This is a genomic window from uncultured Pseudomonas sp., assembly GCF_913777995.1.
GTDB lineage: Bacteria > Pseudomonadota > Gammaproteobacteria > Pseudomonadales > Pseudomonadaceae > Aquipseudomonas.
Genome location: NZ_CAJYVE010000030.1, coordinates 1 through 57671, shown reverse-complemented (window position 1 = coordinate 57671; position 57671 = coordinate 1). Strand labels below are relative to the sequence as shown.

The 57671-nt window shown below is 64.6% G+C and carries 34 protein-coding genes and 2 pseudogenes (1 of these 36 running past the window's edge); 18 read left to right on the top strand and 18 right to left on the bottom strand.

Features of this window, described 5'->3' with window-relative positions; all coding sequences use genetic code 11:
• From QZ497_RS13150 to QZ497_RS13140, 3 genes are all read right to left on the bottom strand, one after another.
• Window positions 1-505 carry the 5' portion of a D-isomer specific 2-hydroxyacid dehydrogenase family protein gene (locus QZ497_RS13150; protein WP_295475497.1) on the bottom strand. Its footprint begins 440 nt before the window's first position, so only the first 505 of its 945 coding nucleotides appear in the window; it begins with the start codon at window positions 503-505; the stop codon falls past the left edge of the window.
• Window positions 502-1635 carry an acyl-CoA dehydrogenase family protein gene (locus QZ497_RS13145; RefSeq protein WP_295475495.1) on the bottom strand — a complete coding sequence of 378 codons (1134 nt, stop codon included), beginning with the start codon at window positions 1633-1635 and terminating at the stop codon, window positions 502-504. The genes QZ497_RS13150 and QZ497_RS13145 overlap by 4 nt, the downstream gene beginning before the upstream one ends.
• Window positions 1636-1812: 177 nt before the next feature.
• Window positions 1813-2703 (bottom strand): LysR family transcriptional regulator, encoded by an 891-nt coding sequence (locus tag QZ497_RS13140; protein WP_295475493.1) that lies wholly within the window; start codon window positions 2701-2703, stop codon window positions 1813-1815.
• Window positions 2704-2950: 247 nt separating this feature from the next.
• Between QZ497_RS13140 and QZ497_RS13135 the strand changes: the two are divergent.
• The 4 genes and pseudogenes from QZ497_RS13135 to QZ497_RS13120 all read left to right on the top strand — a co-directional run bounded on the left by QZ497_RS13135 (window position 2951) and on the right by QZ497_RS13120 (window position 5654).
• Window positions 2951-3928 (top strand): annotated as a pseudogene (locus QZ497_RS13135) (ABC transporter substrate-binding protein).
• 15 nt (window positions 3929-3943) lie between these two features.
• A complete protein-coding gene (locus QZ497_RS13130) occupies window positions 3944-4900 on the top strand; it encodes an aliphatic sulfonate ABC transporter substrate-binding protein (protein WP_295475490.1) in 957 nt (318 codons plus the stop codon).
• A gap of 103 nt (window positions 4901-5003) precedes the next feature.
• Window positions 5004-5378, top strand: coding sequence for a cytochrome c (locus QZ497_RS13125; RefSeq protein WP_295475487.1), 375 nt, complete (start codon window positions 5004-5006; stop codon window positions 5376-5378).
• Window positions 5379-5447: 69 nt separating this feature from the next.
• Window positions 5448-5654: a hypothetical protein gene (locus QZ497_RS13120; protein ID WP_295475484.1), complete on the top strand. Its 207-nt coding sequence runs from the start codon at window positions 5448-5450 to the stop codon at window positions 5652-5654.
• 34 nt (window positions 5655-5688) lie between these two features.
• Here QZ497_RS13120 and QZ497_RS13115 read toward each other — a convergent pair whose 3' ends face one another.
• Both QZ497_RS13115 and QZ497_RS13110 read right to left on the bottom strand, forming a co-directional pair.
• Window positions 5689-7365 (bottom strand): DnaJ domain-containing protein, encoded by a 1677-nt coding sequence (locus QZ497_RS13115; protein ID WP_295475481.1) that lies wholly within the window; start codon window positions 7363-7365, stop codon window positions 5689-5691.
• An 8-nt stretch (window positions 7366-7373) separates the two neighbouring features.
• Window positions 7374-9065, bottom strand: coding sequence for a molecular chaperone HscC (locus tag QZ497_RS13110; protein ID WP_295475479.1), 1692 nt, complete (start codon window positions 9063-9065; stop codon window positions 7374-7376).
• A 547-nt stretch (window positions 9066-9612) separates the two neighbouring features.
• Between QZ497_RS13110 and QZ497_RS13105 the strand changes: the two genes are divergently transcribed.
• The 4 genes from QZ497_RS13105 to QZ497_RS13090 are packed head-to-tail and all read left to right on the top strand — an operon-like array spanning window position 9613 to window position 15634.
• On the top strand, window positions 9613-11577 hold the full coding sequence (locus tag QZ497_RS13105; protein WP_295475477.1) for a protease modulator HflK: 1965 nt from the start codon (window positions 9613-9615) through the stop codon (window positions 11575-11577).
• Window positions 11578-11624: 47 nt separating this feature from the next.
• Complete coding sequence (locus QZ497_RS13100; RefSeq protein WP_295475584.1) at window positions 11625-12623, top strand: protease modulator HflC; 999 nt, start codon at window positions 11625-11627, stop codon at window positions 12621-12623.
• Window positions 12616-13641, top strand: a complete 1026-nt coding sequence (locus tag QZ497_RS13095; RefSeq protein WP_295475474.1) for a protease modulator HflK — start codon at window positions 12616-12618, stop codon at window positions 13639-13641. The genes QZ497_RS13100 and QZ497_RS13095 overlap by 8 nt, the downstream gene beginning before the upstream one ends.
• Before the next feature lie 37 nt (window positions 13642-13678).
• Window positions 13679-15634 carry a cation-translocating P-type ATPase gene (locus tag QZ497_RS13090; RefSeq protein ID WP_295475471.1) on the top strand — a complete coding sequence of 652 codons (1956 nt, stop codon included), beginning with the start codon at window positions 13679-13681 and terminating at the stop codon, window positions 15632-15634.
• A gap of 145 nt (window positions 15635-15779) precedes the next feature.
• Here the strand turns inward: QZ497_RS13090 and QZ497_RS13085 are convergent, their stop codons facing one another.
• Window positions 15780-16694 (bottom strand): LysR family transcriptional regulator, encoded by a 915-nt coding sequence (locus tag QZ497_RS13085; RefSeq protein WP_295475468.1) that lies wholly within the window; start codon window positions 16692-16694, stop codon window positions 15780-15782.
• Between the two features lie 309 nt (window positions 16695-17003).
• On the opposite strand from QZ497_RS13085, the gene QZ497_RS13080 reads away from it, so the two are divergent.
• The 4 genes from QZ497_RS13080 (at window position 17004) to QZ497_RS13065 (ending at window position 22236) form a co-directional block, all read left to right on the top strand.
• Window positions 17004-18026 carry a zinc-dependent alcohol dehydrogenase family protein gene (locus tag QZ497_RS13080; protein WP_295475465.1) on the top strand — a complete coding sequence of 341 codons (1023 nt, stop codon included), beginning with the start codon at window positions 17004-17006 and terminating at the stop codon, window positions 18024-18026.
• A gap of 499 nt (window positions 18027-18525) precedes the next feature.
• Window positions 18526-19980 (top strand): hypothetical protein, encoded by a 1455-nt coding sequence (locus QZ497_RS13075; RefSeq protein ID WP_295475462.1) that lies wholly within the window; start codon window positions 18526-18528, stop codon window positions 19978-19980.
• Between the two features lie 71 nt (window positions 19981-20051).
• Entirely contained in the window at window positions 20052-21446 is a 1395-nt protein-coding gene (locus QZ497_RS13070; protein WP_295475459.1) for a PLP-dependent aminotransferase family protein, read from the top strand.
• Window positions 21447-21600: 154 nt separating this feature from the next.
• The gene (locus QZ497_RS13065) at window positions 21601-22236 is read left to right on the top strand and encodes a trypsin-like peptidase domain-containing protein (RefSeq protein WP_295475456.1); all 636 of its coding nucleotides are present in this window, start codon (window positions 21601-21603) and stop codon (window positions 22234-22236) included.
• A 3-nt stretch (window positions 22237-22239) separates the two neighbouring features.
• Here QZ497_RS13065 and QZ497_RS13060 read toward each other — a convergent pair whose 3' ends face one another.
• From QZ497_RS13060 to tauA, 8 genes are all read right to left on the bottom strand, one after another.
• The gene (locus QZ497_RS13060) at window positions 22240-23430 is read right to left on the bottom strand and encodes an HlyD family type I secretion periplasmic adaptor subunit (RefSeq protein ID WP_295475454.1); all 1191 of its coding nucleotides are present in this window, start codon (window positions 23428-23430) and stop codon (window positions 22240-22242) included.
• Window positions 23427-25586 (bottom strand): type I secretion system permease/ATPase, encoded by a 2160-nt coding sequence (locus QZ497_RS13055; protein ID WP_295475451.1) that lies wholly within the window; start codon window positions 25584-25586, stop codon window positions 23427-23429. Before QZ497_RS13055 ends, QZ497_RS13060 begins: the two co-directional genes overlap by 4 nt.
• Window positions 25583-27022, bottom strand: coding sequence for a TolC family outer membrane protein (locus QZ497_RS13050; RefSeq protein WP_295475448.1), 1440 nt, complete (start codon window positions 27020-27022; stop codon window positions 25583-25585). The genes QZ497_RS13055 and QZ497_RS13050 overlap by 4 nt, the downstream gene beginning before the upstream one ends.
• 204 nt (window positions 27023-27226) lie before the next feature.
• The gene (locus tag QZ497_RS13045; protein WP_295475445.1) at window positions 27227-40732 is read right to left on the bottom strand and encodes a BapA/Bap/LapF family large adhesin; all 13506 of its coding nucleotides are present in this window, start codon (window positions 40730-40732) and stop codon (window positions 27227-27229) included.
• A gap of 683 nt (window positions 40733-41415) precedes the next feature.
• Entirely contained in the window at window positions 41416-42249 is an 834-nt protein-coding gene (gene tauD, locus QZ497_RS13040; protein ID WP_295475442.1) for a taurine dioxygenase, read from the bottom strand.
• 31 nt (window positions 42250-42280) lie between these two features.
• Window positions 42281-43090 carry a taurine ABC transporter permease TauC gene (gene tauC, locus QZ497_RS13035; RefSeq protein WP_365356031.1) on the bottom strand — a complete coding sequence of 270 codons (810 nt, stop codon included), beginning with the start codon at window positions 43088-43090 and terminating at the stop codon, window positions 42281-42283.
• A gap of 32 nt (window positions 43091-43122) precedes the next feature.
• Window positions 43123-43917, bottom strand: a complete 795-nt coding sequence (gene tauB, locus QZ497_RS13030) for a taurine ABC transporter ATP-binding subunit (protein WP_295475436.1) — start codon at window positions 43915-43917, stop codon at window positions 43123-43125.
• A 28-nt stretch (window positions 43918-43945) separates the two neighbouring features.
• Window positions 43946-44929, bottom strand: a complete 984-nt coding sequence (gene tauA, locus QZ497_RS13025) for a taurine ABC transporter substrate-binding protein (RefSeq protein ID WP_295475433.1) — start codon at window positions 44927-44929, stop codon at window positions 43946-43948.
• A gap of 294 nt (window positions 44930-45223) precedes the next feature.
• On the opposite strand from tauA, the gene QZ497_RS13020 reads away from it, so the two are divergent.
• Entirely contained in the window at window positions 45224-45628 is a 405-nt protein-coding gene (locus QZ497_RS13020) for a hypothetical protein (RefSeq protein ID WP_295475430.1), read from the top strand.
• On the top strand, window positions 45622-46314 hold the full coding sequence (locus QZ497_RS13015; protein WP_295475427.1) for an RES family NAD+ phosphorylase: 693 nt from the start codon (window positions 45622-45624) through the stop codon (window positions 46312-46314). The genes QZ497_RS13020 and QZ497_RS13015 overlap by 7 nt, the downstream gene beginning before the upstream one ends.
• Before the next feature lie 182 nt (window positions 46315-46496).
• Here the strand turns inward: QZ497_RS13015 and betA are convergent.
• Both betA and betB read right to left on the bottom strand, forming a co-directional pair.
• Window positions 46497-48176, bottom strand: a pseudogene (betA, locus tag QZ497_RS13010) (choline dehydrogenase); the annotation flags it as partial.
• Window positions 48177-48297: 121 nt separating this feature from the next.
• Window positions 48298-49770 (bottom strand): betaine-aldehyde dehydrogenase, encoded by a 1473-nt coding sequence (gene betB / locus QZ497_RS13005; protein ID WP_295475424.1) that lies wholly within the window; start codon window positions 49768-49770, stop codon window positions 48298-48300.
• A gap of 796 nt (window positions 49771-50566) precedes the next feature.
• Here betB and QZ497_RS13000 point away from each other — a divergent pair.
• Window positions 50567-50986, top strand: a complete 420-nt coding sequence (locus QZ497_RS13000) for a hypothetical protein (protein ID WP_295475421.1) — start codon at window positions 50567-50569, stop codon at window positions 50984-50986.
• Between the two features lie 351 nt (window positions 50987-51337).
• Here the strand turns inward: QZ497_RS13000 and QZ497_RS12995 are convergent, their stop codons facing one another.
• Window positions 51338-52042 carry a DUF3841 domain-containing protein gene (locus QZ497_RS12995; protein WP_295475419.1) on the bottom strand — a complete coding sequence of 235 codons (705 nt, stop codon included), beginning with the start codon at window positions 52040-52042 and terminating at the stop codon, window positions 51338-51340.
• A 160-nt stretch (window positions 52043-52202) separates the two neighbouring features.
• Entirely contained in the window at window positions 52203-53375 is a 1173-nt protein-coding gene (locus tag QZ497_RS12990) for an efflux RND transporter periplasmic adaptor subunit (RefSeq protein ID WP_295475416.1), read from the bottom strand.
• Between the two features lie 393 nt (window positions 53376-53768).
• Between QZ497_RS12990 and QZ497_RS12985 the strand changes: the two genes are divergently transcribed.
• The 3 genes from QZ497_RS12985 to QZ497_RS12975 all read left to right on the top strand — a co-directional run bounded on the left by QZ497_RS12985 (window position 53769) and on the right by QZ497_RS12975 (window position 57609).
• The gene (locus QZ497_RS12985) at window positions 53769-54560 is read left to right on the top strand and encodes a helix-turn-helix transcriptional regulator (protein ID WP_295475415.1); all 792 of its coding nucleotides are present in this window, start codon (window positions 53769-53771) and stop codon (window positions 54558-54560) included.
• 63 nt (window positions 54561-54623) lie between these two features.
• Window positions 54624-56030: an efflux transporter outer membrane subunit gene (locus QZ497_RS12980; protein ID WP_295475412.1), complete on the top strand. Its 1407-nt coding sequence runs from the start codon at window positions 54624-54626 to the stop codon at window positions 56028-56030.
• Window positions 56031-56769: 739 nt separating this feature from the next.
• Window positions 56770-57609 (top strand): helix-turn-helix transcriptional regulator, encoded by an 840-nt coding sequence (locus tag QZ497_RS12975; RefSeq protein WP_295475409.1) that lies wholly within the window; start codon window positions 56770-56772, stop codon window positions 57607-57609.
• Window positions 57610-57671 lie beyond the last annotated feature (62 nt).

Here is a 57671-nt window from a genome sequence, read left to right as displayed (position 1 = left end):
CGGGACGGCTCAGGGCCAGAACCTGCATGCCCAAGGCCACGGCCTTGTGCGCCAGGCTCTGGCCGATGCTGCCGAAACCGAGGATGCCCAGGGTGCGGCCGCGCACGGGTGCCAGCGCGCTGAGCTGCCAGGCGGCGTCCTTGACCCAGAGACCAGGCAGTTGCTTGGCCGCGGCGAAGATCAGGGCCAGAGCGAATTCGGCGACCTGTTCGGCGTTGGCCCCACGGCCGCTGGTCACCGGCGGGCCGTGGAATACCCAGTCCGGGTAGAAATCGATGCCCGACGAGACCAACTGCACCCAGCGCAGGCCCCATGGCCAACCGACGGGCACCTCGTCGACCCGCTGACCGCGCACATTCAGCGGGCGCAGGATCAACACGTCGGCGGGCACATCGAGGTTCGGCTGCCCCAGGGGCAGGTCGATGACCCGGTGGTCGACCAGGCGCTCGCGCAACCATTGGTTGGCGGCAGCATCCAGCTGGCTGGCGATCAGCGAGGCACTCATGCCGACACCTCTGCGAACGCGACGCGGCCTGCCTGGCCGAACACCACGTCGTCCTGCGGGGTGTGGATGCGGCTGCACAGCACGTCGCGGTAATGGCGCTCCAGCGGATTACGACGCGACAGGCCAGGGTTGCCGGCTGCTTCGATGGCCAGTTCCACGGCCTGGATGGCGTTGTTGCACACCAGGTGCTTGATCTGCCCGGCGTGCCGCGCCTCGATCTGCCCTGCGGCGGCGGAGTCGAGCAGACTGCGATTGGCGAACAGCAGGGTGTCGATGCGCCCCAGCACTTCCTGGAAGCGTGGCAGGCTGGCCAGTGGCGCCCCGAGGTTGGACGGTGCCCGCTGTTGCAGGAACGTTGCCAGCCAGTCTCGCGCCGCCTGGGCCACGCCGTCGTACACCGAGGGCAGCAGCACGGACATCCACAGCAGCCCTTCGGGGTCGAGTTCGGCGCGTGGTGCGCTGGCCGGGCTGACGCTCACCGCATGGTCGAGGGGAATCAGCACGTCGTCGAAGCGCACTTCGTGGCTGCAGGTGGCACGCATGCCCAGATGGTCCCAGTCCTCGACGATCTGAATGCCTGGGGTGTCGCGGTGGACCAGGAAGCCGCCGACCAGCGGATCGTGGTCGTCGCTGCGTCCCCACACCAGATACCAGGTCAGGCCATGGCTGCCGGTGGAGTAGATCTTGCGCCCCGACAGCCGCCAGCCTTCCGGGGTGCGCCGCGCCACGCTGGCGGGCAGGCCACCACGGGCCGGCGTGCCGAGATCGGGCTCGACACGCAGCGCGTTGATCAGTGCGCCGTGTGCCACGGCCTCCTGGGCTACGCGACGGCGCAGGTGCTCGGGCCAGCGCGGATCATCGTGCAGGCGGGCATGTTGCAGGTACTGCATGACCAGAATCAGCGCGCTGGCCGGGTCGCCTTTGCCGACGGCTTCGACCACCCGGCGTGCTGCAGGCAGGTCGGCGCCACCACCGCCAAGCGCACGTGGCACGCTGAAGGCCAGCAGCCCGTGGCGGCGCAACAGGTCGAAGTTGTCATGGGGAAACTGCGCGCTGCGGTCATAGCGCTCGGCGTTGGCGGCCAAGGCTTGGGTCAGCTCGGCCAGGGCGCGCGGGGAAGGGTGACTCATGGGGCTTTCATCCCTGAAGTACGGTGGTTTTTAAGACCGTATTCGCATGGATCAAAGCTGTAAAAGTCTTTTTGGTTCTATGCTAATTATTTGTTTTAAGAATCTTTAATATTTTTATATATGCAAAATTCGCATTAAAGGGTGCGTGTGCCGCGTTCCCGCGCGGCACATAGGGGGTCAGCCCTGCAGGCGCTGCGCGGTCACCCGGCCGAACAGCTCCACCGGCTCCTGCAGATTGCCCAGGTAGCGCGGATGGAACAGCCACAGGTCGACCTGCGGTTTGAAGTCGCTGATGTTCAGCACCTCCAGCGCATCGCGATGGCGGCTGGTGTGCAGCAGCGGCTCGGGCACCAGCCCCAGGCCCTGGCCGCTGGCCACCAGGCCCAGTTGCAGTTCGGTGCCGAAGGTTTCCAGGTTGATCCCCAGGCTCAGGCCCTGTTCGCTCAAGGCGCGTTGCAGGCCGGCACGGAAGCCGCAGCCGTCGGGGTTGAGCACCCAACCGCGGGTGTAGCAGTCCTTGAGCTTGCAGTTGCGCTTGCCGACGCTGCCCTTGGCTGCCACCACCCTCAGCGCCATGCGCCCGATCGACTGGCTGGCGATGCCCTCGGGGAAGATCTTGCCCGGTGGGAACAGGGCGGCAGCGGCATCCAACTCGCCATTCTCCATGCGCGTGATCAGGCTGCTGCCCCAGCCACTGCTGACCTGGGTACGCAGGGGCGGGTAGGCTTCGCGGATCTGTGCCAGGGCGTCGAGCAGCACCACGTCGCCGAGCGTCTGCGGCATGCCCAGGCGCAAGGTGCCGGAAGGCGCACCGTCGTTGGCCACCAGCTCGCGCAGTGAGTCGATCTCGCGCAGGATGGCCTTGCATTGCTCGTAGACACGCAGGCCCATGGGAGTGGGTTTTAGCGGTTTGGTATTGCGGTCGAGCAGCGTGGCCCCGAGGGCTTCCTCGAAGTTCTGTACGCGCCGGGTGATGGCCGGTTGCGTCAGTTGCAGGGCTTCGGCGGCCAGGTTGGTCGACTGGCAACGAATGACCGCCACGAAGGCGTCCATATCATCGATTTTCATGTTCGGCGCTCGGCAAAAGGAACGGAAAAATAACGCATGCACATAATCTGCCTGAAGAATAATGCTGCCTGTGTCAATTACCAAGCCGCCCTGATAATCGTGACTGGAGCCCTGATCTTGCGATGCATGTGATTAAATGCATATTAGGTTATTCCTAAAATCAATTTAATTTATTAATTGGTCCTCGTTTAGAGTCGCTGCCATCCGGGGCGCAAGAAGCGCCTCGCCATAGACTTCGAGGAGCGCCATGTCCATCCGTTCAAGATTGCTGAACCGCTTGTTGCCCTTTGCCGCGGCCATGCTGCTGGTCACTTAGGCGAGTGCTGCCGAGCGCCTGACCCTGCGCATCGGCGACCAGAAGGGCAACATGCGCGCCCAGCTGGAAGCTGCCGATGCCCTGCGCGACCTGCCTTATGACATTCGCTGGGCGGAGTTTCCCGCCGCCGCGCCGCTGGCCGAGGCGTTGAACGCCGGGGCCATCGATGCGGGCATCATCGGCGATGCGCCGTTGTTGTTCGTGCTGGCGTCCGGTGCGCCGGTCAAGGCCATCGCCGTCGACAAGTCCGACCCTTATGGCACCGCACTGCTGGTGCGCCCGGATGCACCGCTGCAAACCGCTGCCGACCTCAAGGGCAAGCGTATTGCGACCGGGCGTGGCTCGATCGGCCACCACCTGGCCCTCAAGGCCCTGGACCAGGCCGGGCTGAGTGAAACGGACGTGGAGTTTCGTTTCCTGGGGCCGGTCGACGCCAAGATCGCCCTGGCCAATGGGGCAGTGGATGCCTGGTCGACCTGGGAGCCTTATACCGCGCTGGCCGAGTTGAGCGGGCAGGGGCGAGTACTGGTCAATGGTCGTGGCCTGTCGAGTGGCAACAGCTTCCTGGCCGCCACCGACCAGGCGCTGGAAGACCCTGCACGCCGCGCCGCCTTGCAGGACTACCTCAATCGCCTGGCGGGTGCACAGGTCTGGGCCTACCAGCATCTGGACAGCTATTCCAAGACCCTGGCGACCATCATCGGCTTTCCGCAAGACGCTGCCCGGCTGCAGTTCGAGCGCCGCCAACTGCATTGGCAGGCCATCGATGCCAAGACGGTTGCCGAGCAACAGGACACCGCCGATTTCTACCAGGCCCATGGCCTGATGAACGAACGCCTCGACGTGGCACCGACCTTCGCCCAGGGCTTCAGCGTACCGGGCACCGGCAAAGTCGCCGCCAATCCTTGATCAGGAGGTTCCGTCATGACCTTTCCATCCTGGCGCCGTCTGGCGCTGACGCTGGTGCTCGGCACGCTGCTGCCGGGCCTGGTCCAGGCCGAGCAGACGCTGCGCATCGGCTACCAGAAATCCTCGACCCTGCTGACCCTGCTCAAGACCCGCGGCACCCTGGAGCAACGCCTGCAGGCGCAAGGCATACGCATCAGCTGGCACGAGTTTTCCAGCGGCCTGCCGCTACTGGAAGCGCTCAATCTGGGCAACGTCGACTTGTCGGCAGACGTCGCCGATACCGTACCGGTGTTCGCCCAGGCCGCCGGCGCCAAGCTGACCTATTTCGCCCGGGAGACCGCCTCGCCCAGGGCCCAGGCAATTCTGCTGCCTGCCGACTCGTCGGTCCGCAGCCTGGCCGACCTCAAGGGCAAGCGCGTGGCAGTGACCAAGGCCGCCGGCAGCCATTACCTGTTGATCGAAGCACTGGCCAAGGCCGGCTTGAGCTTCAAGGACATCAGCCCGGCCTACCTGATCCCCGCCGATGGGCGGGCGGCGTTCGAGAACGGCAAGGTCGATGCCTGGGTGACCTGGGATCCTTACGTCGCCAGCGCGCAGCGCCAGCAGCAGGCGCGCATTCTTGTCGATGGCAGCGGCCTGGCCAGTTACCAGCGCTACTACCTGGCGGGCAGTGACTACGCCAAGGCGCACCCCGATGTGCTGCGGCAGGTCTACACCGCCCTGCGCGAAACCGGCCGCTGGGCCAAAGCCGAACCGGCCGCCGCTGCCGCGATTCTCGGCCCGCTGTGGGGCAATCTGGACAGCGAGACGGTGCAACAGGCCAACGCACGACGCAGTTACGACGTGCAGCCGGTGCGGCTCGATGAATTGGCTGAGCAGCAACGCATTGCCGATGCGTTCTACCGCGAAGGGCTGTTGCCCAAGGCGGTGGACGCCCAGGCGGTGAGTGTGTTCGAAGTGCGGGCGGAGTAAGCGCAGCAGGCTGCATTCATAACGGCCACTGGATGGGGGCCATTGGCCAGGATACACTCGCTCCCCTCATCATGCCGGGCATCAAATGGGTGCTAAGTCTGCTATGAAACGGATCTTCACGGTTTGCCTGGCGGTCTCTCTGATCGCCCAGGCCTCGGCCGGGCTGGCCGACTCGGCCAATGGGAAAAAGCTGTTCACCGAGCGCTGCGCCTTGTGTCACGGCGCAGACCTCAAAGGCTCCGGGCCGCTGGCCAACAAGAGCGATCCCCCTACACCGGACCTCACCACGGCGGCCTTCAACAAGCGTCTGCACGATTATCCTGGCGTGATTGTCGCGTCGGTCATTCTGCGCCCCAATGGCGACCTGATCCCCAGGACGCTGCGGGAAAACGGGGTCAAGGTTCCGCCACACGCCTGGACGGTGAACGATTTTCGCGACCTGAACAGCTACATGACCGGCACCATCTCAGGCCGATGAAGCTGCTTGGATCGAGGCCAATCGGCTCTCGACGGTTCAGAGCCCGCTGACATCAAGAAGGAGCTCTACATGATCGAACTTCTGGCCGAAGTACTGCTTCGCGCGGTCTGCTTTCCTGTCGGTTGGTTGACGCTCAGGCTGGTGACCTTTGGGAAATACCCCCCAGAAGGGACTTGGCATTCCGAGTCGCCGACATCCGAGTGGGTGACGGCAATCGGGTTGGCGGTGCTGGTCGTCGCTATGATGGCTAGCTTGCGTCAGTTCGTCTTTTCGTAGCCTGCGTCTTTTCCGTTTGAGCGTGGCAGCTCCGTCATGGGAGCAGCCAGCGGATCGCCACCAACAGCGCAAAGCCGGCCGCGAAGAGCAGCGGTCGCTTGGCCTTGCCGGCATGGCGTAACACCCACGCCCAGCCATGCTGAATCCAGGCTGCCGGGGAGTCGCCACGGGTCACCACGTCGACGAAGCGGATGCCGCCAGCCAGAGTGAGCAGCCCCATCACCACACCGAGCGGCGCATGGGTCTGGCCCCAGGCGAACACCAGTGCCGCCGGTGCCAGGCAGGGCAGCAGATGGCGCAGCAGAAGTACGCCGTTGCCGTCGCGTACCAGCCTCCTTGGCAGCAGGCGCATGCTCAATATCACGTCGGTCTGTACCAGCCCCTCGGCGACCTTCGACCAGAAGATACCCACCCAGGTCATGATCCAGACCAGCACGTAAGCCATTACGGCCGTCGCGGGCAAGATGATCCAGAAACGCTCGTCGTTCCCGTGCGCATCCAGCTTCAAGACCAGGTACAGACACAGCCAGAGCATGCCCCACAGGTAGATGCGCGCCCAGCCCCAGTGACCCTTGGGTCGCCAGGCCTGCCAGTCGGCAAAATAGCGGCGTTGCAGGCGCTCAGGCAGTGATGGGTCGTCGTGGATATGGTGCGCGAGTTCTGCGCACGCCTCCCAGTCTTCCGAGATGAAGCGATCCGCCCACTGGCGGCGCTGGCCGGGCGTCAGGTCGGCCAGCAGGAACCACGCCGCGTTGTGTCGGGCGTCCTCGGGCGGGCGAGCCAGCAGTTGGCGCAACTCGGCCTCCAGGCGAGCGCTTTCATAGCGGCGCTGGACATCGGCCCACCGCTCTGCACTGCAAGGCAGGTAGCCCTGGATTTCGTCCCAGCCGGCCAGCGTGCAGAGCTGTTCGAAGAATGTCGGCGTCCAGTGCACGTGGTTTTCCAGCAGCTCCAGCATCTGCGCCTTGAATCGATCACGGCGGTCCAGTGGTTGCAACCATTCACTGCTCAGTGCGCGGTGCAGGCTATACAGGGCCTGTTCTTCCTGCTGAGCATGCAGCGCCTGGTGAGCGTGGCGCAGGGCGCGGCTGGCCAGCCGCTGCGCGAGGATCTCCATCTCGGCATACGGCAGGTATTCGGGCTGTCTTGCCGTCAGCCAGCCCAGGTAGCGATGCGCCCAGTCCAGCGCTTCGTCGTCTGCCTGGTGCAGCAGACGCTGCAGCAGGTGTTTCTGGAACGACGCTTCGAGCCCGGCAGCCTGCGCTTGTGCCAGTCCTTCGTCGAGGCCGCCGCTGAACAGGCTCTCGATGCGCAGTGGCGGGCGCGAGTCGAGTTCCTCCAGCCTCGGCGGCACGCTCTGGGTGAGCGGCAGTCCGGCAGCAGGGTGCGCTTCGGAGTCGCCGCCTTGTGCCTCGTATAGCCAGGCCGGGTCCGTCTCGCCATCCATGCCGCCAAGTGCGGTTTCTGCGGCTGGGGGCACGAAGGACTGCTCGTACCCGGCATCCTTGTCGAAGAACGTCTCGGACTCCTCTAAGTCGCCGTGCTCGGCACGCCACCGTGCCTGGTCCAGGGCGCGCTCGTAGGCTTCGCGCAGGCGCTGGAAGGCCTGGGGGTCTTCGTCAGGGCGGTGGGTTTTCAGCAGGCGGGCATAGGCGCGCTTGATCTGGCGTTCATCGGCGTCTGCGGCAACGCCCAGTATTTCCCAATCCATGGCCGGCCTCAGAGTCGCTGCTCAAGACGGTCGAGGCGCTCGGTCAGCAGCACACGGGCCTCGCGGATCGCTCGTTCATCCTGGCGCTCCAGCTCATGCTGGAACTGTCGGGCCAGGTCGGCAACGTACTGGCGCGTGTCACCCAGGCTTTCCTGATACAAGCGCTCCATGCGTGCCATCAGCACCGTGTTGACCTGCTGGTCGCGTGGGTGCACCTTCAGCGCGGCGAGGCTTTCCAGGCGCTGGGCGATTTCCTCGGCGCTCAGCACACCGGGATTGTTCTCGATCACCAGCGTGCGGCGCTCGTCGGTCAGCGGGATGTGCACCTGGGCTTCGAGCAGGCCGTTGATGTCGTAGGTGAAGCGCACTTCGAGGCTGACTTCACCGGCAGGGCGGGGCGGCACAGGTACTTCAAGTTCGCCCAGGAAAATATTGTTTTTCACCAGTCGGCTCTCGCCCTGGAAGATGCGCACCTTCACCTTCGTCTGCCCGTCGTCGACGGTGTATACGGTCTGCACCCGGCTGACCGGCACCACGCTGTTGCGTTCGATGATCGGCAGGTACAGCCCGTAGTCGCGGCGCAGGTCATCACCGGAAGTGGTTTCGATGCCCAGGGTGTAGGGGCAGACATCGGTGAGCACCACCTCTTCGAGCGAGGCATGGCGGGCCTTGAGGGCCGCCTGGATGGCCGCCCCCTGAGCCACCACCTCGTCAGGGTTGAGCTGCATGGCCGGAATGCGCCCGAACAGGCTGGCGACCAGCCGGCGCACCAGTGGCATACGCGTGGTGCCACCCACGAGCAGTACTTCGTCGAGGTCGGCGGCCTTGATGCGCGCATCGCGCAAGGCACGTTCGATCGGCGCACGCAGGCGCTCCAGCAGGGGTTGCGCGAGGCGGGCCAGATCGTTCTGCGTGATGGTCAGCGCCCATTCGCGCTCGTCTTCGCGCACCGTGAAGGTGGCCTGCAGTTGCTGGCCCAAGGCATGGCGTACGCGCTGCGCTTCACGACGCAGGCGCTGCGCCATGCTGCCGTCGCTGGCGTTCGGCAGGCCCTGGGCCTGCGGCGAAGCGCGGAAATGCTCGGCGAGCAGGTCATCGAAGTCTTCGCCACCCAGGAAGTTGTCGCCAGCACTGGCGCGCACTTCCATGACGCCTTCGAACAGCTCCAGCACCGACACGTCGAAGGTCCCGCCGCCCAGGTCGAAGACCAGGAAGGTGGCTTCTTCCTTATGGTGCAGGCCATAGGCAAGGGCGGCGGCGGTCGGTTCGTTGATCAGTTTCTCGACCTTCAGCCCGGCCAGCTCGCCTGCCACCCGCGTGGCCTTGCGCTGCGCATCGCTGAAATAGGCCGGCACGCTGATCACCGTTTCGGTGACCGGCTCGCCTAGGTAGCGTTCGGCGTCTTCCTTGAGGCTGCGCAACAACAGGGCAGACAGCTCTTCGGCCCGATAGGGGCGGTGACCCAGTAGGGTTTCATGGGCACTGCCCATGTGCCGCTTGAACAGCGAGGCAGTGACCTGCGGGTGGGTCTGCAGGCGCTCGCGGGCGACGTCGCCGACGATCAGATGCCCGTTGTCGTCGAGCCCGACCACGCTGGGGGTGAGCACCTTGCCCAGCGCATTGGGAATCAGCTTGGCGGTTTCGCCGCTCCATACCGCCACCAGGCTGTTGGTGGTGCCCAGGTCGATGCCGATGATCATGGTCGTTCCTTGTGTGTATCGAATGCCAGGCGTATATGACCGCGAAGATTCAGAGAGTATCCAGAACGGAGAAAACATTTCGGCTCGCCCCCGAACCAGTCCTTGCAAGGTCGAAATGCCGCTCGAACGTGCCCAACGGGGTAAGGGCATGGAACCAGCGTGCCGGGAGTGGGTGGGCTAGGTGACTGCTAAACCAGTTGCCTTGGACGGGCTATGGATGTTTGAGCAGGTGGGCATTTGTGGTGTTGCCGGAGACTCACTGAACAGATCCTTGGTTTCGAAGTGACATCATTTGATGGTCGTTCATGAAATCGTCAGCTAAGGCCGTCTGAGCTGTGCTGAAATAGCCTCCCGCTCAACCAATCTCACAAGCCTTGCCCATGAGTCAGATTGAGGGGTGGAAACCGCTCTGCCGGCGTCGAAACGCTGCTCACTGCGCGTTCAAGGCAACTTCTTCGGAGTTTTCCCAGATAAACCAGTCTTGACGGGTCGGCGCACCGCCGCCCGGCAACAATACGTCTTCGCATTCCGAGTACCTGGAGTCATGGTGAGTACAGTCCTGGATACCCCGGATCTACACAGCAAACCTCGCTTTCTGCAAGCGCCCGAGCAGGCAAGGCACTTGGTCCGTCTGTGTCGATTGGCACTGGCTGGTGCTGGCGGGTTATGGCTGCTGGCGCTGCTGGTTGAGCTCTTTTCACCCGATGCCCACTGGGTCCCCCTGTTACGAGTGAATGCCGCTGCACTGTTGTTGCTGGCGGCCGCGGGGCATTCAGCCTGGTTCATTGTCAAGTGGCGGGTCGAGGCACAGGGGCAGCAGCCCCTGCGTCTGGCCTTCTGGCGAAACACCGGCCAGGTGCAGGACGAAGACCAGCCTCTCAGTGCCTTCGACCGTTGGTTGGCGCGCACCGGTGATGCACTGGCCAGGTGCGCGCGGTCGCTCGGCCATGACGTGTTGTGGCTGTCGGGCTGGTCGGTGTTGGCGCTGGCACTGGTCATGGGCAGTTGGCGTTTCGACCTGCCGGCACCGGCCGCCGCCACTCAGGCAAGCTGGGTGGCAGTGGGCGTCTTGCTGGCGCTGGCACTTGCGCTGCTGATCGTCGAAAGGCACCTGGCCTCGGCCAGCGAGGCGGACTGGCCGGAGGCGGTTGCCTTGGCGACAGTGGTCCGCGTGGTGATTCTGGTCCAGGTGCTGTCGATTCCCTGCCTGTTTTTTGCCGATGGCGCGCGGTTGTGGCCGGCCCGTCTGGCCGTGCTGATCGGCATACTGCCTGGCCTGTTGGCGGTGGAGTTCCTGGTGCGTGCGCTGGTCGCGGCATTCCGGCCGCAACGGGCGGAGCAGGAGCCCGCCCTGGTGGCGCGTAGCCTGATGGGGGGCATGTTGCAGTGGCCGCCGAGGCCGTTGGCCGCGCTGCAGGGCGAGTTACAGCAGCGCTTCGGGATCGACCTGCAGCAGGTCTGGGCTTTCGGTTTCATGCGCCGGGCGCTGCTGCCCGTGGCCGCGCTGGTGGCGTTGGTCGGCTGGCTGCTCAGCGGGGTGGTGCAGGTGCCGCTGGAGGGGCGCGGTATCTATGAGCGATTCGGCAAGCCGGTGCAGGTTTATCCGCCGGGGTTGCATGTCGGCTTGCCCTGGCCGTTCGGACGGGTGCTGGCGGTGGAGAATGGTGTCATCCACGAGCTGGCGACCTCTGGTCGCGAGATGCTGGCCGACCCGATGGCCGGTGCTGAAGGGGAGGCGCCGATGTCGGCCAACCGCTTGTGGGACGCAACCCATGCCAGCGACAACGCCCAGGTGATCGCCGGCAGCGATGACGTCCGGCAGAGCTTCCAGATCGTTAACATGGATGTGCGCTTCATTTACCGCATTGGCCTGGACGATGCCTCCGCCCTGGCGGCGACCTACCACAGCGCTGAAGTCGCGCAGTTGGTGCGCAGCCTGGCCAACCGCGTACTGCTTCATGATTTCGCCAACCGGACATTGGACGGCGTGCTCGGCTCAGAGCGCGAGGCCCTCAGCCGTGACATCGGCAAGGCTGTGCAGGCTGACCTCGACCGGCTGCAGAGCGGCGTGCAGATCCTGGCCACTTCCGTGGAGGCCATTCACCCACCCGCTGGCGCGGCGAATGCCTACCATGGCGTGCAGGCGGCGCAGATCACCGCGCAGGCACTGATCGCCCGTGATCGCGGTCAGGCCGCCGAGCAGACCGGCCAGGCCCGCCAGAATGCCGCGCTGCTGGTCGACCAGGCCGCTGGCAGCGCCCACGAAGCCCTCGCCAAGGCCCAGGCCGCAGAACTTGGCTTCAACGCCGAGCGGTCTGCCTGGCGACAGGCCGGGGCGGCGTTCGTGCTGGAACAGTACCTTGCGCGGTTGCGCGAAGGCCTGAGCAACAGCAAGGCTTTGATCATCGACCACCGCATCAGTGCCGGACAGGCCTCGACCCTTGACCTGCGCACCTTCGCCGCGCCAGTCGATCCGGCTACCTCGAAACACAACCAGGAGCGCACCCCTTGAGCCCCCACGCCTCTCACGCTCACGATGACCCCGCGGCCCATGACTGCGTGCATGACCATGATCACGACCATGACCATGACCATGACAGCGATCACGACGGGCCAGCGCGACCGGCCTGGCCGCGGATCCTCGGGGCCGTGCTGCTGGTGCTGTTGTTGGCGGCAGTGGCCTGTTTCGTCCAAGTGCGTATGGGCGAGGCCATGGTCATCACCCGCTTCGGCAACCCGTCACGGGTGTTGCTAGAACCAGGCCTGGCCTGGCGCTGGCCGCAGCCGTTCGAGGTGGCGGTGCCGGTCGACCTGCGCCTGCGCACCACCTCCAGTGGATTGCACGATGTCGGCACCCGCGACGGCCTGCGCATCATCGTGCAGGCCTACATCGCCTGGCAGGTGTCGCCGGACCCGCAAGATATCCAGCGCTTCATGCGCGCAGTGCAGAACCAGCCGGACGAGGCGGCGCGGCAGATCCGCACGCTGGTGGGCTCGGCGCTGGAAACCACCACCAGCGGCTTCGAACTGGCGGACCTGGTCAATGTCGACCCCGGACGCGTGCGCATCGAGGCCTTCGAGCAGCGGTTGCAGGCGCAAATTGCCGATCAGCTGGCCCAGACCTATGGCATCAAGGTGGTTCAGGTAGGGATCGAACGCCTCACCCTGCCCAAGGTGACCTTGGAAGCCACCGTCGACCGCATGCGCGCCGAGCGCGAGACGATCGCCACCGAGCGCACCGCCGAAGGCAAGCGCAAGGCGGCCGAGATCCGTTCGGCGGCCGAACGGGATGCGCGAATTCTCGAAGCCGACGCCACCGTGAAGGCGGCGCAGATCCAGGCACAGTCCCAGGTGGAGGCGGCGCAGATCTACGGCAAGGCCTACGCCAGCGCGCCTGAGCTTTACAAGCTGCTGCGCTCGCTGGACACCCTGGGCACCATCGTGACGCCCGACACTCGCCTGGTGCTGCGCACCGATGCGGCACCGTTCCGGGCGCTGGTCGACGGACCCAACCCGCCGGCGTCGCTGAGCCGCGAAGCAGGTCAAGGCCATGACTAGCCCGCGCCAGCCTGCCGGCCCCTGGCTGCAGTCGGCGCGGATCGGTTTCATCGCCCTGTACGCGGTGACCGTGCTCGCCGCGCTGGGCTGGTTGTTCGGCAATGTCCGTTCGGTAGGGCCGGAAAGCCGGGCCGTGGTGCTCAGGCTGGGGGCCGAGCAGCGTATCCAGAATGCTGGCCTGCTACTGGCTTGGCCACGTCCGTTCGAACAGGTAGTGATGTTGCCTTCGGATGGTCGGGTGACCGAGCGCAAGGTGGAGCTGTTGTTGCGCTCGGACTTCGCACATAAGGCGGACTTGGGGCTTGTGCCGGCCAGCGACGCGACGGCCGGGTCCGGTTACCTGCTCACGGCCGAAGCAGGCATCGTGCAGCTTGAGGTGCGGGTGTTCTATCAGGTCGTCGAGCCGTTTGCCTTTGCCCGTCAGGGCGTCCATGTGGATCCGGCGCTGGATCGCCTGGTCGAGCGCAATGCCGTTCAGGTCTGCGCATCCCGAGACATGGATGCGATTCTGGTCGCGCGGCCTGAACTGGTAGGCGCCGATGCGCAGATTGCCGAGCGCCGTGAGCGTCTGCGTGGCGACTTGCAACAGGGCATCAACCGCAGCCTGGCGGCGCTCAAGGCGGCAGGCGCCGACCTGGGCATCACGGTGGTACGGGTCGATGTGCAATCTTCGCTGCCGCCCTCGGCGGTCAGCGCCTTCAATGCCGTGCTGACCGCCAGCCAGCGCGCCGAGCAAGCGGTTGCGAGCGCCCGCAACGAGGCCGCGCAACGACTGCAGCAGGCCACCCAGAATGCCGAGCGCACCGTCCAGGTCGCGCAGGCCCAGGCGCGTGAACGGCTGGCGCAAGCCAGTGCCGCCACCAGCACCATCGTCGGCCTGGCACAGCAGCAGGACCCTGGCCTGATGCTGCGGCTGTATCGCGAACGGGTGCCCGCCATCCTGTCCCGTGCGGGCTCTGTCACCACGGTCAATCCCGAGGACAGCGGGCATTTGATCCTGCAAGGCCCCAAACCATGAACGCCTATTCTGGCCCCTGCATCTGGAACCCCGGACGATGAGCGCCCACCATCAGCACGGCCATCACCACCACGGTCATCACCATCATGGCCATGTCCATCTCACCTCGGGTCTGCTGTCTCGGGACGAGCGCCGGCAGGCCGCACGCCAGTTGACCTTGGCTATGGTCGCCCTCGGGCTGCTGGCGCTGGGCTTGGCCTGGCAAAGCCTGGCCCCAGACCAGGAAGGCGTGGCGCAGTTGCTGTTGGGCGCTGCGTCGTTGCTGGTGGCCGTACCGGTGCTGGGCTCGGCGTGGCACAGCCTCAAGCAACCGAGCCTGCATGGCGTCACCGACCAGTTGATTGCGCTGGCCATGCTCGGCGCCTGGGCCATTGGCGACCTGACCACCGCCGCCTTGTTGCCGATCATCATGATCTTCGGGCACGTGCTCGAAGAGCGCAGCATGCTGGGCTCGCAGGAAGCCATCGACGCCCTGGGCCGCCTCACACGCAGCCAGGCGCGGCTGATCGGTGCCAACGGCGAGGTGAGCGAGGTCGACAACGCCAGCCTCAAGGCGGGGGACCGGGTAGAGGTAAGAGCCGGTGACCGGGTGCCGGCCGATGGTCGTGTCCTCGAAGGCCAGGCCAGCCTCGATACCGCGCCCATCACCGGGGAGTCCTTGCCGCAGGAGGTTGCGCCGGGTGCGCCTGTGCATGCAGGCGCGATCAACCTCGATGGCTTGCTGCGCATCGAGGTGACCGCCACTGGCGAGGATTCCGCGCTGGGCAAGGTGATTGCCCTGATGCGCCGTGCAGAGCAGGCCAAGCCCCCCATCACCCGGCTGCTCGAACGCTACGCCGGGCGTTACCTGCTGCTGGTGCTGATGATCGCGGCGGCCACCTGGTTCATCACCGGCGATGCCCAGGCCATGCTGGCCGTGCTGGTGGCGGCTTGTCCGTGCGCACTGGTGCTGTCGGCCCCGGCCACAGCCATTGCCGGGGTCGCCGTTGCGGCGCGGCATGGCATTCTGATTCGTGGCTCTGCGTTTCTCGAAGAGCTGGCCGACCTGTCGTCGCTGGTGATCGACAAAACCGGCACCCTGACCCAAGGGGCACTGCACCTGCAGCAGGTCGTGAGCAGCCAGACCGAGGTGGCGGAGCATCAGGTGCTGCGCCTGGCTGCCAGCCTGGGCACGGCGAGCAGCCACCCGGTCAGCCGCGCCTTGGCCAAGTCCGTTCCCCGCGACCAGCACCTTGCGCTTGCCGAATTGCACGAGATGCAAGGTTTCGGGGTGGTTGCTTCGACCGAACAAGGCCAGGCCGCGCTGGGGCGTGCGGAGCTATTTGAGAAGCTGGATATCGCCTTGCCGGCGGTGCCGGAGCACGATGGCCCGATCGTTGGCCTGGCACTGCACGGACGTTTTCTCGCCTGGCTGCTGCTGGCCGACAATGTACGCCGGGAAGCGCCTGAAGCGTTGGCGCAACTGCGCGAGCTGGGGCTGCGCCGGCAGTTGCTGCTGACCGGCGACCGACGCAGCGTGGCGCAGTGGGTGGCGAGCCAGGTGGGCATCACCCATGTCGTCGCCCAGGCTTTGCCGGAAGACAAGCTCAAGCAGGTCAATCAGGAAATCCAGGCCGGTTTCAGGCCGATGGTGGTGGGCGACGGCATCAACGACTCGCTGGCGCTCAAGGCGGGCGTCGTGGGTGTCGCCATCGGTGCGGGCGGAACCGACATCGCCATGGCTGCGGCGGACATCGTACTGATCAATGGTGACCTGCGCCGCCTGGCCACCGGTGTGCGTCTCAGCCGCCTGTGTCGGCGGACTCTGCAATGGAATGTGCTGATCGGCCTCGGCTGGACAGTGGGGATCATGCTGGCGGCGGCGTTCGGGCTGCTGGGTGCGGCCGGCGCGATGATCGCGGCGCTGTTGCACAACCTCAGTACCTTGCTGGTGCTCGGCAATGCCGGGCGGCTGCTGCGCTACGATGAAAGGGACGAGGTATCGGTGTCATGAAGCAACTCACTGCCTGCATCGCCTTCGCCCATGATTGGGCTGCTTCAGGGGGCTGGCTCACTAGCTGAGCGCTCGCTCTGGCAGCGGCACGATGCGCTTGCTGTCCAAATGCTCAGGTCCTACTGAACACCTAGCGCCAATCCGATCAGAGACTATCCGGATCCCCGAAGAACATCTGAATCCGCGAGCGTAACCAGCGCTCCGCCGGGTCGTTGTCCTGGGCGCCGCGCCAGGCCATGTGCAGTTCGAAGGTCTGCGATTCCAGTGGCAGGTCTTCGGCGCGTACGCCGCCGCTGGCGGTGAGCACTTCGGCGGCGTAGTCGGGGACGGTGGCGAGGATGTCGGTGCCGGCCAGCAGGGTCGAGAGGCCATTGAACTGCGGTACGGCGAGCACCACGTGGCGTTTGCGGCCGATCTTTTCCAGGTGTTCGTCGATGAATCCCGACAGGTCGCCGGCGAAGGACACCAGGGCGTGCGGGCGGTTGCAGAAGTCGTCGAGGCTCAGCGGGCCGGGCACGGTGTCGGCGCGCAGCAGTCGTGGGCGGCTGCGGCGCAGCACCTTGCGCTTGGCATTGGCGGGCAGGTCGCTGGTGTAGCTGACCCCCACGGAGATTTCGCCCGAGGCCAGCAGGGCGGGCATGAGGATGTAGTTGACCCGGCGGATCACCAGCACGATGCCTGGTGCTTCGGAGCGCAGGCGCTTTAGCAGCGAGGGCAGCAGGGCGAACTCGACCTCGTCGGACAGGCCTATACGAAATACCGCATTGCTGGTCGCCGGGTCGAACTCGGCGGCGCGGCTCACGGCCGTGGAGATAGAGTCCAGGGCCGGGGAGAGCAGGGCGAAGATCTCCGAGGCCCGGGCGGTGGGCTCCATGCTGCGCCCGGTGCGCACGAACAGCGGGTCGTCGAACAGGCCACGCAGGCGTGACAGGGCGGCGCTGATCGCCGGCTGGCCGAGGAACAGTTTCTCGGCGGCACGGGTCACGCTGCGCTCATGCATCAGGGTTTCGAAGACGATCAGCAGGTTGAGGTCGACGCGACGCAGGTCGTTGCGGTTCATACGTGAGGACTCGGGCCTTGTATCGAGGCGCCCGCCAGGGCTTGGGCGAGGCAGGTGGGCATAGTACGGGCAAATCGGTCCGGGGTGTAGCCGTCGATTGTTGCCCGTGGCGCAAAGGACCCTGGCAGTAGACGGTTGCATTGTGGCATGTGAATGCCACAATGGCCTCCTTTCGAGGGTAGGGCGGAACCGCAGCACACCCTGACGAATCAATGACAGACATGTCGACTATTAATGGCCACTGACTGGTCCTGCCGGGAAAGCCCCGATAAAGTGCAGGGCATCCTGATACAAAAGGCGAGGTTCTAAATGTCCCGCATGATCCGTTTCCACCAGTTCGGCCCGGCCGAGGTGCTCAAGATCGAAGAGCACCCGGATGCGTTGCCTGCGCCCGGCGAGGTGCAGGTGCGTGTCCATGCCATCGGCGTGAGCTGGTATGACGTTCTCTGGCGGCAGAATCTGGCCAGCACGCTGGCGCGCTTGCCTGCCGGCATCGGGCATGAGATGGCCGGTGTGGTCACGGCGGTCGGCGACGGCGTCGATGATCTGGCCGTGGGTGACCGGGTGGCCAGCTTCCCCGCTGCTGACCCCAATCAGCATCCGGTGTATGGCGAAGTCATCGTCATGCCGCGCAATGCGCTGACGCGTTACCCCGACGTGCTGACTCCGGCGCAGGCCAGTATCCACTACACCCCCTTGCTGATCGCCTATTTCGCCTATGTCGACCTGGCGCGCATCAAGCCGGGCCAGACCGTCCTGATCACCGACGCCAGCCACTGCGCCGGCCCCTGCTTCGTGCAGTTGGGCAAAGCCCTGGGGGCCAAGGTGATCGCGGCGACCAAGACCGAGGACGCCCGCGACTACCTGCTGGGCCTGGGTGCCGACAAGGTGGTGGTGACCGAAGAGCAGGACCTGCTCATGGCGATCAACAAGTACACCGACAGTCGCGGTGTGGACGTGGTCTGCGACGGCATGGGTGGCCCACAGATGTCGCTGATGGGCGACGTGCTGGCGCCACGTGGCAGCCTGATCCTCTATGGCCTGCAAGGCGGCAACCAGACCCCGTTCCCGGCTTGCGCGGCGTTCCAGAAGAACATCCAGTTCTACCTGCACTGCCTGGGCAACTTCACCGGCAAGCCGCAGTTGGGTATCGATCAGGACAACGAAGCACTGCAGCGTGCCCTGCGTGATATCAACCAGCTGACCGGCGACGGCGTGCTGCAGCCCCTGGCGATCAAGCCATTCGCATTCGAGCAGGTGGCCCAGGCCCACCGTTATATGGACGGTTGCCCGATCGGCGGCCGCGCCGTACTGGAGCTGCCGGTCACCTGAACCCTACCGATTCGCCCTGCTCACCAGGAACCCGGTCGCTGACAACGACCGGGTTCTTTGTTTTTCAAACTTCCTACAAGTAATAGCGTGTATTTGTAGGAGTGTTCGCTACTCGGTTAGGCGCATGTCTGACGTTTTGTCGTGCCGATAAACATATGAAACTCCAGCACGCGCCAAGCATTATCTGACCCGGTATGTCCGGTCTGCTTCAGCCTGATACGAAGAGGCGCTGCGGGGCGCCGTTCCAAGGGCTGGGGCGATGCCGGGCCAGGTACGCAGCACAAAGCACAGCGCGTGTAATGGTTCTTCAAATGCCGTGAACGTGACGTTTAAAGAGACGAAAAGGGTGATCTTTGACCCTTTTCGCGTCGCTTGTAATCAAAAAGTCGATCCCGATAATGAGCCGTGATCTATTACTCAGGGAAAGAGCCGTGCTCAACGACAATAATGATTTCCAGCACTCTGCCGTTCCAACTTCGTGGCCTGCGGAGTTCGCATGATGAGCGATCTCCATGAACAGGCGATGAACTATGTCTACCAGCAAGTTCTGCAGCGTTTTCTGGGGCACCTGAGCCGTGCCGAACGCACCGCGTTGCAGCTGTTGATCCAGCGCTTGCTGGTGGCGGCGGGCGGCGCCGAACGCATCAGTGACTTCGTCCTGCTGGTGCCCTTCGGTGGTGGCAAGGACAGTGCCTACACCCTGGCGCTGTTGCGCGCTGCGCAACTGAGCATCTGCACCCGGGCGCCAGGCACCTTCAAGCTGCGCGTCGCGACCCTGCGTCATGCGGGCCTCAGCCCGGCGGTGATGGGCAATATCCATCGGGTGTATTCGGCGTTGTTCCTGTATGACGATCCGCGGGTCGAAATGCTGGTTTTCGATGATCAGCGCACCCATGCGTTCGAGCCGGACCTGCCGTTCTCCGCCGCTGGCCGACGCCAGAACCGCGCCGACATGCTGCGTGCCGGACACCTGACGGCGGGCGACGGGCGCAGCACCTTCTGTGACAGCTGCCACCTGAACCTGGCCGATGCGTTCTACCGTGCGATGACCTGGGGGGAGGGCGTCGGGGCGGTGGCCACTGGCGACTCACGCAAGGAGCAGAAGCAGTACATCACCTGGCTGATGCGTCTGGCCCAGGCGACCGGGCAACAGAACGGGCAATGGCGTCACCAGAGTTTTCAGGCGGTGATGCGCAGCCTCGGCAGCCTGACCCAGGCCTGGCGCCAGGAACTGTATGGCGAAGCCGAGGCCGCAAAGCCGCTTGGGCTGCCGGCCGGCAAAGCCGTAATGCCGGTACACGTGGCGGTGGGCGAGCTGTTCAATGGGCGGGCCGATGAGCACTGGGACTTGCTGACCGACTTTCTCGGCTTTCGCTTCGACGACCTGGCCCTGGCCTTCAGCGAGTCGGATTGTGCCAACCCGCTGCTGATGGCGCATCTGCAAGGCTTGCGCAGCCAATACCTGCACGGCGGCCGGTATGCCGATGGCATTGCCGGCTACCTGCAGGACGCGCGCCGGCTGATGCGTCGCAAGCGTATGCCGGCGCGGCTGGTCGCCCAGGTGCTGGCCGCCTTCGACGGCGACACCTGCATCCAGGCTCAGCGCGCGCTGGCCGCCGGTTTCGCCCAGCAGGCCTATGGCCTCAACGAGGCGCAACTGGTGTGCATGCTGTATTCACCGTTCGTCGATCAAGGGCAGGGGATGGAGCGCTACCTGCGTGATTGCCATCCCGGCATGCTGGTGGCACTGCCTGACCTGCACCGCGCGTTGTCCGGCCAGCAGGTACCGGAGCAGGTCCTGCAATGGCTGATGGAAAGCAGCGCGATGAGCCTGGCCGAGCTGCAGGCGTTGTACGCCAGGCGACGCATCGACCTGGCCAGCAGCGATTCGATCATCGCGCGTATCCGCGCCGCCGACCCCGAACGCTCGCTGCAGCGCCGCGCCGTAGCCTGAACCCGGCGTGCCCGAGCCGCCGGGCTCGGTGGCAACTGCCTGACTCATTTCCCTTTCCGGATGGCCATGCCATGAAAGAAAAAGACGATTTCGCCTATCAGACGGTGTATCGCTACCTCGTGCGCCTGATCGACGAGATGCAGACTGACTCGACCCTCAAGATGCCTTCGCTGCGCCAGCTGGCACGGCGCCTGCGGGTATCGATCTCCACCATTCAGAGCGCCTATGGTCTGCTGGAGCAGGAAGGGCGTATCTGCTCGGTGCCCAAGTCGGGTTACTACGCCATGCCCGGCAGCTTCGACAGCGAGGCTGCCTGCCCCGGTGGCAGCCTGCTCGACCGCCTTTACCACAACGTTCGCCGACCTGGGGTAACCATGCTGTCGGGCGACGAACCGCACCTGCTGCTGTCGCTGGAAAGCGCCTTGCAGAGTACCGAACGCGAACTGATGCGCCAGTACCCGCAGCCGCTGGCCACCGGCTTCCAGCCGTTTGGCGATCTGGAACTGCGCAGCGCCCTGGCCGCGCGTTACACCCGCAATGCACAGGATTGCTGGCATGCCGAGCAGGTGTACGTCGGCCCGGATCTGCTGGGCATGCTCAAGATCGTCGTGCAGACCCTCAATCTGGTCGGCACCACGGTGCTGGTGGAGTCGCCTTGCACCTGGACGGTCCTGCGCCTGTTGCAGGCGCTGAACGTTCAGGTGGTCGAGCTGCCGCTGGGCGAAGATGGCAACGTGCGCCTGACCGAACTCGACCACCTGCTGCTGGAGTACCCGATCAGCCTGGCCATCCTACCGTCCTCGCTGAACCCGGTACGCGGCACACGGCAGAGCCTGGACAATCGCCGGGGCATGGCCCAGTTGCTCAACCGCTACGGCACCTGGGTGCTGGAGAACGACAGCCATGGCGAGCTGGCCTTCGCCGCTGCGGGGCCCTGCCTGCGCGAGCTGATCGACCCACAGCGGCTGTTGATTCTCGGCAGTTTCGACAAGGTGCTGGGGCCGGAAGCGCCCTATGGCTACCTGCTGTGCAAGCAGTTCGACGAGCGCTGGCAGGCGTACTTTCTGCTGCGCGCCTTCGACCTGCCGCCCGTGCGCCAGAAGGCCATCGCCCGGTTGTGCAACAGCGGGCGCCTGGATGAGCATCTGGCGGAACTGCGCAGAACGCTGGAGGCGCGCATGCAACAGATGGGCGAACTGCTCGACCGCCATCTGGGCTGTTGGTTGCGTTATGAACTGCCGGTGGGCGGCAGCGGCATCTGGGCGCAGAGCCAGCAGTGCGTAGACATGCGCCAGGTCTTCGACCAGCTGTTGCAACGTCGTTTGGTGATCGCGCCGGGTGAGTTGTTCAGCCTCAGTGGCTTGCATCGCCAGCACCTGCGCATCAGTTACGCGCTGGACTGGAGCCAGGACGTAGCAGGGCTGCTCATGGCGCTGGGCGAGGCGCTGCAACAGGCGCGACGCTGAAACAGGGCCTGCCGACCGGCGGCAGTGATGGCATATTGATTCGGTGATGGCGCAATGACATATTTGCCGCGTCGCCACCCACCCCATCGTGAGCATCATGTTTTCCTGCAAACCACTCCTGGCAGCATGCTTGCTGCTCGGCGGTTGCAATGGAATGTCCACCGCGTTCGTCAAGGATCCCGATCAGAACCAAGCCTTTCTCGTCCACGCCGGCGGCCCGCTGTCGCTGGTGATGATGGGCAGCGCCGTGCAATGGAACGAAGACTACGCCGTCACGGTGAAGCACTTGCCGTACGTACCCGGTGCCGTGTTCCAGGGGCGTGGCGACGTGCAGTTCTTCCGCCACAAGGCCGCCCAGGCGCCGCTGTGGCGGCAGTACCGCCCTGGTGAGGAACTCACGGCGATCGGTTTCAACTCGATGTACATGCCCAGTACCGGGCGTGGTCAAGCGCTGGGCGCCATGGTGCGTCTGGATGCCAGCGATGGCGGGGTGCTGTATGCCACCCATAACGGCGCGACGGTCAAGGGCATGTCAGGTGGCCCGGTATTCGCCGACGATGGCCGTGCGGTAGGCATCAGCGTGGCCTATCTGGAGCGCAGCGACCTGGAAAGCCTCAAACGCGCCGACCTGCCACCCCAGGCCCAGGTGAGCATTTTCCTGCCCTATACGGAAATCAACCGTGAGTGGCAGCGTTTCCAGACTCAACTGCAGGCCGGCGGTCACCCGACCCCAGCGCCCGTCGGGCTCAGCGCCAGCCTGGCCGTGCAGGGCCTGCCGGTGAAGATGTAAAGGCTAACGCTCGCGCAAGGCTTCCCGGGCACGATTCAGGGGCTTGAGCAGGTAGTCCAGCACGCTCTTCTCGCCCGTACGGATATCCACGGTGGCGACCATGCCCGGGACGATGGGAAAGGCCGTGCCGGCCTTGTTGTACAGCGCATCGTGTTCGGTGCGGATGTACACCCGGTAATAGAACACTTCTGGCTTGGCCTCGTCCTGCAGGGTGTCGGGGGAAATGCCCACCACCTTGCCGTTCAGGCTGCCGTACACCGAATAGTCATAGGCGGTGATCTTCACCTTGGCGGCCTGCTCGGGGTGGATAAAGGCGATGTCGCGGGGTGAAATCCGCGTCTCGATAAGCAGCTGTTCGTCCATCGGTACGATCTGCATCAGTTGTCCGTTGGGCGGAATCACCCCGCCGATGGTGCTCGTTTCGATGTCCTTGACGATGCCGCGCACGGGGGAACGAAGGGTCAGGCGCGACAGCGAGTCGGCTCGGCCACGCACCACTTCGGCCAGCGAGTCGGCCTCGGCGCTGGCCTTGGCCAGTTCCTGACGGGCCTGCACCATGTAGTCCGAGCGCGTCTCGGTGGCCTTCAGCTCCAGCTCGGCGCGCTGGCGATTCAGGCGAATCACTTCCACCCGGCTGGAGGCACCGGCACGTGCCAGCTTCTCGGTGATCGCCAGCTCGTTGCGCACCAGGTCCAGCGAGCGCTGCAGCCCGGCCAAGGTATCTTCCAGCCCCTGACGGCGAGTCTGGTACAGCGCGGTTTCGGCACGGACCAGCTCGGGCGAGTCGTTCAAGGCTTCGGGAAAGCTCAGCGGCTGGCCACTGACCTCGGCCTGCAGGCGGCTGACGCTGGCCAGCGCAGCGCGGTACTTGGCTTCGCTTTCGCCGACGTTGGACTGGGTCTTGATCGGGTCGAGCTGCGCCAGCACGTCGCCGCGTTCGACCCGCGAACCTTCGCTGACCGTCATCCGGGTGATGATGCCGCCTTCCAGCGACTGGATGACCTGCTCTCGGGAGCTGGGCACGACCTTGCCCGTGCCGCTGGACACCTCCACCACCTCGAACAGCGCCGCCCAGGCCAGGAAACCGGCCAGCATCAAGGCACAGACCCACACCACGCCACGCGCGCTGCGCAGGTCGGCGTCGTCGGCGCCGTCCAGGTACGACGAAGCCAGGTGAGGCAGGCTGCGGCTCATGATGGATCTCCCGCGCCCTGGCGCAGCTGCGCCAGGGCGGTTTCACGTGGGGCATCGATGACCACGCGCCCGTTGTCCAGCACGATGATGCGGCTCATGCGTTGCAGCACACTCAGGCGGTGGGTGGCCATGACCAGGGTGCGGCCATCGCTCCAACGCAGCAGTTCGTCGAGCAGGCGCTTTTCCGTCACGTCGTCCAGCGCTGCCGTCGGTTCGTCGAGCAGCAGTACCTGCGGCTGGCGCAGCAGCAGGCGCGCCAGCAGCAGGCTCTGGCGCTGGCCGCCGGACAGCCCCAGGCCGCCTTCCAGAATCAGGTGGTCCAGGCCTCGCGGCAGACGGCGGATGAATTCCAGCGCACCACTGATCGACAGTGCCGCCAACAGCTCCTGGTCGCTGGAGCGTCCGGCACCGAGCATCAGGTTGTCGCGCAAGGTGCCATGGAACAACCGTGCGTGCTGTTGCAGCAGGCCTACGTCGCGGCGCAGGTCGGCCGGGTCGATATGGCCCAGGGCGATGCCGTCCAGGGTCATGTCGCCGCGGGCCAGGTCCATGGTGCCGCCCAGGGCCTGCAACAGGGTCGACTTGCCGGCGCCGTTGCGACCCAGCACGGCGATGTGTTCCCCGGGACGGATGCGCAGCTCGTCGATCAGCAGCGCCTCAGCGGCCTCCGGGCTGTAGCGCAGGGTCACGCCCTTGAAGTGGTAGTCGCCGCGAATGGCCGGCAGGTGCACGCGCTGGCTGCCCTGCGGGTGATCCACCGGCTGCTGCATCAGGTTGTTCAAGCCCTTGAGGGCGACCTTGGCCTGCTGCCAGCGGGTCAGCACCTGGTTGAGCTGCGCCATCGGCGCCATCATCCGCGAAGCCAGCATCGAGGCCGCGACCAGCGTACCGGTGGTGAGGTCACCCGCAATGACCATCGGCGCGCCAAACAGGATCACCACCGCGAACACGGCGCTCTGTACGGTCTGGGTCCAGGTCACCAGGCCGTTGGTCAGCGTACGCAGGCGCAGGCTGGTGTCTGCCGTGCTGGCGTTGTAGCGGTTCCACTGCTCTTGAAAGCGCAGCTCGGCCTGCAGCGCCTTGATGTCGTCCAGCCCCTGGATGCTTTCTACCAGCATCGCGTTGCGCAGCGCCGATTCACGCATGTTGGCGTTGGCCAGGCGCGCCAGACGGCGCTGATAGAGCAGGCCGGGGGCGAGCATCAGCACCAGCGCCACCAGTGGAATCACCACCAGGGCGCCGCCGATCATCCAGAACACCAGCAGGAACAACAGGAAAAACGGCAGGTCGGCCAGCGCCGTGGCGGTGCTGGACGTGATCAGGTCGCGGACCTGTTCAAGCTCGCGCAATTGGGCGATGAACGAGCCGGTGGACTTGGGCCGTACCGAATTGCGCAGGCGCAGGGCGTGGCCGTAGACCAGATCGGAAACGCGCAAGTCGGCGCGCTTGCCCAGCAGGTCAGTGATGCGCAGGCGCATGATGCGCATCGTGAAGTCGAAGAGCACCGCCAGCAGCACGCCGCCGAACAGCACGTAGAGGGTCGGCAGCGACTCAGCCGGGATCACCCGATCGTAGACCTGCATGGAGAACAGCACGCCGGCCATGGCCAACAGGTTGGCCACCAGCGACGCCAGCATCACATGGCCGTAGGGGCGCAGGTCACGCAGGACGATGCGCCGGAACCAATGTTCGTCATACGGCTGCACATAGTCGTCGGTGCGCACGTCGGACAAGGGCCGGGCCGGGCGCAGGATTGCCAGGCGTATGACTCTTGCCTGCAGCTCGGCCAGGGGAATGCGTTGCTGCAGACCCTGATCGCCCGCCAGCGCCACCCCGGCCTGTTGATCGTCCAGGCTTTGCAGCACACCGACCTGGCCGTCGTCCAGTTCGATCACCACCGGAGTGCGCCAGCGGCTCAACCCGGCGCTGCCCGGGCTTTCGAACTTGATGGTCAGGCCAGCCTGGCGGGCCATCTGCCGCACCAGATCGTCGATATCGCGCTCCGGTGCCTGGCCGGCCAGGCGCACACTGTGTTCAGAGACGTCCATGCGGTAATGGCGGGCAACCAACAGAATGGCCTCCAGCCACTGGCCGTAGTCCGCTGGTACGTCGCGCCGCCCGGCTCCGGGCGGCGGCGGAATCACGGCATCGTTCATGGCAGTACCCTCACGCCTTGTACGTCGCGCTCCTGCAGGCCGAAGACCTGACGCAGGCTGCCGCTGTTGTACAGGCAGTCGATCTGCAGGCGCTGCAGGTCGGCGCGGGTGCCGGCCAGCTCGAAGCGCGACTGGTGGATTTCCTGCTCGGCGTTGAGCAGGTCGAGCAACGGTCGGGTGCCAAGGTCGAGGTATTGCCGGCCATAGAGCTCGCGGGCCTCACTGATGCTTTGCTGGCGTTGCTGCAGGGCGCGCTGGCGCAGGTCCAGGCTGCCGGTCTGTACCCGTGACTCGGCCAGCGCCTGGGTGGCTTGCAGCTGTGCGCTGTGCTCGGCGGCATCGGCGGCGCTCAATGCATGGCCGGCGGCGCGGCTGCGGGCGCGGATGGCGCCGCCCTGGTAGATCGGCACCTCCAGGTTCAGATAGATGCCGGCCTGGGTACGATCCATGGCGGGGTTGTTGTCGTTGTAGCTGCTGTCCAGATAGTGGTTGACGGTGGGCTCCAGTGACAGCGTGGGCCAGGCCTCGGCACGCGCCACGGCCAGTTCGGCCTGGGCTTCGCTGCGCTGTGCCAGAGCCACCAGCACCGCCGGCAATGGCTGCCCGCTGTCGGCCGGGTGCTCGCAGGCGCGGCTGGCATTGGCCGGGAATTGCTCTGCCACGTCTGGAGTGCTGGCCACGCCCATCAAGTGCGCCAGCGCGGCCTGCCAGCGAGCGTACTGAGCCTTGTAATCCTGCAGGGTGGCCACTGCGCCTTCGGCGCGTGACTGGGCCTGGATCAGGTCCGAGCGGGTGCTGGCGCCCAGTTCGCTGCGCTGGCGGGCCAGTTCGACGATGCTGCCCACGCCCTGGATCTGCTGGCGGGCGATGTCCATCAGGTGGCGGTAGCGCTGTACCTCGATCCAGGCTTGGGCGGTGTCGCGGGCGACCTGGTCGATGGCCAGCAGAATCTGCGCCTGGCTGCGCGCGGCCCGTGCCTTGGACGCCGCCACGCGGTTGTCGACCTTGCCGAAGTCATAAAGCATCTGCTTGACCGACAGGCTCAGCGCACGGGTGCTGCGATCGCCGCCGTAGCCGGTGTCGAAACCGTTACGGATGCCGCCGGTGACTTGCGGGTAATAGCCGGCCTCGGCCACCTGAATGCCTTCACCCTGTTGTTGCAGCACGGCCACCGCCTCGGCGATGGCCGGGTGCCAACTGACCGCCTGCTGCACGGCCTGCTCAAGGCCCAGGCGTGTGGCGCTGACGTTCTGTCCGGCCGGGCGCATGGGCGTGCCGGCCTGCTGGGTCTGGCGCAACTGGCCAGGGCTGATATCGAGCAGATTGGCGTCCTTCGGCGGTTCCTGGCCGCAGGCCGCCTGGTTGAACAGCAGCACCGCCGTCGCCAGCCAGGCGACGGAGGCGAGCCGGATGACACAGGCATCGGCTGATTTCACAGACTTCCCTTACTGTTATGGCGTCTTCCTGGTTAAAGCCAATACCGCTCAGTTAGACCGTTGGAGCGAGCTTGCTTGCGAAGGCGGCGTCACGTTCACAGCAGATTCAGCGACTTTGGCAGTGCTTCGCGAGCAAGCTCGCTCAACAAAAGCCGAAGAGCTCTTAACTAACCAATATTGGGGTCAAACCCAATTGCTGGCCCTTCAAACCACTTGTATGCCGGCTTGTACCCACAGGTGCCGGGTCGGATCCTCTTCGGGGGTGTACTGGGTGAATTGAAGACCATCGGCCAGCTGTGTGCCATCACTCAGCCAACGGCCCTCGATCAACACGCTGTCCTGCTCGCCGCCCCTGATCAGCAGCGTGCTCTGGCCAGGTTCGGTTACGGCCACCAGGTCGGCCAGGCCCAGCGTCAATTGCACGCTGCTGGCGTCATTGAGGTCGATCACCTCGATATTGCTCAGTCGGCCTTGCAGCAGGCTGAGGTCGATGGCCGCATCGCCGCCGGCCCATAGCAGGGTGTCGGTGCCGCTGCCGCCATCGACCCGCGCGAAATCCAGGTCGCTGACGATCAGGGTGTCGTCACCGGCACCGCCCAGCAGGGTCACTGCACCGCCTTGCGAACCGTCCAAAACGTCGGCGTCATCAGTGCCACTGAGCACTTCTGCACCGCCGGCCAGCGCCAGGCTGCCGTCGTCGTCCGCACTGGCCAGGGCCATACGGGCACTGGCGCTACCTTGCGCGTTGAGGGCGACGGTCAGGGTCGCGGTGTCGCTGCTGCCGTTGGGGTGGGTGAGCTGGTAGGTGAAGGTGTCGCTGTTGCCCACCACGGCGCTGCCCAGCCCGGGCTTGAGGGTGTAGGTGTAGCTGCCGTCGGCCTTGACCAGCAGGGTGCCGTAGGTGCCAGTCAGCAGGGTGCCGTTGTAGCCAGGCGTTGTGAAGGTGTTGGCGGCGGTCATCACGCTGAGCACCGTCAACGCCGACCCCAGGGTGTCCGGGGCTCCGCCACTGGTGTCGGTGAGCAGGTTGCCGGACACCGGGGTATAGCCGGTGACCACCTGCTGATTGGTGTAGGTCGCGGTGTTGACCAGGCTGACCGTCACGGTATTGAGCAGGCTGACACCGGTGACCCGCAGGTTGACCCGGTAGGTGCCGGCGGTCTGGTCGTCGATGCTCAACCCGTACTGGCCGTTGCCAAGGTTCAGCAGGGTGCCGCCGGAAACACTTTTCACCAGAACGTACTGGTTGCTGGCATTGAGTTTGTAAAGCTCGACGGTGGTGTTACCCAGCAAGGACAGCAGGTTGCTGGCACTGAGCAGCACCTTCAGGTCGCTGACCGTGTTGTTAGCCACGCTGAAGGTGTAGGCGCCATTGATCGCGCTCAATACCGTGGAAGCCGAGCCCAGAGTCGAAGTCTCGGTGGTCACCAGGTTGCCCAGGCTGATGCGTGTCGCGGCGCTGTCGTTCACCGCATCGAGCAGCAGTGCTGGAGCAGCCAGGTTGGTATCGCTCCACACCTCGGCGGCCTGGGGGCTGTCGATGCGTACATAGAGCACCGCCGGGTCGCTCAGGCCATTGGGATGCACCAGCTGGTAGTTGAACACGTCGACCTTGCCAACGCTGCTGGCTGCACCGCTGGGCCGATAGCTGTAGTTGCCCTGCGCGTCGATGGTCAGGGCACCGTACAGGCCCTGCACCACGGTGCCGCTGCCAGCACTGACATAGCCCGCATTACCATTCTGGATACGCACCACAGCGGCGTTGTCGGGGCCGGTGATATCGACACTGCCGGTCGGGCCGGGATCGGTCACCACATTGCCGGTGATGGCCGTCCCGGCACTGCCGGTGAACTGGGTCAGGCTGTTGATATCCAGCTGCAGGTTGCTGTTGATCGTGGTCGCCACGCTGAGGCTATTGGTGGCCAGGGTCAGCCGGTACTCACCGGCCAGCAACGTCCCGGCCCTGACCTGCACCCCGGAACCCGCCAGCACGCTGAGGTTGAGCAGTCCGCCGTTGCCGGCGTTGCCGAGGGTGACCCAGGCGCCGCTGGCGTCCTTGACCTGCAGGGTAAAGGTGGCCTGCGTGCCCAGCGACAGCAGGCCGCCATCGAGCAGGGTCAGGGTCGGGGTGGCGGTGGTGCCATTGGCCACGGTGAAGTTCACCGTGTGGTTGAGGCCCACCCCCAGCAGCACCGGAATGCTCTCGGTGCTGTTGGTGCGGGTAGTCACCGCCGCCAGATTGACGGTGGCGGTGGCCAGGTTGTCGTTGGCCACCACCGGGCGGTCGGCGTCGATGTCCGGGGCGGTGAGGGTGACCACCGGCGACAGGTTACCGGCCCGGTCGGCCACGCTGATGCTCAGCACTTCGCCGTTGATCTGCGCGGCGTTGAGGTTGACGCTGAATCCGCCGCCTACGCCCACGGTGGCGGTGCCCAGCGTGGTGCCGGTGGCGCTCTTGACCGTGACCGTGGCACCGACCTCGGCGTTGCCGCTCAGGGTCAGGCCGTCGGCCGAGAGTTGCAGGCCGCTGGCAGCGGCTGGCGGCGTCAGGTCCGGTGTGATGAGCGGCAGCGCCGTGGAGACGTTACCGGCCAGGTCCACCTGGGTGACCTGCAAAGCCTGGCCACTGACCTGGGCCGGGCTGAGTACCACCGACCAACTGCCATTCAAGGCCACTTGCGCGGTGCCGAGCTGGGTGCCGCTGGCATCACGTACCACGATACGGTCACCGGCGATGCCGGTGCCGGTGACCAGCGTACCGGCGGCATTGATCTGCGCCGTGGCCGGTGCGACAGGCGGGGTGGTGTCAGGCGCGGTCACGCTGGCGATGGGTGAAAGATTGGTGCGGGCATCGCTGAGCTGCACGGTCAGCAGTTGGCCGTCGTTCTGCGCCGGGGACAGGCTGACGCTGAACTGGCCGTCGGCACCGACCACGCCCGTACCCAGCACCTGGTTGGCGGTGCCACGCACCGTGACGCTGGCGCCGACTTCACCGCGCCCGCTCAGGCTGGTACCGGCGCCAGACACGCTCAGCGCAGTAGCAATGGCCGGTGGCGTGATGTCGGGCGCATTGACCGTCGCCACGACAGAGACGTTGCCGGCCGGGTCGGTCTGGCTGACCCGCAGGCTTTCGAAGTTCAGCTGGGCGCTGGACAGCAACACACTGAAGCTGCCGTCGCTGGCCACCAGTGCGTTACCCAGCGGCGCGCCACTGGCGCTGGTGACGAACACCCGTGCGCCGGGCTCGCCATTGCCGGTCAGTTGCAGCCCGGCGGCATTCACCGCCAGGTTGGTCGGAGCCAGCGGCTCGGTGGTATCGGCCGCCACGAGCGTGGCTGGCAGCGAGGTGTTCGAGGCCGCGTCGGTCAGGGTCACGGTGAGCGTCTGGCCATTGGTCTGCGCACTGTTGAGGTTGATGCTGAAGGTCCCGCCGGCGCCTACCGTGCCGGTGCCCAGCTCGACACCGCTGGCGTTGACCACGCGCACGCTGGCCCCGGCTTCACCAATGCCGCTCAACAGGGTGCCCGTAGCGTTGAGCTGCAGGCTGGCAGCTGCCAGCGGCGCGGTCAGATCCGGCGCCTGAAGGGGTTGTACCGGGGACAGGTTGCCAGCCGCGTCGGCTTGCACGGCGCTGAGCAACTGGCCGTTGAGCTGCGGGCTGCTCAGGGTCACGCTGAAGGTGCCGCTGGCACTGACCGTAGCGCTGCCCAGCTCGGTGCCGAGGGCATTGCTGATCGTGACCTTGGCACCGGCCTCGCCGGTACCCGTAACCCGCGTGCCGCCAGGTTCCAGTTGCAGGTTGGCCAGCGGTGCGGGCGGGGTGCTGTCGCCAGCGGTGAGCAGGGCAGGGATCGACTCCCCGGCACTGGCGGTGCTGGCGGACACCGACAGCAACTGGCCGTTGGTCTGCGCAGGTTGCAGGCTGACGCTGAAGGTTCCGTCGGGTTGCGTGGTAGCGCTGCCCAGCGAGGTGCCATCCTGGGCGCGCACCGTGACGGTGGTGCCAACACTGGCCTGGCCGCTCAACAGCGTGCCTTCGGCATTGAGCACCAGGTTCAGCGGCGCGGAAGGCGGCAGCACAGTGGGCGCCGCAAAGCTGGTGAGCGACGAGTCGTTGCCGGCGGCGTCGGTCTGGATCACGCGCAGGGCTTCGCCTTGCACCACGGCCCCGGTGAAGGTGAGGGTGAAGGTGCCATTCGCGGCCACCCGGCTTTCGCCCAGTCCAGTGCCATCGGCGCGGGTAACGCGCACCGTGGCCCCGGCCTCACCCAGACCCGACACCTGGCTCAGGTCGTCGCTGAAGGCCAGGCTGCTGGCCAGGATGGCGTCCGGTGGCGTGGTGTCCAAGGCGGGGATGCTGGCCACGGGCGAGACATTGCCGGCGGCGTCGGTGGCCACCACGCTCAGCAAGGCACCGGTGTTCTGTGGCGGTGTCAGGGTGATGCTGAATGTGCCATCGGTGGCCGTCCCGCTGCCCAGCAAAGTCCCGTCCTGGGCACGCACGGTAACGGTGCTGCCCACCTCGGCAGTGCCTTGCAACAGCGACTCGACGGTCATGGGCGTGAGCGTTGGCGCGACGGGCGGTGTCAGGTCCGGGGCGCTCAGGGTCACCGCACTCGATGGGTTATTGGACTGATCGGTCTGGATGACGCTGAGCACCTCGCCATTCAGTTGCGGGCTGTTCAACGGCACCTGGAAGCTGCCATCGGCGGCGACCTCGACGCTGCCCAGCACAGTGCCGCCGACGCTGGCCCGCACCGACGCGCCGGCTTCGCCGCGGCCGCTGAGGGTCAAGCCGTCGGCACTCAACAACAGCGCGGTGACCGGTGCTGGCGGTGTCACGTCCAGTGCCTGCAGCGGCGCATCTGCGGAGGTCACGCCCGCGCTGCTGATCTGCCGGACCTGCAGCAGCTCGCCATTGAGCTGCGCTTCAGTGAGCGTAAGGCTGAAAGCACCGCCGCCGCCGACCGTGACAGTGCCGAGCAGGCCGTCGTCGGGGCCGTAGACTTGCACCGTGGCTCCGGGCAGGCCGGTGCCGGTCAGGGTCAGGCCGTCGCCGGCCAGCGCCAGGTCGGTTGGCGCCGCTGGCACACTGAGGTCTGGCACTTGCAAGGCGGTGGCGCTGGACTGGTTGCCGGCGGCATCGCGCTGCACTACGGTCAGGGCCTGGCCCTGCAGGGTCAGGGTGCCGAGGTCGAGACTGAAGCGCCCGTCCGCGCCCACCGGCGCGCTGCCGACCCGTGTGCTGCCATCGAACACCTCGACCGTGGCATTGGGCTCGCCATTGCCCACCAGCAACTGCCCGGCGACATCGAACTGCAGGTCGCTCACTGCGGCCGGGGGGAGCAGGTCCGGCGTGGTGAAGGGGGCTGGCACGGACATGTTCTGCGCGGCATCCATGAGAATCACCTGCAGAACCCCGCCATCGGCGCTGCCAGGGGCCAGGCTGACGCTGAAACGTCCATCGGCGCCGACCGTCGCGTTGCCTGCCGAGGTGCCGTCGGCACGCAGCACCATGACGTCGGCGTTCACTTCACCGCGGCCGCTGAGCTGCGTCCCGGCCGCATTCAGGGCCAACTCCTGGGCGGCGGCCGGGGGGGTCAGGTCCGGGGCGGTGAGGGTGCTGACCGGGCCAGGGTTACCAGCCGCATCGACCTGGTTGACGCGCAACACCTGCAGGTCGATCTGTGCAGGTTGCAGGGTGACGCTGTAGCTGCCGTCGGCCAGGACCACGGCGCTGCCCAGCAGCACGCCGTTGGTGTTGGTCACCCGTACCGTGGCGCCGGGTTCGCCGCTGCCGGTCACCAGGGTGCCGAGCGGGTTGATGACCGGGTCTTGCAGCGCCACCGGAGGCGTGGTGTCCGGTGCGGTGAGGCTCACGGCCGGCGACAGATTACCGGCCCGGTCGCTCTGGGTGAGGCTCAGCAATTGCGCGTTGGTCTGCGCGCTGTCGAGGGTCACACTGAACGCACCGTTGTCGGCCACCGTGGTGGTACCCAGCTCACTGCCATCGGCCGCGCGTACTACCACTGTGGCGCCGCGCTCGCCCCGACCGACGATGGTCAGGCCGTCGATGGAAATCTCCAGGTTGCTGAGGGGCAGGGGTGGGGTGGTGTCCACCGGCGTCAGGGTGGCCGGTAACGAGACATTGCCAGCCGCGTCGGTAAGGGTCACCGCCAGCGCCTGGCCGTCCACCGGGGCTTGCGACAGCGTGACCTGGAAGCTGCTGTCAGCGAGTACCACGCCACTGCCGAGCAGGCCGCCATTGGCATCCACCACCCTGACGGTGGCGCCGACCTCGCCGGTGCCCGACAGCACCAGGCCGGTGCCATCCAGTTGCAGGTTCGCCGCCGCCAGGGGCGCCACCAGGTCCGGGGCGGTGAGGCTTACCGCGGGGGAGACATTGCCCGCCAGGTCGGTCTGGGTCAGGCTCAGCACCTGGCCGGCCTGTTGCGCGCTGCTGAGCGTGGTGCTGAAGCGGCCATCAGCGCCCACTTGAACGCTTGCCAGGATTTGCCCACCGGCACCGAGCACTTGCACGGTGGCCAGCGGTTCACCGCGCCCCTCGAGGGTTACGCCATCAGTGGCCAGGCGATACTCGGCCAGCGGCAAGGGCGCGGTGCTGTCGGTGGCAATCAGCTCCGCTGGCAGGGAACTGAGGCCATCGCTCTGCGCGCTGACCTCGAGGCGCTCACCATTGAGCTGGGCGCTGGCCAGGCTCACGCTGAAGCTGCCGTCGCCGATCACCAGCGCGCTGCCCAGTATCACGCCGCCGCTGCCGCGCACGGTCACCGTCGAGCCAGCACTGCCGGTACCGCTGAGTACCAGGCCGTCGGCGCTGAGTTGCAGGTCGGCGGGTACCGCCGGGGCCTGGTTCCCTGGGGTGGTGACGCTGGCCGCTGGCGAAACGTTGCCGGCGGCATCGCTTTGCAGCACCTCCAGCAGACTGCCGGCCTGGGCCGCTGGCGCCAGGTTGACGTTGAAACGCCCGCCCGCGCCGACGCTGGCCGAGCCGAGCAGGCTGCCGTCCGCACTGCGCACCTGTACCTGGGCACCGGGTTCGCCAAGGCCGGAGAGCACACTGCCATCGGGCGTCACCGCCAGGGCGGTCACGGCGAGGGGCGCGGTGACGTCGGTGGCTGTGTAGAGGGCGGCGAGGGAAACATTGCCTGCGGCGTCCTGCGCGGTCACCCGCAGTACCTGGCCATTGAGTTGCGCCTGGTTGAGGTTGAGCAGGAACGTCCCGTCGGCGGCAACCACGCCACTGCCGATCACCTGGCCGGCGCCATCGCGAACGGTGATGGCGCTGCCAGCCTCGGCGGTACCGCTCAATTGCAGGCCGCTGGGGTTGAGCGCCAGATCTGCAGGTGCCAAGGGGGCGACCAGATCCGGGGCGATGACCTGCTGCGAAGGGCCTTCGTTACCGGGCGGATCTTCCTGATTGACGGTGAGCACCTGCGCGTTGATCTGTGCGCTGCTCAGGGTCACGCTGAACGAACCATTGGCGGCCACCAGGGCACGGCCCAGTTCGCTGCCATCGGCGGCCCGCACGAATACCGTGGCGCCAGGTTCGCCATTGCCGGTCACGGTCAGGCCATCGCGATTGATGACTACATTCGACAAGGCTTCCGGAGCTGTGATGTCGTCGGCGAGCACTGCCACGGCGGCAGAGGCATTGCCGGCGGCATCCACCTGAATCACTGCCAGGGTCTCGCCATTGGCCGAAGCCGGCACCAGGTTCACCGCGAACGCCCCATTGGCGGCCACCAGAGCGCTGCCCAGCAGGGTGCCGTTGGCACTGCGCACTTCGACCCGCGCGCCCGCTTCACCCTGGCCGGTCAGTTGCGAGCCGTCGAGGCTGATATCAGTGGCCGTGACCGGCGCCGGTGGCGTGCGGTCGAGGGTGGCCAGGTTCACCACCGGTGACAGATTGTCGGCTCCATCGCGCAACTGCACCTGCAGCGGCGCGCCGGTCAGCTGCGCGGCTGGCAGGGTGACCTCGAAAGTGCCGGCGGGCAGCACCACGCTGCGGGCCAACAAAGTGCCTTGTGCATCGAGCACTTCCACTTGGGTGCCGGGTTCGCCCTGGCCGCTGACCAGGGTGCCGGCCAGGTTGATCGTCACTTCGGTGGGCGCTGCGGGGGGCAGAAGATCGGGGGCGGTGAGACTCACCGGCTGCGAGACGTTGCCCGCGGCATCGGTGAGGGTGACCGACAGCACCTGGCCGTCGATCTGCGCGGGCGCCAAGGCAGCCATGAAGAGGCCGCTGGCGTCGATGGTCAGGCTGCCGAGTTCGACACCTGCGGCATTCTTCACCGACAACCGGGCGCCCGGTTCGCCCCGCCCACTCAGTTGTGTTCCGTCGCCACTCAGCACCAGGCTGACGGGGGCCAGCGGCGCGCTGGTGTCTGCTGCGCTCAGCGTGCCAGGCACCGACACCTGACCGTTGGCGGCCTCGGCCACCACTGCCAGGGTCTGGCCATTGGTCTGCGGCGGATCGAGCGTCACGCTGAACAGTCCGTCGGCACCCACCGGGCCGACGCTGCCCAGTACCCCGCCGCGGTCGTCGGTGACGGTAATGGTGGTGCCTGCAGTGGCCTGGCCACTGAGTTGCGTACCGTCTGCCGAGAGCACCAGCGCGGTGGGTGTGGCGATGCCCGCCCCGTCCGGCCCTGCGAGGGTCACGGCGGGCAGGGTGTTGCCGGCCAGGTCGCGGGCCACCAGGCTGATTTCACTGCCTTGCCCGGCCGCCACGGGCAGGGTGAAGATGAACATGCCATCGGGTCCGACGTTGGCCGTGCCTCGGGCGACGCCGTCGACGCTGATGTCCACCAGGGTGCCGGCCTCACCGGTGCCGGAGACTTGCAGCCCGTCGGGGCTGACCAGCAGGTTGGCGAGGGCCTCGGGTGGGGTGGTATCCGCTGCGGTGTAGGGTGCGAAGGGTGAACTGCGTCCGTCGACGCTGGCCTGCACGAGCAACTGCTCGCCATTGGTGCGAGGCGTACCCAGGTCGAGGCTGAAGCTACCGTCCGCGTTGGCGATACCGTCAACGATGAGACTGCCGTCGGCGGCGAACACTTGCACCACGGCACCGCCCTGGGTCTGGCCAGTGAGGATCTGGCCAGTGTCATCCAACGCCAGCCCGCCAGGCGCGACCGGCGGTGTCAGGTTGGGCGCGCTGATACTCTCGCCGGTCGAGGCATTGGCGCTGGCGTCGGTCTGTACCACGCTGAGTGACTGACCGCCGACCTGCGGCGGGTTGAGGCTGACGCTGAAGCTGCCATCGGCTGCCACCTGGGCAGTGCCCAGAATCAGGTTGCCTGGGCTACGGACGGTGACGGTGGCGCCGGCCTCGCCGAGGCCGGTCAGCTGGTTGCCGCTGGCATTGATCAGCAGATTGCTGACCGGGTCGGGGGCGGTGACATCGGCTGCGGTCACCCAGGTTGGCGCAGAGCTGAGCGTGGTGGTGCTCTGTACCACTTGCAAGCGCTCGCCATCGAGCTGGGCGGTATTCAGGTCGAAGCTGAAGCGGCCATCCGGACCCACCGTGCCGCTGCCAATCAGCGTGCCGGTGGCATCGCGCACGCTGATGCTGGCATTGGCTACGCCACTGCCGCTGAGGGTCAGGCCGTTGCTGGCCAGGGATACATCGCCTGGCGGTGCGGGTGGCTGGATGTCGGGAGCATTGAGGGCGAATGGCGGCGACGCGTTGGATGCCGCGTCGGTCTGGACAATGCTCAACAGCTGGCCATTGACCTGGGCGGGACTCAGGCTCACTTCAAAGCGGCCGTTGCTGCCGACCAACCCCGCGCCGAGCAGGTTGTCCTGCGCATCGAAGATCTGCACGCGCGCGCCCGCTTCGCCGTTACCACTGACCTGGCTGCCGTTGGCGGAGATCACTACATTGCTGACCGGGTCGGGCGGCGTGGTGTCGACTGGGCTGATCTCGGCAGGCAACGAGGCATTGCCGGCCGGGTCTATCTGGACCACGCTCAGCGGCTGGTCGGCAGCGGGGACCGGGGACAGGCCCACGCTGAAAGTGCCGCCCGGTTGCACGGTGTCACGCCCAAGTTCGACGCCATTGGCGCCGCGCACGATGACGGTGGCGCCCGCCTCACCGTTACCCGTGACCTTAGTACGGTCGGCACTCAGGTCAAGGCCGGTGACAGCGGCAGGCGGCTGGGTGTCGGGCACCAGCAAAGCCGTTGCAGCGGAGGTCTGGCCGCCAGCGCTGGCGACCACCTGCAAGGTCTGGCCATTGTTTTGTACGGCGGCAAGCGTCACCGTGAAGCGCCCGTCCGCACCGACCTGCGCAGTCCCCAGTGGTGTGCCATCGCTGTCGCGTACGCTGACCGTAGAGCCCGCCTGGCCGGTGCCGCTGAGCTGCAGGCCGCTGCCGTCCAGGCTCAGGTTGGCAGGCTGCAGATCGCCCAGACTGTTCGGCGCATTGACGCCCAGGGGCGTGGAGGCATTGCCCTGGGCGTCAGTGAGGATGACCTGCAACGCCTGGCCTTGGGTCTGCGCGCTGCTCAAGGGCACCGAAAAACTGCCGGTTTCACCCACTACGGCAGTGCCCAGCACCACGCCCTGGGCATCACGCACCGTGACCTGCGCGCCGGGCTCGCCATTGCCGCTGAGCAACAGGCCGTTGGGATTGATCGCCAGGTCGGTGGGCTGCGCCGGGGCGGTGCTGTCGTCGGCCTGCAAAGGCGTGGGGATCGATTCGGCTCCGGAGGCGTCGATGACCACCACGTCCAGGCGTTCGCCGTTGATCTGCGGGCCGCTCAACGGGATCTGGAAGGTGCCGTCGGCGCCAACCGGTCCGCTGCCCAGGACATTGCCGTTGGCGTCTCGCACTTCAACCTGGGTGCCGGGCACACCGCTGCCGGACACTTCGCGACCGCTAGCGTCAAGGCTGACATCCTGCACGGCCACCGGCCCACTGGCGTCGGGCACCTGTACTTCGATTGGCGCTGAAGGCAGGCCGGAGGCGTCGGTCTGGGTCACCGACAGCACCACGCCTTCGGCAACCGGTGAGTCGAGGTCGAGGATGAAGGTGCCGTTATCCGCGACCACGCCGCTGGCCACGACATTGCCTTGTTCATCGCGAACGGTAACCGCGGCGCCGGGCTGACCGCGCCCGGAGATCACGCTGCCATCAGGGCTGACCAACAGGTCGCTGACGACCGGCGGCGCATCGGTGTCCGGCGCTTGCACCACTTCGTTGACGGTACTGTTGCCGGCGCTGTCTACCGCCACGACGTTCAGCGACTCGCCACTGAGCTGCGCGGGTGCCAGGGCCACGGTGAAGGTGCCGTCTGGCCCGATCAGCGACGAGCCCAGGGTGCGCCCGGCAGCACTGCGCACGAACACGCGCAGCCCGGCCAGCCCCTTACCGGTGACTGACAGCCCATCCGCGGCGACGCTCACTTCCGACAACGCCTGGGGCTGCTGCGGCGCCGTGGGCGCCTGGATAGGGCTGTTGGCGGAAACGTTGCCGGCGCTGTCGGTCAGGGTCACTTCCAGTTGCTGTCCGGCAAGCTGGGCAGGGCGCAGTTCGACACTGAACTGGCCGTCCAGGCCGACCACCGCCGTGCCGACGCTATTGCCCTGGGCGTCGAGCACTCGCACCTGCGCCCCGGCTTCGCCGCGCCCGGTCAACAGGCCGCCATCGCTGCTGATGGCCAAGGCCTTCGGTACGGCGGGCGGTGTGACATCTGCCGGGTCCGGAACGATCAACGGATCAGTGGCGGAGCTGTTCTGCGCCTGATCCGTGACATTGATGCCAAGTACTTCGCCGGTGCTCAGCGGGGTTGCGAAACTGATCGTGAAGCGGCCATCCGCTGCGGCTACGGCACTGCCCAGCAGGCTGCCGTCGGCCGCCAGAACCTTGACCGTAGCCCCCGGCTCGGCACGTCCGCTGAGGCTGCTGCGGGTGTCATCGAATTGCAGGCCGGTAGCGGCCTGGGGGGGCGTGACATCAGGTGCGCTCAGCGAGGTCGAGGGCGAGGTTCGTCCTTGGCTATCGCTCTGGCTGACACTCAACGCCTGACCGTCGAGCTGCGCGCTGTTCAACGTCACACTGAAGCTGCCATCGGCGTTCACCAGGGTGTTGCCCAGCACCTGGCCGCCGGCGCCGCGTACCGTCAGTTGCGCGCCGGGCACCCCGCGCCCCGTGAGGGTCAGGCCGTCCGGACTGACCGCCAGGTCGGTGGGGGCGGCAATTGCCGAGCCGGACGGCGGTGTGCTGGCAATCGGTGAAGTGTTGCCGGCGGCATCGGTCTGGCTGACGCTCAGGCCGGCAGTGGACGACTGCGCAGTGCTGAAGGTGACGGTGAAGGTGCCGTCGCTGGCCACCAGCGCACTGCCCAGCAGGCTGCCATTGGCGGCCCGTACATTCACCGTGGCGCCCGGCTCGCCGGTGCCGGACAGGCTCGTGCCATCGGCGGCCAGTTGCAGGTTGCCGGGCGCTGCCGGGGCAGTGACATCGGCGGCGGTCAGCGAAGCGGGCAGGGACACCCTGCCGTCGGCATCGGTCTGCTGCACGCTGAGGGTTTGGCCATCGAGCTGGGCGTTGGCCAGCGGCACGCTGAAACGCCCATCGGCCCCGACCACGGCGCTACCCAACAGGCTGCCGTCTGCCGCGCGTACGCTCACCGTAGCGCCGACTTGGCCGCTGCCGCTGAGCACCAGGCCATCAGCGCTCAGGGCCAGGCCGCTTGGTTGCGCGGGGGCCGCCGGGTCGCTGATGAGCACTGTGGCGGGGGCCGAAGTGTTGCCGGCCTGATCGGTCTGTTCGACGCTCAGTTGTGTGCCCGGAGGTTGTGCGCTGTTCAGCGCAACGCTGAAGGTGCCGTCGTCACCCACCACGGCGGAGCCAAGCGCGGTGCCGTTGGCATCGCGTACGCTGACCGTCGCGCCTGGTTCGCCGGTACCCGTAACGGACTGGCCATCGGCGCTGGCCTGCAGATCGGCAGGAGCATCGGGCGCGGTGGTGTCGGGGGCGCTGACCGGTGCCTGTTCGGAAGCGTTGCCTGCCGGGTCGGTCTGGTCTACGACCACTTGCTCGCCATTGGTCAGGGGCGGATTCAAGCCGATGCTGAAGTTGCCATCCGCACCGACCGGAGCGGAGCCCAGCAGGTTACCGGATGGGTCACGCACGTTGACCGTCGAACCCGGTGTGCCAGTGCCGGTGAGGGTCTGGCCATCGATGGACAATGCCAGGTTGGACGGCGCGAACGGGACCGCGCTGCCACTGCCGCTGCTGCCGCCACCACCGGCCGCACTCGAAGCGGCGGCAGCCGCACCGCCAGCACCCAGCACGCCGAGGCCGGCGAAGGCGAAGGTCTGTGTCGCGCCGCTGACCACTCCGGTACTCGCGATGAGCGTATCGAGGGACGAGACTTCGCTGAAGGTGAAGCCATTGAACGCATTCGCATCGTACTGGGCCTGCCACAGCACGCCGTCGTCGCCCTGGAACACCAGGTCGCTGCCGATATCCTGGGCGTTGACCGTGAAGAAGTTACTGATGGTGAGCTGTTCGCCCGACTTGAGCGTCAGAATCAGGTCCTGGCCGTTGCGGGCCACTGAGGCAACCTGGCCGGGAGGGATGGGCATCTGCACAACGCCGGGCTGGCCGAGCTGAACGTTGCCCCAGGGTTGAGCGGAGAGGGTGGATGAGGATTTATCGGCGACTACGATGTTGTCCATGACAGCTCCTGCCTTTCCTTTTGCCTGCCGCTCCAGGCTGCTCAGCGTCATGGAATCGGGCAATACGTTTGAAGGGATTCAGAAGATTCCCGTAATAGTCCTGCTGATTTAGTTGGGTATAGCAAAGGAATGGATCCTATTCTGGCGACAAACGGTCATGAGCTGGCTATTGGCCCGCTTTGCAGCGGGCCTTGTTCACCCATGAGGCCCCGCAATCACGGCGTGATGCTGGCAATTGGCAACCTGACCTGCCGTTGGTCGGAATAGGTGTATGAAAGCGTTAGGAAAAACGTTGAAACGATTCAAGTCGGAAAGGGAGCTGCCAGGGGCGATCGGGAGGGGGCACAGCGGGCGGGGGCTTCAATGTTAGTGGCAATAGTGTTCGGTTAAGCGCTTTGCGGCTCTGTGGGAGCGAGCTTGCTCGCGAAAAGCTGGTAAAGTCGCTGATCTTTCTGTGAACGTGAAGCCAACTTCGCGAGCAAGCTCGCTCCCACGGTCTAACTGACCTGTATTGCGGTTAAAACCATTACTGTTCAGTTAGTCGATATGGGGCCCGGTGGGAGCGGCTTTAGCCGCGAAAGCGCCAGGAAAATCACTGCATCTGCTGTGAACAGGCGGTCGCTTCGCGGCTAAAGCCGCTCCTACCGACTAGCCTATCAGCGGTTGAACCCGATCGGTCTATTTCAGAAAGGTGCGTCACCCAGGATGGTGGCGCGATGCATGACGCGACGCTGGGGCCGGTAGTCGTCGATGGCGAAGTGCTGGGTAATGCGATTGTCCCAGAACGCGACGTCGTCCTGCTGCCATTGCCAGCGCACGGTGAACTGCGGCTGCGCGCTGTGGCTGAACAACAGGCGCAGAATCGCATCGCTCTCGGCCTCGGACAGCTCGTTGATACGGGTGGTGAAGCCCTCATTGACGAACAGCCCCCTGCGCCCGGTAACGGGATGAGTGCGCACCACCGGGTGGCTGCTGGGCGGGTTGCGACGCTTGGCTTCTTCGAAACGCAAGCGGTCCTGTTCACTGACGGCGAAGCGCGATTCCGGGAAGGACTTGCTCAGATCATGGGTGGCGGTCAGGCCGTCGAGCAGGCGTTTGAGGGGTTCGGACAGCGCCTCATAGGCCGCACTGCTGCTTGCCCAGAGCGTGTCGCCGCCGTAGGGCGGAACTTGCTTTGCGCTGAGCACCGCGCCGAGCGCCGGGGTCTTGAGGAAGCTCACGTCGGAGTGCCACAGCGCGTTGTCGCGCAGATCGTTGCGCTCGGTGTCGAGGATCAATACCTCCGGTTGCTCGGGTACGTTCGGGTAGATCGGGTGGATGTGCAGGTCGCCGAAACAGGCCGCCAGGCGTGCCTGCTGCGTCGGCTCCAGGGGCTGGTCGCGAAAGAACAGCACCTGGTGGCCGAGCAAGGCCTCGTGCAGCGCCTGGTGCGACTCGCGGCTCAACGGCTGGCGCAGGTCGATGCCCTCGACGCGGGCGCCCAATGCCGGGCTGATGGGGGTGATGATCAGACTCATGGTGAGGTAACTGCCGTGTCGGTCGAAGTGTTCAGTGGCTGCGGCCGTGCCAGGGCACCAGCCGACGTTGCAGGGCACGCAGTCCCAGTTCCATGGCGAAGGCCACCAGGGCGATGACGAAGATCCCCAGCACCACCACATCGGTGACCAGGAACTGCGCGGCCGACTGGACCATGAAGCCCAGGCCATTGGTGGCGGCGATCAGTTCAGCGGCCACCAGGGTCGACCAGCCCACGCCCAGGCCGATGCGAATGCCGATGAGAATGTCCGGCAGTGCCGCCGGCAGGATCACGTGGCGAATCAACTGCGCGCGGCTGGCGCCCAGCGATTGCGCGGCCCGCAACTTGGCGGGGTCGACGTTGCGTACACCGGTGGCCGTGGCGATGGCGATGGGCGCGAAGATCGCCAGATAGATGAGCAGCACCTTGGACAGCTCGCCGATGCCGAACCAGATGACGATCAGCGGCAGATAGGCCAGCGGCGGCACCGGGCGGTAGAACTCGATCAGCGGGTCGAAGATACCCTGGGCCACCCGGTTGCAGCCGATGGCGATACCCACCGGAATGGCCAGTAGCACGGCCGCCAGCAGGGCCAGGCCGATGCGCTGCAGGCTGGCGCCCAGGTGCTGCCAGAGGGTCGACTCCATGTAGCCTTCAGTAGCCAGCAGCCAGGCCTTGTGCAGGACGGCAGCGGGCGAGGGCAGGAACAGTGGCTCGACCAGCGCCGCGGCGGTCACTGCCCACCACAGCGCCAGCAGGGTGACGAAGGTCAGTGCCGTGATGCTGCGAATGCCGAGCCGCCACTTGTGGCCTGCGTGGTGCACCGGGCGGGTCGGGGCCAGCCTGTGCTGGCCGGCATGGACGTTGCTGTTGCTCATGCGGGCTCCTTGCGCCCAGCGGCGCGACGTTGTGAGAACACCTGCTCGAGCACGTGCTCGCGGGTGGCGATGAAGTGCGGGTCGGACTTGATGGCCCGGGCCGGCTCGCCCGCGGCATAACGCTGGGCGAAATCCAGCTTGAGGTACTCGTCGATACGCCCCGGCGATGGCGCCAGGAGAATCAGGTCGGTGGCCAGGAACACCGCTTCTTCGATGTCGTGGGTGATCAGGAACACCGGCTTGCGGGTGCGTTGCCAGACCTGCAGCAACAGCTCCTGTACTTGTTCGCGGGTGAAGGCATCCAGTGCGCCGAACGGCTCGTCCATCAGCAGCACGCGCGGGTCAGCGGCCAGGGCGCGAGCCAGGCCAACGCGCTGGCGCTGGCCGCCGGACAACTCCCAGATGTTGCGCGCTTCGAAGCCGGCCAGGCCTACCAGCGCCAGCATCTGCCGCGCGGTGTGCTCACGCTGGCTACGCGGCACGCCGGCCAACTGCAAACCGAAGCCGACGTTGGCCAGTACGTTCAGCCAGGGCAGCAAGGCATCGTCCTGGAACACGACGCCGCGCTCGGCGGATGGGCCGTCGACTGCCACGCCATCCAGGCTGATGCGCCCGGCGTCCGGCTTGACGAAGCCGGCGATCAGGTTGAGCAGCGATGTCTTGCCACTGCCGGATGGGCCCAGCACCACCATCAGTTGCTCGGGGCCGAGGCTCAGGGATATGTCCTTCAACACCGCTTCGGCGGCACCGGGGTAATGCGCGCTGACGCGCTCCAGCTGTAGCAGAGCCATGGCTCAAGGTCTCCTTGTGAGGCAGGCGTTACGGGGCGATGTAGTCGGCGCTGATGTAGGGCCTGTAGTCACCCAGTACGCTCTCGACCTTGCCTTGTACCTTGAGGAAGGCTGCCGTCTTGGCGATCGCATCGGCGGTACCGCCGCCGAGCAGGGCGGCAGAGCGCTGAGCCTGGGCATCGGGGAAGTTCGAGCCGGCCAGCAGCTCGGGCACGTCTTCGGCGTTGGAGCCGGTCAGCCGTGCGATCTTCTGCACTTGCGGCGAATCGACGGTCCACTGCGCCTTGTGCGTGCTGTAGTCGGCGTAGGCGTCTAGGGTGACCTTGGCGAACTGGCGAATCACCTCCGGGTGCTTGTCGGCGTAGTCCTTGCGCGCCACCCAGACTTCGAAGGTCGGCGCGCCCCAGCGGCCCACTTCGGCGGCATCGGTGAGCACCTTGCCGGTCTTGCGGATCTCGCCCAGCGCCGGCGACCAGACGAAGGCGCCGTCGATGTCGCCGCGCTTCCAGGCTGCGGCGATCTGCAGGGGTTGCAGATTGACCACCTTGACCTTGCCTTCCAGGCCCCACTGTTTCAGCGCCGCGAGCAGGCTGTAATGCGAGGTGGATACGAACGGCGTGGCGATGGTCTTGCCCACCAGGTCCTGGGGCTTGTCGATGCCACTGCCGTTGCGTACCACCAGCGCCTCGGCGGCGTTGATCTGCGCCGAAACGATGAACGCCACGATAGGCAGCTTGCGTGAGGCCGCCGCGGCCAGAGGGCTGGAGCCGAGGTTGCCGATCTGTACGTCACCGGAAGCCAGGGCGGTGACCACTTCCGAGCCGCTGTTGAAACGTCGCCAGTCGATCTTCTCGCCGATGGCTTTCTCGAAGGTGCCGTCGGCCTGCGGCACTTTACCGGGGTCGATGCCGGTCTGGTAGGCGACCACCAAGGGTGCGGCTTGCAGGTTGAAGGCCAGCAACGAGGCGGCGAGGGCAGTGAGCAGTGGACGAACGAATGCTTTACGGGCCATGGCGATTCTTCTTGATATGGACAGGCATGCGGCGGCACAGCGCGCGCGTTACTCCGGGGCCTTGTAAGGAGGACCAACGGTGGGAAGAGATATTGAGGTTATAAAAAATAGCCATCCAATAATTAATTGGAATTAGCTTAGAAATAGCCACGGGATGCTGCAGCGGCCCGCTCAAGATCAAGGCTTTCGCGTTCGCGACCCGTATCAGACGGGCGTACCCTGGCATTATCCGCGTTGACTCTGGGGACACATCATTGCTATACCTGCCTCTACAGATCAGCAATGAGACCGGCCATGACTACAGCACTCCATACCATGCCGTTCACCAAGAGCCAGTGCGTAACTGGCCTGCGGGCGGCGCTGCGCGTCTTGGACAAATGGCAGGCGTCCGGTGAGCAGGCCTGCCGGATCCTGCGCATTTCGCGCAGCACCTGCACCCGTGCCCGGCAGGCGGATGACGCCTGGTCGGTGAACCTGGACCTGGACCAGATGCAGCGCGTCAGTTTCGTGCTGAACATTCATGCTGCGCTGCGCACGATGTTCGACAACCCCGCCAACGTCTATGGCTTTCCGACCCTGGCCAACCACAACGAATTTTTCAATGGCCGTGCGCCGCTGGAGATCATGGCCCAGGGCGACATCATCTCGTTGTACGAGACCTTCCGCCGCATCGACGCCTTGCGGTGCGCCCAATGGTGAAGCTTGAAGCGCTGACCGAATTTCCGGGACAAACACTCAAGGCCCACCGGCTGGTCAACTCCCGCTTTCCGCCCATCGACCTGTTCGACGACGTCGCCGACGCGGCAGAATTCGCGACGCTGCATGAGATCCAGGCACTGACCAACCCGCGCTTGCAGAATGAAATCGGCCGTCTTGAACTGATCGCGCTGCCGGAGATTCCCTTCGGCATCGTCGGTTGCTCCTACGCTGTAGCGCCTTTCACCCACGTCAACCCGGCCGGTTCGCGGTTCAGCGACGGCAGCTTCGGGGTGCTGTACCTGGCCGACACCGTAGACACCGCGCTCGCCGAAGTGCGCTATCACCAAGATCGCTACTGGTCGAATGTGCCAGGCTTGAGCTACGAGCGCTTCGTGTTCCGCAGCCTGGTGTGCCACTTCAGCAACCAGGGCTGCCGTGACGCGGCGGTGCGCGGTCTCGACGACCCCATCCATGATCCGGATGACTACACCGCTGCCAGGCGCCTGGGCCGCGACGCCCATGACCATGCCTGCCCCGGCCTGCGCTACCGCTCGGTACGCGCGCCCGGCAGCCTGTGCTGGGCCTTGATGACGCCGCGGCATGTGCGCTCAGTGATCCAGAGCGCGCATTTCGAAATGATCTGGAGCGGCCGCATCACCAGCGTCAATCGCATTTCCAACGCCTGAGCCCGGTGGGACAAGCAGGCGAGCGGCCTTTACTCGCCTCATGACGCAAAAGAGCGGCGCGGGTTTGCACCCGGCCGCTCTCGTTCGTTCATGCCCCCGAATCAGGAGGTCACAGGCTCACGCGCTGGCACGCCTTCTTGCAGCGCATCCAGCGACGGGATGCCGTCGGTGTGCTGCGTCTTGCGCATGGGCGGGCGACGCACCGGAGCGCCATCGGCCTTGTAGTAGGCCGCCGTGCTGCGAGGCAGCGGCTGACGACCGCGAATGCGGTCGGCGATCTTCTCGGCGATCATGATGGTGGTGGCATTGAGGTTACCGGTGATGATCTCCGGCATGATCGACGCATCCACCACGCGCAGGCTCTGCAGGCCATGTACCCGGCCCTCGGTATCCACCACGGCCATCTCGTCGGTGCCCATCTTGCAGGTGCAGGAGGGGTGATAGGCGGTTTCTGCATGCTCACGCACGAAGGCATCGAGCTGTTCATCGGTCTGCACGTCCAGGCCGGGGCTGATCTCGCGACCCCGATAGGGGTCCAGCGCCGGTTGGGCGATGATTTCACGGGTGATGCGGATCGCGTCGCGGAACTCCTGCCAGTCCTGCTCGGTAGACATGTAGTTGAACAGGATGCTTGGGTGCTCGTGCGGGTCCTTGGACTTGATCTGCACGCGGCCGCGGCTCGGTGAGCGCATCGAGCCCACGTGAGCCTGGAAACCGTGCTCCTTGACGCCCTTGGTACCGTTGTAATTGATCGCTACCGGCAGGAAGTGGTACTGGATGTTCGGCCATTCGAATTCCGGACGGGTCCGAATGAAACCGCCGGCCTCGAACTGGTTGCTGGCGCCGATGCCAGTACCGTTGAACAGCCACTCAGCACCGATGGCTGGCTGATTCCACCACAGCAGCGACGGGTAAAGCGACACCGGCTGGGTGCAGGCGTACTGGATGTACATTTCCAGGTGGTCCTGCAGGTTCTCACCCACGCCAGGCAGTTCGTGCACCACCGGAACCTGGTGCTTGTTCAGCAGTTCGGCCGGGCCGACGCCAGAGCGCTGCAGGATCTGCGGCGAGGCAATGGCACCGGCGCACAGCAGCACTTCCTTGCGGGCCTTGGCCTGTACGGCATTGGTCGAACTGCCCACCAGGTAGCTGACGCCCACGGCACGCTTGCCTTCGAAGAGGATGCGGTCAGTGGTGGCATGGGTGACGATGGTCAGGGTGTTGCGCTGCTTGGCCGTGTCCAGATAACCGCGGGCGGTGCTGGCGCGGCGCCCATTCGGCGTCACGGTGCGGTCCATCGGGCCGAAGCCTTCCTGCTGGTAACCGTTGAGGTCGTCAGTACGCGGGTAACCGGCCTGTACACCGGCCTCGACCATGGCGGCGAACAGCGGGTTGTTGTCGGCCTTGGGCGTGGCCACGCTGACCGGTCCGTCGCCACCATGCCAGTCGTTGGCGCCGATGTCGCGGGTCTCGGCCTTGCGGTAGTAGGGCAGGCAGTCCAGGTAGGTCCAGTCTTCCAGGCCGGGCAGCTTGGCCCAGCTGTCCAAGTCCATGGCGTTGCCGCGGATGTAGCACATGCCGTTGATCAGCGACGAGCCACCCAGGCCCTTGCCGCGCCCGCACTCCATGCGACGGTTGTTCATGTGCGGTTCTGGGTCGGTCTCGTAGGCCCAGTTGTAGCGGCGGCCTTGCAGCGGGTAGGCGAGGGCGGCCGGCATCTGGGTGCGGAAGTCCAGACGGTAGTCCGGGCCACCGGCTTCCAGCAGCAGGACGGTGACACCGGCGTCTTCGGTCAGACGCGCAGCGAGGGTGTTACCGGCCGAGCCGGCACCGATGATGATGTAGTCGAATTCTTGGGACATACAGACGTCCTCATGTAGGAGCGGCTTGAGCCGCGAAAACGGTTACTGGCGCACTTGCACACCCTGCGAGTGCGCGGTAGGAGCAAAAGCCGCAGCGGCGAGGTGCCGATGCGGCCTGGCGTCAGAACACCGAGGCGTAGTCGCCCAGTTCGACCTGGATCGACTTGATGCGGGTGTACTGGGCCAGCGACGAGATGCCGTTTTCACGCCCGACACCGGACTGCTTGTAGCCACCGACCGGCATCTGTGCAGCCGACTCGCCCCAGGCGTTGATCCAGCAGATACCGGCTTCCAGCTGGTGGATGACGCGGTGGGCGCGATTCAGGTCGCGGGTCACGATACCGGCGGCCAGGCCATAGTCCGTGGCGTTGGCACGGCGGATGGCCTCTTCCTCGGTGTCGTAGTTGAGGATGCTCATCACCGGACCGAAGATCTCTTCCTGGACGATGGTCATGTCGTCGCGGCAGTCGGTGAATACGGTCGGCGCCACATAGGCGCCCTGGGCGAGAGCACCCTCGGTAAGGCGCTCACCGCCACACAGCAGGCGTGCGCCTTGCTCCTTGCCCTTGGCGATGTAGCCCAGCACGCTTTCCATGTGCGCAAAGCTCACCAGCGGGCCGAAGTTGATGTTCTCGTCGGTTGGGTCGCCGATGCGGATGCGTTTGACACGCTCCAGCACCTTGGCTTCGAAGGCCGCCTTCATGCTCGAAGGAATGAACACGCGGGTGCCGTTGGTGCAAACCTGCCCGGAGCTGTAGAAGTTGGCCATCATCGCGATGTCGGCGGCCTTGTCCAGGTCGGCGTCTTCGAAAATGATCAGCGGCGACTTGCCGCCCAACTCCATGGTCACTTCCTTGAGGGTCGAGGCCGAAGCGCTGGCCATGACCTTCTTGCCGGTGCTGGTGCCGCCGGTGAAGGAGACTTTCTCGATCTGCGGGTGTTCGGTGAGCAGGCTGCCCACGTCGCGGCCACTGCCGGTCAGTACGTTGAACACGCCATCGGGCAGACCGGCTTCAGTAAAGATTTCCGCCAGCTTCAGGGTGGTCAGCGAGGTGACTTCGCTGGGCTTGAAGATCATCGCGTTACCCGCGGCCAGGGCCGGGGCGGACTTCCACAGGGCGATCTGGATCGGGTAGTTCCACGCACCGATACCGGCGGTGATACCCAGTGGCTCGCGGCGGGTATAGACGAAGGAGGTGTCACGCAGCGGGATCTGCTCGCCTTCGATGGCCACCGCAAGGCCGGCGTAGTACTCCAGCACATCGGCACCGGTGACCACGTCGACGTAGCGGGTTTCCGAGTAGGCCTTGCCTGTGTCGAGGGTTTCCAGCATGGCGAGTTCGTCGTTGCGCTCGCGGAGCAGGTCGACGGCACGGCGCAGGATGCGCGAGCGTTCTGTCGCGGTCATCGCCGCCCAGACTTTCTGGCCTTTCTCAGCGCTCTTTACCGCGCGCTCTACGTCGGCGGCCGTTGCGCGCTGAACCTTGGCCAGCACTTCACCGGTGGCAGGGTTGATGGCATCAAAGGTTTCCGAGCCGCTGGCATCGACATATGCGCCATCGATATAGAGTTTTTGAGTTTCGAAACGGGCCATAAAGTTCTCGCAAGTGCAATGGTTTATCGGCGATCCGCATCCTTCGGGCGTGCGGTTTTGAGCTTGCCGGCAGCGGCTGCCAGCGATGTTTTTCGCCAGGAAGCGGTCCGTGGAGGAGGCCGCATGACAAAAATCAGCCTACGTTATCTATATTGAACAATCAATCAATAAAAAATCCAGACCCAGTCAAGCTGGTGCTCATGATGCGTGGCTGAAACGATCGAGCGGTGCAAGAAAGAGGGTGTCCGTAAAGGGTGTGACAGGCGTCAGTGGAAGACGTTCGGTACTTTTTGCTGGAATTTGCCGTGGATTCGTAGCAGCGCAGAATCCGTGCTTTAAGCGAGGCTACCCAGGGTGGGGCGACGCTCCAGCCAGAGAAGGCTCTGCGGCGAGGCTTCTAAGGCTCTGTGGCGTTACGAAACGGGGCTTCTGGGATAACGGAGGGCAGGGTGACGATTAGGTGGCCGACGCCGGGCATTAAATAACTCAACTAAATGTTCGTTTAGTTGAGTTATCAGTTTTCTGCATGATGATGGGTTGCCATGGAATACGGAGGCGGGTAGAGAGTCAAGCCCTGACAGGCCGAGTACATCTTTTAGAGGCACAAAATGCGGCTTTTGCTGTCTTCAAGTTCCGCCAAGTGACCCTTTGAAAATCCACCCTGAGGCACAAGAACTCAAAACTCTGTGACCGATGGGTGGCCGGGGCCGGATTCCGGCCCATCTGACGCCTGGCGTCACAGCCCTTGGCGCCGAAGAAACATTCATTCATTTCGTGTTGAAGGAGCAATTCCACCATGGAGCGCTACCTGTCAAAGCCCTGGTATGACTCACGTCCCGTACCGGTGTTCATGACCGTCTTTTACTGCTTGATCGTGCTGTTCCAAACCGGTTTCTGGGTATTCACCGAAGGCTATATACAAGCCAGGCTGGGTGATATCTCGATCTTTTCGCTACTGATCTATTGTGTGGTTTCAGGGCTGATGGGCCTGGGCGGCTTGTTGCTCTGGAGCAAGAAGAAAAGCTGTTCGTGGTGCTTTGTCCTGGCTCTGGTGACTGGTCTGGCGATCATGTTCAGCCACCTGCGCGGTGAGTCTGCGGCGCATCTACTGAGCATGCCGATGTTCAAAGAGTACGCCCTGGTTTTCGGCATCTGGGTGTACAGCCTGCAGTTGCGAACGACCGATTATTTTGCCGGTAGCCGGGCAGCGGACTGAAACAAAGTGAACGGGCACACTCATGATGAGGCTTCATCGAAAAACGCTGTCGTGGGTGTGCCGTGCCTTTGGTGGTGAACGAGAACGTGAAATGCGCCTGGGATGGGCTCACATTTGGTAATACGTCGTTACGCATAATGTATATTATGTTAAATTATGTATTACATATTACAGCTCCTGAGCACCATGTCCCCTAGAATCCCCTCGTTCGCGCCACTGGGATCAAAATATCCCCTAACGGCCCTGTACTTGAAAATCTGTCAGTCCGCTCTGGTACCTAACTCCAACTCCCACACGTTTTCCAGCAACCTTGGCTGAGCCCAGCAAATCCAGAGGTGTCGGGCGTTCCAGTCAGAACGCGACTGGCGCCTCGTGCTCATCAACCTCGAAATCCGGCGCAGGCTCCACAACCCCTTTGACCATGTCAGGCGTCAAGGTCCAAAAAACACCCTGGATCGATTTCTGCTGGAAATCCACAGTAAAGCCGTTGACGACATCCAGTCGAAAGATGTCCAGCCAGGTCGCTTGGACTGCCGAATGAAATGGCTCCGGCAGCGGCTTATCGTCATAGATACAGAGACCCGCTGCGTTAATCTCGCGCTCGAATCGTTCCTCAGCTTCGCCTTCCGCATTAATCCAATAGTTCAGCGGGACATGCCACATATCAAAGTCAGAAAGCAGCAGCTCGTGACGGGGAATACTCAACTCCAGCAGAAGCTGATCGTCGGTACCGCACCGAGCGGTGGGTTTGGTTTCTCCATAACCCGCTCTGACCCAGCACCACCAGGGACTCACGCCGGTTTTTGCTGAGGGGATGCCTGAAGCCTCCATGACGTCAATCATCCACTGATAGGCCATGCGGAACATCGGGTCGTCGTCAGCAAACTCGATCGAGCAATGCCGCAAGCGCCCGGTCATGAGCGGCTCAAGTATCTCGTGTGGGATGAACATCCATGCAGTCACACGCCCATGGTCATCGGCGAAGTGGTCACACCACTGCTTGCGGGTCTGTGCGAGATCGGGGGCTAAATGTTCGTCTGTTGCCGGCCTGGCCATCTGCCTTCCTACTATGTGGACATGCGGACGTTTCCGGTCCGAGTCACCGAACGGACGCTACGGTGCGCCTCTCGTCCAGCCTAAAGCCAAAAGTAGCATTTCGACACGGTTACGCGACAAGGGTCCAGTTTGATCATGGGCCTGGTCATCAGGCGTGCACCTACAACGTTCCTTTATCCCTTTCCGCCAACACCACCCGCTCCCCAGCCTTCAGCCCCGACCGCACCTGCACCTGGCTCTGATTACGCAAACCGGTCTCGACCTGTGTCGTGCGCACCTTGTCACCCTCCTCCAGCACCTTGACCTCGAAGCGCCCTTGCGCATCCTTGGCGCCAAGCGCTGCCAGGGGAATGCTCACGGCGTTTTCAGCCACGCCCAGCACGATGCGCACATCGGCACTCATGCTCACGCGCAGGCGCCCCTGCGGGTTGGGCACGTCGAACACCGCCGTGTAGAACACCGCCTCCTTGCCCGAGCCGGCATTGCTCCCCTGCCCGGCCAGATGTTGAGGCGCCGGTTCGATTTCGCGCAGGGTCGCCTCATAACGTGTGTCGGGGTCGCCCATCAGGGTGAAGTACACCGGCAGGCCTGGGTGGATGCGCAGTACATCCGCTTCGGCCACCTGCGCCTTGATCGTCATCCGGCTCAGGTCGGCCATTTTCAACAGGACCGGTGGCGCCTGCTCAGCGATGACCGTCTGGCCTGGCTGGGTGACGATGGCCAACACGGTGCCGTCGGCCGGGGCCAGGATGCGGGTGTACTCCAAGTTGACCTGGGCGGTGTCGCGTTGAACGCGTGCCTTGCGCGACTGCTCCATCTGCGAGGCGTAGTCGCCTTTGGCCTGGGCATAGGCGGCACGTGCCTGCTCGGCTTCTTGCGCAGAGACGGCTCCATGCTGGATGAGACGCTGATAGCGCCGTTGCGCCTGCTCGGCACGCTCGAGCTTGAAGCGGGCGGCGTCGGCCTGCGCACCAAGCAGCTGTACTTGCACCTGTGCCTGGCGCAACGCATTGCGCGCCGGCAAGGGGTCGATCTCGGCGAGCAACTGGCCATGGCGAACCTGGTCGTTAGGCGCGACCAGCACTTGCTTGACCTGCCCGGAAACTTGAGCGCCTACATCCAGCTGGCGGCTACCTTGCAGTACGCCGCTGGCGATCACTGCCTGTTCAAGGCGTCCTTCGCGTACCGGCGCAGTGATGTAACCCGACTCTTCAGGTTCGGTTGCATAGCGATAGAACGCATAACTTGCCAGCGAGAACAGCGAGTCGACCAGCACCAGCCGCACCAGAATCTTGCGCCAGCTCCAGCCGCGAAAGGGCCATTTAAACTTCACCACCTCGCTCCTAGTTTGTACAGTTGTACCAAAACTCTAGTTTGCACGGTTGTGCCAAGTTATTAGTTCGTACGGATGTACCAACTTAGCCAGCCGTACCACGGACTTGGGCCGGGAACTAAAGGCGGTCAAATCATTCGAATGCGGTATTTACTCTAGGCCGACTGCCGGTTTTGCGTCTGTCCCTGCAAACCGGGACAAGTTGTAGTGCTAGTCCGATAATGGCACATTAACTACAACCCTTTGTCCCTGTTTTCGGCGACAGACACTCTTCAGCTCACTCTGTAGTTTCGACGTATCAGATGGCCGGATCACTGCATTGTCCGGTCCTGTACACGTTCAATGGAAGCGCTACGGACAGCGGTGTGCCGGAGCCTGTGACGAGAGAGAACGATGAATTCCAAGCTACAGGAAACAGGTAAGCATTCCGCCTACTTCTTGGCCCTGGGGCGGTTGATATCAAGCGTGGGCAGCAATGACTTCGTGTCGCAAATGCACGACTTGATCAATGATTCAGTGCCGATCGATCTGACCGAACTCAGTGAGTGGACGATTGATGAACACGAGCGCAAGGTGATCAACACCTGGCTTATCGGCAGTGCTCCGGCAGCCTCTGGAACTTGCGCCCAGGACCATGACTGGTTATTGGAACGCCTGCTCGAATCGGAAGAAGCCCCGCTCATACACAGCAAATACCCCAGCGCCATGGTCAAGGAACCTACTCCCTGCCTGGATGCCTGGTGCTGTAACGTCGCGTCCAGAAAGTCCAATCGCTACTGGCTGATTTCACTGCACCGCCACACCCCGCAAAAAGACTTCTCGATCCATGAACTCTCGTTTCTGAAGAACTTTTCAGAAACGCTTTTGCCGCTGCTCGAGCGTCATGCCCAGGCGACGCGGGAGCTCTGCGACTTGCCTCAGATGACGCCCGACACTTCCGGTGGGCGGGAGCTGCAGCGCGACTTCAATGAGAAACTCAAGCTCACTGACACCCAGCTGTCCACGCGGGAGCGAGAGATCTGCCTGGGCCTGCTTGCGGGCGCCACGGTGCCCGAAATGGCTGAAAAACTGCACGTGAAAAACAGCTCCATTGAAACCTATTTGAAGCGTGCGGCTGCCAAGCTAGGGGTGAAAGGACGTCACGGACTGGTCAAATGGATGATCGGGATGAGCCAGAGCGGTTGAGCGCCGCAACTAAGCCACCCTGATTGACCGAAGCTTGCAGAATGTTCAGATAAGGTTGCGTCCATGTTTCGCTACTCCCCCGGTTGGCTGACGCTCGCTTTACTCAGTGGCTGTTCACTGATTCCCGATTACCAGCGCCCTGCTCCGCCAGTGCCTGCAGCCTATGCACAAGGCAGCGCCGTGCTGAGCACGGGTGAAGCCAGGCAATACGGTTGGCAACAGGTCTTCCGCGACCCGGCCCTGGTGCAGTTGCTGGATACGGCAATGACCCACAATCGTGATCTGCGCGTGGCCCTGCTCAACATTCAGGCGTTTCAGGCGCAATACCGTATTCAGCGCAGTGCGTTGTTTCCCAGCGTGTCGATACAGGGCTCCGGCACTCGTCAGAGCGTACCGGCGGACCTGTCCACTTCGGGGGTACGCAGCACGGCGGGTAATTACTCGGTCGGGCTGGGCATCAGCGCCTATGAGCTGGACCTGTTCGGCCGCAACCGCAGCCTGAGCCAGGAAAAGATAGAGGCGTACTTGGCCCAGGAGCAGGCCCAGCGCAGCACCCGGCTGAGTCTGATCGGCAACGTCGCCACGGCCTACCTGAGCTGGCGCGCCGATCAGGAACAGCTGGCGCTGGCGCGACAGACTCTGGAAGCCTACGAAAAGAGCCTGTCGCTGACCACGCAGCAGCTCAGCGCCGGCGGCGCCACGGCCCTGGCCCAGAGCCAGGCCAGTACTCAGGTCGAGAGCGCCCGGGCGCGGGTGGCGCAATACCAGCGGCAAGTGGACCAGGGCCAGAACAATCTGCAACTGCTCACGGGCGCTCCAGTGCAGATCAGCGTTCCCAGCGAACCGATCAGTGATGATCTGATCGCCCAGATGCCCGCCGGGTTGCCGTCACAACTGCTGCAACGCCGGCCTGACATCCTGCAGGCCGAACACCAGCTCAAGGCGGCCAATGCCAACATCGGTGCAGCGCGGGCGGCGTTTTTTCCCAGCATCACCTTGACTGCCAACGGCGGCACCGCCAGCAGTGAGTTGTCCGGTCTGTTCAAGGCGGGCTCCAAGGCCTGGACGTTTCAGCCGCAGATCAATATCCCGCTGTTCAATGCCGGTAACCTGCGCGCCAGCCTGGATTACGCCAAGATCCAGAAAGACATCGACGTCGCGCAGTACGAGAAAAGTATTCAGACCGCGTTCCAGGAAGTGTCCGATGGGTTGGCCGCGCGCCAGACTTACCGCCAGCAAGTCATGGCTCAACATAATCTGGTCAAGGCCAGCGAGAATTACTATCGGCTTGCCGAATCACGTTATCGAGAAGGGCTGGACAGCAGCTTGACCTTCCTCGATGCCCAACGCTCTTTGTACAGTGCGCAAAGCTCGCTGATTAACGATCGCCTCTCGCAATTGACGGCAGAGGTCAATCTTTACAAAGCACTGGGTGGCGACTGGCAGCAGGAGCCGTCTCAAGAGTTATAGATCCCATTACGCACTTACTTAAGTCGATTTTTATCGAGGATCGTGTTGCCCTGCGGGCAGGCGCCGATCCATTCAAACAAACGTTTGGTAAGTTCAAACGTTTGTTGGTTTTATTCAAACGCTTGTTGGCTTTATTCAAACAACTGTTCGGCATAATCAAACGACTGTTCGCTGCCGCTTACCTATTGCAAAAGTCACGGAAAAACAAGTATTTATCGTTGTAAAAATACAGGCTAAAGTAGGTGCGTCGCCCCTCTAAGAGATAGCACATTGATGTCACCCCTTACAACGGTGGGCACGATGAAAAAATATGAGCTGGGATGAAAAAAATATCAGTGCGAGTGTTAGATAATGCTGGCCTCCACTAGTTGTTATCGGTATTGTTACTCGTACGGAAACATATCATTACATTCACCCACTGCATCTACCGGCTGACCGAGCGACTCAACTGGAGTAGACCCATGAAGACAGACCTTGAACAACTGACCTCGACCGCAGACTTGGTCTTTTCGGTAAGTGATAGCATTTAGCCCTATTCTAATAACTCTCTGCTTTGTGCCCGTTAACTGCCTGTCGAATCCAGGAGATCAGGATTATGCCTAGTCATTCATCGCCCTAGCCTTCCCTTCTTTGCAGTTACCCACACACGCACGCTTAAACTCATTAATGCCTTTTATTGCATTGACGTCATTCAATTTGATTATTGAGTCATGGTTATTGAATTTAGAAGGGAAGTTTGATGAACATCCAACAGCTCTTTCCGCACTTGGGAAAAGTGATCGCTGGCGCCGGTAGCCGACATTTCACGCGCTTACTTCACGATCTGATCAACGCCTCGTTACCGGTAGACGCTACACACGTTACTCAATACCGCGCCAGCTCCGGCATTCCCGTGGCCGGCCCGGTACCCAGAAATTGCATCGGCAGCACCTCGCCCAACAGCGCTCCCCCGCCGGAACCTATCGTACTGAGCCCAGAGCAACTCAAGGCGGCACAACTTTATGAACATGCCGGCGATGCCGGCCGTGTGATCGCCGGCCAAGTGGGTAACGAACCGGTAAAGGCCGCTGCCAATTGCCAGATGCATTTGGCTTCTTACCAGCAGAAGAATGGCCAACGCTGCGTGATTTCGGTATTTCGTACCGCCTCTGAAGACGCCTTCACCCCCCAGGAGCGGGCAAAGTTGAAAGACCTGGCGCTGATGCTGCTGCCGATCATCGAAGAACACATCGCAAGCACCACGCCTTCCGCCAGCAACGTCACCGCACTGCATGGCCGCGCCCACCGCGTAGACAACAAGGTTCCTGCCCTCAGTGGCTTGCGTGAACGCTTCCAGGAACGTCTCTGCGCGTGCGAACTGAACCTTTCCGAGCGCGAAACCGAAGTGTGCATCGGCCTGCTGGCCGGCCACACGGTGCCTGAGTTGGCCGAGCGGCTGGCGCTGAAGGTCAGTACCGTGGAAAGCTATTTCAAGCGCGCTGCCGTGAAGATGAGCATCAACGGCCGCCGTGCCCTGTTGCGCTGGCTGCACGCCAGTGAGCCGGCAGAAAACCTTCAATTGCTGCGCAAGGGCGCTTGATCAACCTGCTGCAGTCCCCTCTCCTCAAGGTGGTGGCAGAACGGCTGCAATCAGCCGTTCTG

Bases quoted from the DNA above. Each gene is read 5' to 3' on its own strand.
- tauD (WP_295475442.1), bottom strand. From the start codon at position 42,249: ATGAGTCTGATCATCACCCCCATCAGCCCGGCATTGGGCGCCCGCGTC.
- QZ497_RS13015 (WP_295475427.1), top strand. From the start codon at position 45,622: ATGGTGAAGCTTGAAGCGCTGACCGAATTTCCGGGACAAACACTCAAG.
- QZ497_RS13020 (WP_295475430.1), top strand. From the start codon at position 45,224: ATGACTACAGCACTCCATACCATGCCGTTCACCAAGAGCCAGTGCGTA.
- QZ497_RS12995 (WP_295475419.1), bottom strand. From the start codon at position 52,042: ATGGCCAGGCCGGCAACAGACGAACATTTAGCCCCCGATCTCGCACAG.
- QZ497_RS13125 (WP_295475487.1), top strand. From the start codon at position 5,004: ATGAAACGGATCTTCACGGTTTGCCTGGCGGTCTCTCTGATCGCCCAG.
- QZ497_RS13095 (WP_295475474.1), top strand. From the start codon at position 12,616: ATGACTAGCCCGCGCCAGCCTGCCGGCCCCTGGCTGCAGTCGGCGCGG.
- QZ497_RS13110 (WP_295475479.1), bottom strand. From the start codon at position 9,065: ATGATCATCGGCATCGACCTGGGCACCACCAACAGCCTGGTGGCGGTA.
- QZ497_RS13060 (WP_295475454.1), bottom strand. From the start codon at position 23,430: ATGAGCCGCAGCCTGCCTCACCTGGCTTCGTCGTACCTGGACGGCGCC.
- QZ497_RS13055 (WP_295475451.1), bottom strand. From the start codon at position 25,586: ATGAACGATGCCGTGATTCCGCCGCCGCCCGGAGCCGGGCGGCGCGAC.
- QZ497_RS13075 (WP_295475462.1), top strand. From the start codon at position 18,526: ATGAGCGATCTCCATGAACAGGCGATGAACTATGTCTACCAGCAAGTT.
- QZ497_RS13065 (WP_295475456.1), top strand. From the start codon at position 21,601: ATGTCCACCGCGTTCGTCAAGGATCCCGATCAGAACCAAGCCTTTCTC.
- QZ497_RS13080 (WP_295475465.1), top strand. From the start codon at position 17,004: ATGTCCCGCATGATCCGTTTCCACCAGTTCGGCCCGGCCGAGGTGCTC.
- QZ497_RS13085 (WP_295475468.1), bottom strand. From the start codon at position 16,694: ATGAACCGCAACGACCTGCGTCGCGTCGACCTCAACCTGCTGATCGTC.
- QZ497_RS13090 (WP_295475471.1), top strand. From the start codon at position 13,679: ATGAGCGCCCACCATCAGCACGGCCATCACCACCACGGTCATCACCAT.
- tauA (WP_295475433.1), bottom strand. From the start codon at position 44,929: ATGGCCCGTAAAGCATTCGTTCGTCCACTGCTCACTGCCCTCGCCGCC.
- QZ497_RS13130 (WP_295475490.1), top strand. From the start codon at position 3,944: ATGACCTTTCCATCCTGGCGCCGTCTGGCGCTGACGCTGGTGCTCGGC.
- QZ497_RS13145 (WP_295475495.1), bottom strand. From the start codon at position 1,635: ATGAGTCACCCTTCCCCGCGCGCCCTGGCCGAGCTGACCCAAGCCTTG.
- QZ497_RS13120 (WP_295475484.1), top strand. From the start codon at position 5,448: ATGATCGAACTTCTGGCCGAAGTACTGCTTCGCGCGGTCTGCTTTCCT.
- QZ497_RS13115 (WP_295475481.1), bottom strand. From the start codon at position 7,365: ATGGATTGGGAAATACTGGGCGTTGCCGCAGACGCCGATGAACGCCAG.
- QZ497_RS12985 (WP_295475415.1), top strand. From the start codon at position 53,769: ATGAATTCCAAGCTACAGGAAACAGGTAAGCATTCCGCCTACTTCTTG.
- QZ497_RS12980 (WP_295475412.1), top strand. From the start codon at position 54,624: ATGTTTCGCTACTCCCCCGGTTGGCTGACGCTCGCTTTACTCAGTGGC.
- QZ497_RS13070 (WP_295475459.1), top strand. From the start codon at position 20,052: ATGAAAGAAAAAGACGATTTCGCCTATCAGACGGTGTATCGCTACCTC.
- tauB (WP_295475436.1), bottom strand. From the start codon at position 43,917: ATGGCTCTGCTACAGCTGGAGCGCGTCAGCGCGCATTACCCCGGTGCC.
- QZ497_RS13045 (WP_295475445.1), bottom strand. From the start codon at position 40,732: ATGGACAACATCGTAGTCGCCGATAAATCCTCATCCACCCTCTCCGCT.
- betB (WP_295475424.1), bottom strand. From the start codon at position 49,770: ATGGCCCGTTTCGAAACTCAAAAACTCTATATCGATGGCGCATATGTC.
- QZ497_RS12975 (WP_295475409.1), top strand. From the start codon at position 56,770: ATGAACATCCAACAGCTCTTTCCGCACTTGGGAAAAGTGATCGCTGGC.
- QZ497_RS13140 (WP_295475493.1), bottom strand. From the start codon at position 2,703: ATGAAAATCGATGATATGGACGCCTTCGTGGCGGTCATTCGTTGCCAG.
- QZ497_RS13000 (WP_295475421.1), top strand. From the start codon at position 50,567: ATGGAGCGCTACCTGTCAAAGCCCTGGTATGACTCACGTCCCGTACCG.